At 60.1% G+C, this 57,671-nt stretch carries 44 protein-coding genes and 1 tRNA gene (2 of these 45 cut by a window edge); 28 read left to right on the top strand and 17 right to left on the bottom strand.

All coding sequences use genetic code 11. The features are described from left to right. A protein-coding gene (locus LGH70_RS11755) for a hypothetical protein (RefSeq protein WP_226185784.1) crosses the window boundary here: on the top strand, positions 1–408 show its 3' portion. The gene continues 540 nt to the left of window position 1, outside the view; only the last 408 of its 948 coding nucleotides appear in the window; its start codon lies beyond the left edge, outside the window; the stop codon is at positions 406–408. 84 nt (positions 409–492) lie between these two features. On the opposite strand, the gene cphA is transcribed toward LGH70_RS11755, so the two are convergent. The 5 genes from cphA to LGH70_RS11730 all read right to left on the bottom strand — a co-directional run bounded on the left by cphA (position 493) and on the right by LGH70_RS11730 (position 9,201). After that, complete coding sequence (gene cphA / locus LGH70_RS11750) at positions 493–3,132, bottom strand: cyanophycin synthetase (protein ID WP_226185782.1); 2,640 nt, start codon at positions 3,130–3,132, stop codon at positions 493–495. 273 nt (positions 3,133–3,405) lie between these two features. Beyond that, positions 3,406–3,476 (bottom strand) — tRNA-Cys (locus tag LGH70_RS11745). Between the two features lie 251 nt (positions 3,477–3,727). After that, positions 3,728–5,845 (bottom strand): 30S ribosomal protein S1, encoded by a 2,118-nt coding sequence (gene rpsA, locus LGH70_RS11740; protein ID WP_226185779.1) that lies wholly within the window; start codon positions 5,843–5,845, stop codon positions 3,728–3,730. Positions 5,846–6,093: 248 nt separating this feature from the next. Further along, positions 6,094–7,668, bottom strand: coding sequence for a DUF6770 family protein (locus tag LGH70_RS11735; RefSeq protein WP_226185777.1), 1,575 nt, complete (start codon positions 7,666–7,668; stop codon positions 6,094–6,096). Between the two features lie 51 nt (positions 7,669–7,719). Continuing rightward, positions 7,720–9,201 (bottom strand): M48 family metallopeptidase, encoded by a 1,482-nt coding sequence (locus tag LGH70_RS11730; protein ID WP_226185775.1) that lies wholly within the window; start codon positions 9,199–9,201, stop codon positions 7,720–7,722. Between the two features lie 476 nt (positions 9,202–9,677). Here LGH70_RS11730 and LGH70_RS11725 point away from each other — a divergent pair, with 476 nt between their 5' ends. Continuing rightward, positions 9,678–10,526, top strand: a complete 849-nt coding sequence (locus tag LGH70_RS11725) for an alpha/beta fold hydrolase (protein ID WP_226185773.1) — start codon at positions 9,678–9,680, stop codon at positions 10,524–10,526. 135 nt (positions 10,527–10,661) lie between these two features. Here LGH70_RS11725 and LGH70_RS11720 read toward each other — a convergent pair whose 3' ends face one another. The 6 genes from LGH70_RS11720 to tsaD form a co-directional block, all read right to left on the bottom strand. Continuing rightward, positions 10,662–11,729 (bottom strand): fatty acid desaturase family protein, encoded by a 1,068-nt coding sequence (locus LGH70_RS11720; protein WP_226185772.1) that lies wholly within the window; start codon positions 11,727–11,729, stop codon positions 10,662–10,664. 194 nt (positions 11,730–11,923) lie between these two features. Next, complete coding sequence (locus LGH70_RS11715; RefSeq protein WP_226185765.1) at positions 11,924–12,991, bottom strand: fatty acid desaturase family protein; 1,068 nt, start codon at positions 12,989–12,991, stop codon at positions 11,924–11,926. Between the two features lie 240 nt (positions 12,992–13,231). Further along, on the bottom strand, positions 13,232–13,729 hold the full coding sequence (locus LGH70_RS11710; RefSeq protein WP_226185763.1) for an HNH endonuclease: 498 nt from the start codon (positions 13,727–13,729) through the stop codon (positions 13,232–13,234). A gap of 352 nt (positions 13,730–14,081) precedes the next feature. After that, positions 14,082–14,882, bottom strand: coding sequence for a C40 family peptidase (locus LGH70_RS11705; RefSeq protein WP_226185761.1), 801 nt, complete (start codon positions 14,880–14,882; stop codon positions 14,082–14,084). A 171-nt stretch (positions 14,883–15,053) separates the two neighbouring features. Continuing rightward, the gene (gene smpB / locus LGH70_RS11700) at positions 15,054–15,527 is read right to left on the bottom strand and encodes an SsrA-binding protein SmpB (RefSeq protein WP_226185759.1); all 474 of its coding nucleotides are present in this window, start codon (positions 15,525–15,527) and stop codon (positions 15,054–15,056) included. A gap of 108 nt (positions 15,528–15,635) precedes the next feature. Further along, positions 15,636–16,646, bottom strand: coding sequence for a tRNA (adenosine(37)-N6)-threonylcarbamoyltransferase complex transferase subunit TsaD (gene tsaD, locus LGH70_RS11695; protein ID WP_226185757.1), 1,011 nt, complete (start codon positions 16,644–16,646; stop codon positions 15,636–15,638). Positions 16,647–16,885: 239 nt separating this feature from the next. Between tsaD and LGH70_RS23835 the strand changes: the two genes are divergently transcribed. From LGH70_RS23835 to LGH70_RS11625, 14 genes are all read left to right on the top strand, one after another. Then, a complete protein-coding gene (locus LGH70_RS23835) occupies positions 16,886–21,478 on the top strand; it encodes a translocation/assembly module TamB domain-containing protein (protein WP_226185755.1) in 4,593 nt (1,530 codons plus the stop codon). Between the two features lie 69 nt (positions 21,479–21,547). Then, the gene (locus LGH70_RS11685) at positions 21,548–22,441 is read left to right on the top strand and encodes a cell division protein FtsX (RefSeq protein WP_226185745.1); all 894 of its coding nucleotides are present in this window, start codon (positions 21,548–21,550) and stop codon (positions 22,439–22,441) included. A 105-nt stretch (positions 22,442–22,546) separates the two neighbouring features. Next, positions 22,547–22,864: a DUF3098 domain-containing protein gene (locus LGH70_RS11680; protein ID WP_226185743.1), complete on the top strand. Its 318-nt coding sequence runs from the start codon at positions 22,547–22,549 to the stop codon at positions 22,862–22,864. Beyond that, positions 22,865–23,653, top strand: coding sequence for an undecaprenyl-diphosphate phosphatase (locus LGH70_RS11675; protein ID WP_226185741.1), 789 nt, complete (start codon positions 22,865–22,867; stop codon positions 23,651–23,653). Next, entirely contained in the window at positions 23,650–24,471 is an 822-nt protein-coding gene (gene truB, locus LGH70_RS11670; protein ID WP_226185739.1) for a tRNA pseudouridine(55) synthase TruB, read from the top strand. Before LGH70_RS11675 ends, truB begins: the two co-directional genes overlap by 4 nt. A 54-nt stretch (positions 24,472–24,525) precedes the next feature. Further along, the gene (locus LGH70_RS11665; RefSeq protein WP_226185738.1) at positions 24,526–25,479 is read left to right on the top strand and encodes a bifunctional riboflavin kinase/FAD synthetase; all 954 of its coding nucleotides are present in this window, start codon (positions 24,526–24,528) and stop codon (positions 25,477–25,479) included. A 230-nt stretch (positions 25,480–25,709) separates the two neighbouring features. Continuing rightward, a complete protein-coding gene (locus LGH70_RS11660) occupies positions 25,710–26,414 on the top strand; it encodes a CoA transferase subunit A (RefSeq protein WP_226185737.1) in 705 nt (234 codons plus the stop codon). A 10-nt stretch (positions 26,415–26,424) separates the two neighbouring features. Further along, on the top strand, positions 26,425–26,754 hold the full coding sequence (locus LGH70_RS11655) for a cupin domain-containing protein (protein WP_226185736.1): 330 nt from the start codon (positions 26,425–26,427) through the stop codon (positions 26,752–26,754). A 44-nt stretch (positions 26,755–26,798) separates the two neighbouring features. Continuing rightward, a complete protein-coding gene (locus LGH70_RS11650; protein WP_226185734.1) occupies positions 26,799–27,458 on the top strand; it encodes a CoA transferase subunit B in 660 nt (219 codons plus the stop codon). Positions 27,459–27,594: 136 nt separating this feature from the next. Beyond that, positions 27,595–28,419 (top strand): hypothetical protein, encoded by an 825-nt coding sequence (locus LGH70_RS11645; protein ID WP_226185733.1) that lies wholly within the window; start codon positions 27,595–27,597, stop codon positions 28,417–28,419. A 189-nt stretch (positions 28,420–28,608) separates the two neighbouring features. Continuing rightward, positions 28,609–30,312: a bifunctional GNAT family N-acetyltransferase/carbon-nitrogen hydrolase family protein gene (locus LGH70_RS11640; protein ID WP_226185731.1), complete on the top strand. Its 1,704-nt coding sequence runs from the start codon at positions 28,609–28,611 to the stop codon at positions 30,310–30,312. A gap of 499 nt (positions 30,313–30,811) precedes the next feature. Next, positions 30,812–31,906 carry an HlyD family secretion protein gene (locus tag LGH70_RS11635; protein ID WP_226185729.1) on the top strand — a complete coding sequence of 365 codons (1,095 nt, stop codon included), beginning with the start codon at positions 30,812–30,814 and terminating at the stop codon, positions 31,904–31,906. Positions 31,907–31,962: 56 nt separating this feature from the next. Continuing rightward, positions 31,963–32,664, top strand: a complete 702-nt coding sequence (locus LGH70_RS11630) for a DUF4956 domain-containing protein (protein ID WP_226185728.1) — start codon at positions 31,963–31,965, stop codon at positions 32,662–32,664. Beyond that, positions 32,654–34,006, top strand: coding sequence for a TolC family protein (locus LGH70_RS11625; protein WP_226185727.1), 1,353 nt, complete (start codon positions 32,654–32,656; stop codon positions 34,004–34,006). Before LGH70_RS11630 ends, LGH70_RS11625 begins: the two co-directional genes overlap by 11 nt. Before the next feature lie 337 nt (positions 34,007–34,343). On the opposite strand, the gene LGH70_RS11620 is transcribed toward LGH70_RS11625, so the two are convergent. The 3 genes from LGH70_RS11620 to LGH70_RS11610 all read right to left on the bottom strand — a co-directional run bounded on the left by LGH70_RS11620 (position 34,344) and on the right by LGH70_RS11610 (position 36,085). After that, positions 34,344–34,859 (bottom strand): hypothetical protein, encoded by a 516-nt coding sequence (locus LGH70_RS11620; protein WP_226185726.1) that lies wholly within the window; start codon positions 34,857–34,859, stop codon positions 34,344–34,346. A gap of 64 nt (positions 34,860–34,923) precedes the next feature. After that, positions 34,924–35,403 carry a hypothetical protein gene (locus tag LGH70_RS11615; RefSeq protein ID WP_226185725.1) on the bottom strand — a complete coding sequence of 160 codons (480 nt, stop codon included), beginning with the start codon at positions 35,401–35,403 and terminating at the stop codon, positions 34,924–34,926. A 127-nt stretch (positions 35,404–35,530) separates the two neighbouring features. Beyond that, positions 35,531–36,085: a GNAT family N-acetyltransferase gene (locus LGH70_RS11610; RefSeq protein WP_226185724.1), complete on the bottom strand. Its 555-nt coding sequence runs from the start codon at positions 36,083–36,085 to the stop codon at positions 35,531–35,533. Positions 36,086–37,136: 1,051 nt separating this feature from the next. On the opposite strand from LGH70_RS11610, the gene LGH70_RS11605 reads away from it, so the two are divergent. From LGH70_RS11605 to LGH70_RS11595, 3 genes are all read left to right on the top strand, one after another. Beyond that, positions 37,137–37,457, top strand: coding sequence for a hypothetical protein (locus LGH70_RS11605; RefSeq protein ID WP_226185723.1), 321 nt, complete (start codon positions 37,137–37,139; stop codon positions 37,455–37,457). A gap of 68 nt (positions 37,458–37,525) precedes the next feature. Further along, a complete protein-coding gene (locus tag LGH70_RS11600) occupies positions 37,526–38,257 on the top strand; it encodes an SDR family oxidoreductase (RefSeq protein WP_226185721.1) in 732 nt (243 codons plus the stop codon). A gap of 242 nt (positions 38,258–38,499) precedes the next feature. Then, positions 38,500–40,527, top strand: coding sequence for a DUF4394 domain-containing protein (locus tag LGH70_RS11595; RefSeq protein ID WP_226185719.1), 2,028 nt, complete (start codon positions 38,500–38,502; stop codon positions 40,525–40,527). 117 nt (positions 40,528–40,644) lie between these two features. Here LGH70_RS11595 and LGH70_RS11590 read toward each other — a convergent pair whose 3' ends face one another. Further along, complete coding sequence (locus LGH70_RS11590) at positions 40,645–41,364, bottom strand: RDD family protein (RefSeq protein ID WP_226185717.1); 720 nt, start codon at positions 41,362–41,364, stop codon at positions 40,645–40,647. Between the two features lie 105 nt (positions 41,365–41,469). Here LGH70_RS11590 and LGH70_RS11585 point away from each other — a divergent pair, with 105 nt between their 5' ends. The 6 genes from LGH70_RS11585 (at position 41,470) to LGH70_RS11560 (ending at position 48,387) form a co-directional block, all read left to right on the top strand. Beyond that, on the top strand, positions 41,470–42,441 hold the full coding sequence (locus LGH70_RS11585; protein ID WP_226185707.1) for a stage II sporulation protein M: 972 nt from the start codon (positions 41,470–41,472) through the stop codon (positions 42,439–42,441). A gap of 7 nt (positions 42,442–42,448) precedes the next feature. Then, entirely contained in the window at positions 42,449–43,483 is a 1,035-nt protein-coding gene (locus LGH70_RS11580; protein WP_226185705.1) for a hypothetical protein, read from the top strand. A 167-nt stretch (positions 43,484–43,650) separates the two neighbouring features. After that, a complete protein-coding gene (locus tag LGH70_RS23830) occupies positions 43,651–44,325 on the top strand; it encodes a DUF4129 domain-containing protein (protein WP_226185704.1) in 675 nt (224 codons plus the stop codon). A 13-nt stretch (positions 44,326–44,338) separates the two neighbouring features. Then, positions 44,339–45,769, top strand: coding sequence for a DUF4350 domain-containing protein (locus tag LGH70_RS11570; protein WP_226185703.1), 1,431 nt, complete (start codon positions 44,339–44,341; stop codon positions 45,767–45,769). 165 nt (positions 45,770–45,934) lie between these two features. Then, on the top strand, positions 45,935–46,975 hold the full coding sequence (locus tag LGH70_RS11565; protein WP_226185702.1) for an AAA family ATPase: 1,041 nt from the start codon (positions 45,935–45,937) through the stop codon (positions 46,973–46,975). A 62-nt stretch (positions 46,976–47,037) separates the two neighbouring features. Continuing rightward, positions 47,038–48,387, top strand: coding sequence for a DUF58 domain-containing protein (locus LGH70_RS11560; RefSeq protein ID WP_226185700.1), 1,350 nt, complete (start codon positions 47,038–47,040; stop codon positions 48,385–48,387). 8 nt (positions 48,388–48,395) lie between these two features. Here the strand turns inward: LGH70_RS11560 and LGH70_RS11555 are convergent, their stop codons facing one another. Continuing rightward, positions 48,396–50,192, bottom strand: a complete 1,797-nt coding sequence (locus tag LGH70_RS11555; RefSeq protein ID WP_226185698.1) for a hypothetical protein — start codon at positions 50,190–50,192, stop codon at positions 48,396–48,398. 139 nt (positions 50,193–50,331) lie between these two features. Here LGH70_RS11555 and LGH70_RS11550 point away from each other — a divergent pair, with 139 nt between their 5' ends. The 3 genes from LGH70_RS11550 (at position 50,332) to LGH70_RS11540 (ending at position 54,890) form a co-directional block, all read left to right on the top strand. Next, complete coding sequence (locus LGH70_RS11550; protein ID WP_226185696.1) at positions 50,332–52,422, top strand: beta-N-acetylhexosaminidase; 2,091 nt, start codon at positions 50,332–50,334, stop codon at positions 52,420–52,422. 369 nt (positions 52,423–52,791) lie between these two features. Further along, positions 52,792–53,283, top strand: a complete 492-nt coding sequence (locus LGH70_RS11545) for a hypothetical protein (RefSeq protein WP_226185694.1) — start codon at positions 52,792–52,794, stop codon at positions 53,281–53,283. Continuing rightward, a complete protein-coding gene (locus LGH70_RS11540; protein ID WP_226185692.1) occupies positions 53,280–54,890 on the top strand; it encodes a tyrosinase family protein in 1,611 nt (536 codons plus the stop codon). Before LGH70_RS11545 ends, LGH70_RS11540 begins: the two co-directional genes overlap by 4 nt. A 126-nt stretch (positions 54,891–55,016) precedes the next feature. On the opposite strand, the gene LGH70_RS11535 is transcribed toward LGH70_RS11540, so the two are convergent. After that, positions 55,017–57,671, bottom strand: partial view of a DUF8818 domain-containing protein gene (locus tag LGH70_RS11535; protein WP_226185686.1) — the 3' portion only. Its footprint extends 810 nt past the window's final position; 2,655 of the gene's 3,465 nt are visible here — the last part of the coding sequence; the start codon falls outside the window, past its right edge; it ends in the stop codon at positions 55,017–55,019.

Genomic DNA, 57,671 nt, shown 5'->3' with positions numbered 1-57,671 from the left:
GCCTCGCGCCTGCAGGCGGAAAACATTCGGGTGGGCGTCATCAACTCTCGCAACAAGGAGAAGGACGACGACGACAACGAGTTCCGGGCCAAGCGGGTGGAGAAAGTGAAAGTGACCTTTAACCTGGCCCGCAACGACGTGTCGCCGAAGGAAACCAAGGAAATCATGATGCGCCTGATTGAGCCCGACGGCGCGGCGCTCTACAATCTGAGCACCGGCGGCGGCACGTTCATGATTGACGGCGCGGAGGCCTTCTACACGGCCAAGCAGGACATCGTGTTCGACAACACGCGCCAGCCCGTGCAGTTTGTGTACGCTAAAGGCGCCGGCTACAAAACCGGCCTGCACACCGTAGAGCTGTACTCCGGTGGCGTGATGATCGGCAAATCGACCTTCACGCTGAAATAAGCCCGGGTTGAATGTATTCATAGCAACAAAAAAAGCCCTGCTGACGCAGGGCTTTTTTTGTTGGCCGTATGCCAGGCATGGTAGCTACGAAGCAGCTACTGAGCTGCGGGCTTCAAACTCTTCCAGCTTTTTGGTCGTGGCACTGATGTTTTCCGTGAACAGTACCACCACTGAGCCGGGCTTAGCGGTTTCCAGCACGTGGTCGATGGCCTGCATTTCTTCCTCGATGTAAGTGATAGGCAAATCGGGTTTGTCCAGGCGCAGCCCACGGGTCATGATTTCCTTCAACTCTTCCTTCGTCTTGCCGCGCAGGTCACGGTCCTGGCGCAGCACTACTTCGTCGAAGATGCGGCCGGCCACGCGTGAGAAGCTCAGCGTGTCCTCGTCGCGCCGGTCGCCCAGACCCGATACCACCCCTACTTTGTGCGTGGCTTCGGTGGCATCAAGAAATTCGGCGAATTTCTCAATGCCGTGCGTGTTGTGGGCATAATCCACGATGACCTCGAAGTTGGGAAACTTGTAGTAGTTCATCCGGCCTGGCGTCTTGCTGGCCGAGGGCACGAACGTACGCAGGGCGAGCTTGATGTCGTCCTTGTCGAAGCCGTAGCAGTAGCAGGCCAAGGCCGCGGCCAGGGCATTTTCGATGTTAAAGGTAGCCCGGCCCCCAAACGTAATCGGGAACTCGGCGGCCCGGTCGATGCGCAGCTTGTAGCTGTTCTTATAGATGGTGATGTAGCCTTCCTCATACACGGCTGCCAGCCCGCCGTTTTCGACGTGCTCCCGAATCCGGGCGCAGTGCTCGTGCATGCTGAACAACGCTACCCGGCACTCCAGCTTCTCACGCATGGCATACACCAAGTCGTTGTCGGCATTGAGCACCGCCCAGCCATTCTTACGCACCGTGCGGGGCAACACGCCTTTCACCTGGGCCATTTCCTCCACCGTGTGAATGTCGCGCATACCCAGGTGGTCGGCGGCTACGTTGGTTACCACAGCCACGTCGCAGGTATGGAAGCCCAGACCGGAGCGCAGCATGCCGCCGCGGGCCGTTTCGAGCACGGCGAAGTTCACGGTTGGGTCCTTGAGCACAAACTCGGCGCTCTGCCCGCCGGTGCAGTCTCCGCTCTGTAGCTGCACTCCCTGAATGTAAATGCCACTGGTAGTGGTATGCCCTACCTTATAACCCTTGGAGGCCACGATGTGCGCCAGAAGCTGGGTGGTGGTGGTTTTGCCGTTGGTGCCCGTTACGGCGAAGATGGGAATCCGGGCGTTGCTGCCGGGCGGGAACAGCATGTCTACCACCGGCTCGGCTACGTTGCGTGGCAGGCCATCGGCGGGCGAAATGTGCATCCGGAAACCCGGCGCGGCATTTACCTCAATTACGGCTCCGCGCGTCTCATTCAGCGGAATAGCAATGTCAGAAGTCAGCACGTCGATGCCGCAGATATCGAGGCCGATGATGCCGGCCACGCGCTGGGCCAGCAATACGTTATACGGGTGCACCAGGTCGGTAACGTCGGTTGCGGTACCGCCGGTGCTGATGTTGGCCGTGCTTTTCAGGTAGAGCTGCTTGCCTTCCGGTAGCACCGATTCCAGGGTCAGGTCCTGGGCCCGGAGAATATCCAGCGTGTGCTGGTCGGCTTTGATGCTCGTCAGGACCTTCTCGTGGCCGATGCCGCGCCGCGGGTCCTTGTTCACTTCGTTGATCAACTCCTGAATCGTGTTGGTGCCGTTGCCCGTTACGGCGGCCGGCGTGCGGCGGGCGGCGGCAATGAGCTTGCCATCAACCACCAGCAAACGGTGGTCGTCGCCTTCAATGAACTGCTCGACAATAACGGCCCGTGAATACGCCTGGGCAGCTTTCAGGCCTTCTACCGCATCATCCCAGTTCATAATGCGAATGGTAGCGCCTTTGCCGTGGTTGCCATCCAGGGGCTTGGTCACGATGGGAAAGCCCAGCTCGTCGATGGCGTCGCGCAGGCCGTCTTCCGAGTACACGGTAGTGCCCTTAGGTACCGGCACGCCCGCATCCTTCAGCATGGCCTTGGTGCGGTTCTTATTGCCGGCCACTTCTACGCCCGCGTGCGAGGTATAGCTGGTGGTCGTGGCCCAGATGCGCTTCTGATTGACGCCATAGCCCAGCTGAATAATATTGCTATTCTTGAGCTGAATGTAGGGAATGTTGCGCGAGGCGGCCTCCGAGACGATGCTCCAGGTGCTGGGCCCCACGAACTCGTCTTCCCGGATTTCGTGCAGTTCATCCACAATGGCCTTCACGTTTACGGGCCGATTCTGGCACAAGTCCTCGACCAGCTGCACCGCCGATTCGGCCGCAACCCGACCGGCCCGCTCTTCCTGGTAGGCAAATACGACAAAGTCAACGCCGGGCTGGTGGGCCGGGTACGACTTGCCCCAGTACACGGGCATGCCCGCCATGCGCTGCAGGGCCAGGGCTACGTGCTGAATAACGTGGCCCAGCGGCTCCCCATCGAGCAGTTGGTCCGTAGTCAGGGGCGGGTGCTTGTACACCGACTTCTCCGTTTCCGTAGCGGGCGTCTGGCCCAGTTCGGGCAAAAGAGTGGGTAGTTGCTCGGCTAGCGCGGGAAAGTGGTTCGACCACAGATCAGCCTGGTCTTCCAGCTCTACCTTCATCACAATCAGCTTGTGATGTTTAACTGACCAGTAGCTGGGGCCGCGCATGGTGCGGAGATCAATAATTCTCATAGGGTGAAAGGCAGAAAGGGAATACTTGCGTGCGCGCTTTTACGCGGAAATGAAATGTAGGGATAATGATTCAGGAAACTCGCTGGGCAGGCGGTTTTACGCATTTATTCCAAACCCTTTCACCCTCAGGCAATCAACCGCACTGCCTGCGTATAAATACCAGTCAAAAAATATGGGTAATCCGCTATATCGACCGGGCTAAAAGCAAAAACCCCGGTCGGGGCTAATCGACCGGGGCACAGAGCTACTGAAAACAGGAACTAAAATAAAGAGAGGTGACGAGCGGATTCGAACCGCTGTAGGAGGTTTTGCAGACCTCTACCTAGCCACTCGGTCACGTCACCGTGCGTGGATTGGGATGCAAAGCTACGGCATATTCTTCCTTTTCCAAATCAAAAGCGCGTTTTTCCTGCTACTAGCGGGTAAGCAGTTGGGTATCTGCGAGAAGAAATCCGGCGGCCTCCCTCCCTCCCATCTGCTTGAGCTTGTCGTAGCGCCTGGCCTACACCTTTCTGTTCTGGTAAGGATTACGATAGGGCACAAAAAAAGGCCCCGGATTGCTCCGGGGCCTCTTCTACTCTTGACTTAGATAAGCTTAGGCTTTCTCCTCGTCTTTCTTGTCAGCAGCATCGTCGCCGGCAATTGCACCTTTCACTTTGTCGACTACGTCGCCAGCTACTTCTTTAGCTTTCTCGAAAGCAGCGGAGTGGGTAGCAGCGTCGAGGGCGTCGCCGGCTACTTCCGATACTTTGTCGAATGCGGCCGAAGCAGCACCGGTTACGGCAGCCAGGATACCACCTTCGGCCGGAGCCTCAGTAGCAGCCTCAGCGGCGGGAGCTTCAGCCTTGGCAGCTTTGGGCTCGGCCGTAGCCTGCAGCTTCTGCTCACCAGCCTGACGCTCGGTACCCATCATCTTGTCGCGCAGAGCGGACAGAGCATCCAGATCACCCAGGGTCGACTTCTCACCTACGGCGGGCTTCTTCAGGTCGCTCAGCTTGCCTTCACCTTGAGCACCAGCACCGGCACCGCCGGCGGGCTTCTTCTTGGTGAATTTCGAAGCGCGGCTATCCTCTTCAGCCTGCTGGTTGTAAGCAGCCGTGTGCGACAGTACGATACGACGGTCATCCTTCGAGAATTCCACTACGCGGAAGTCCAGCTGCTCGCCGTTCTCAGCCTGCGAGCCGTCTTCTTTCTGCAGCGACTTAGGATACGCGAAGCCTTCGATGCCGTAGGGCAGCTCGAGCACGGCACCACGGTCGTTTTTCTCGGTGATGGTAGCCTTGTGAACCGAGCCGGGGGTGAACACCGTCTGGAACGTATCCCAGGGGTTTTCTTCCAGCTGCTTGTGGCCCAGGGCCAGACGACGGTTGGCTACGTCGAGCTCCAGTACCTGCACGTCCAGACGGTCGCCCACCTTCACCATTTCGGAGGGGTGCTTGATCTTCTTGGTCCACGACAGGTCGGACACGTGCACCAGGCCGTCTACACCTTCTTCCAGTTCTACGAACAGGCCGAAGTTGGTCAGGTTGCGCACCAGACCGTTGTGCTTGGAACCTACGGCGTACTTCGTGCCGAAGTCAGCGCGGGTCCATGGGTCTTCGGTCAGTTGCTTGATGCCCAGGCTCATCTTGCGGTCTTCGCGGTCGAGGGTCAGGATCTGAGCCTCAACTACGTCGCCCTGCTTGATGAAGTCCTGCGGGTTGCGCAGGTGCTGGCTCCAGCTCATTTCCGACACGTGGATCAGACCTTCCACGCCGGGGATGATTTCCATGAACGCGCCATAGTCGGCTACGTTTACGATGCGGCCTTTCACCTTCGAGCCTACGCCCATTTCGGCGACGAGCGAATCCCATGGGTGGGGAGTCAGCTGCTTCAGGCCGAGCGAGATACGCTTCTTGGCTTCGTCGAAGTCCAGAACAACCACGTTCAGTTTCTGGTCGAGCTGCAGTACTTCGCTCGGATGAGCGATGCGGCCCCACGAGATGTCCGTGATGTGCAGCAGACCGTCGACACCACCAAGGTCGATGAACACACCGAAGTTGGTCATGTTCTTGATAACGCCTTCGAGGATCTGGCCTTTCTCCAGGTTGTTGAGGATAGCTTCGCGCTGCTTCTCGAGGTCTTTCTCGATCAGGACTTTGTGCGATACTACTACGTTGTCGAAAGCGGCGTTGATTTTCACAACCTTCACTTCCATACGACGGCCGACATAAATGTCGAAGTCACGGATAGGCTTCACATCAATCTGCGAGCCGGGCAGGAAGGCTTCTACGCCGTCCAGATCCATGATCAGACCACCTTTGGTCCGACGCTTTACCACGCCTTCGAGAATGGTGTCATTCTCCAGAGCATCGTAGATAGACTTCCAAGCCTGCTTGATCTTCGCCTTCTTGCGGCTCAGGATCAGCTGACCGTTGGAGTCTTCCTGGTCTTCGATGAACACCTCTACCTGGTCACCGATTTTGAGGTCGGTCAGGTCGCGGAATTCCGACAGGGGCACCAAGCCGTCCGACTTGAAGCCGATGTTCAGGATTACGTCGCGGTCGGTGATACCTACTACGGTACCTTTTACCACTTCTTCTTCCTGGACAGTCGTCAGCGTGTCGCCGTACATCTGCTCCATCTCGGCGCGCTGCTCTGCGGTATAGTTACCACCGAACTGCGAAGCGCCAATGTTGTCCCAATCGAAGTTGTCTACTACTTCTACTGCCATAATACTGGTTGATCCTACTATACACGGCCGGCTTAGGATCAAATCCGGGTCCGCGTTATGAGTAACTTCCTGAAGCACAGCCTCAGACCCCGCCACCCTGGCGGGGCGGCAAAGATACAGACTTTGCCGGAAGTTTCCCAGGGGCTGAAGCGTCTGAAAAGCACTACTTTGATGGCATGAAAATTTGACACCCCAACAAAAAAAGCCTGGCTATGCGCCGGGCCTTTTTTGTTGGGGGAGAGCGGCACTCAGATGTTGAGCTTCACCAGCTTCATGCCCAGCTGGCTTTTCTTCTTGTTGAAGCCCGCCAGCATGACGTAGCCGGGCTTGGCCGGGTACAGGTAAGAATAGTTGGCGCCGGTAGTCATATCGATTTTGTCGAAGGCGTACTTGCCGTTGTCGCCGAAGGCAATGTTGCCGATGTAGAGCTTGGCATCTTCGCCCTTCTCCTTGTCGAAGTTGATATACACCACGTTGAACTGGGTGTTGGCATCATCGCGCTGCATGAACTGGTAGTCGAAGTCGCCCTGGGATTTCATGATGCTGCCCAGCAGGCCGGCACTCATAAAGCCGGTACCGGCGGGCAACGTGGCGTTGGTGACATTCTTGGGATAGAACTTCACGCTGGAAAGCTTTGCCTCCGGGTCCAGCTCGAACACGAACATGTTGGCCACCTTGCCTTTCGATACGCTGGCGCCGCGGCCGCCCAGCACCGTGAGGGCAATACCCAGGCCGTCGCCGACAATTTTGAACTGCTCGGCCACGATGTAGAGCTTACCGTTGGAGCCTTTCACGATGGAGTGGGTGTAGTTCACGTAGTTGTCTTCCAGGCTGGGCCGGGCTTCGGCGGGCATCAGCGACATTACCTCTTTCTGCCAGCCGTAGTTTTTGGTGCCTACCAGCTTGCCAGCCTCATTGAAGCGCTTGATGTAGAAGCCCAGGCTTTTGTTGACAAAGGGCTTGTCATCGAGCCGGTAGTATTCGCCCACTGCCACAAACTCGCGCTTGGAGGCGTCGAAGGTGAAGGAGCTGAGCGACAGCTGCTCGGTTTTGCTGGTTTCCACGGGCATGTCCATGACTTTCTTGCCGGTGGTGGCGTCAATGGCGACCATAGAGGACGTCATCTGGCGCGACATGGCGCCGTCGCGCCGCATCTTCATGGCCAGGATGTACTTATCGGTAGCTTCGGTGAGGCCAATTGACTCGTAGAACTTCGATTTCTCGTCGGAGGCAAAGCGCCATTTGGGCTTCATGTTATCGTCGTACATCACCAGGGCAAAGCCTTTCATCATGCCGGTGTAGCTGTTGCGCACGAAGCCCTGGCCGGGCACCGGAAACAGGTGCATGGCCCCGCCCATCACGGCGGCGTCGCCGGTGTTGCCCTGCAGTTGGCCCTGCAGCACCATCTTGTCGGCTTTCGACAGGTCTTCGATAACCTTGGAGCCGAGCTTTTTCAGGCTGGTGTCGTAGGTTTCCATTTCCAGGGTTCCTTCCTTGGAATTGAGGAAGTAGAAAGCAAAAGCCGACCCGTTGAAGCTGTTGTTGAGCAGCGTGAAGCGGTTGGCGGGCTTCTGAATGGTGATGTTGGACACTTTGCCCAGGTCCTGGTCGTAGAAGTCGAGCAGGTAGTTGTCGTTTTTGCGGTCGGCTTTGTCGCCGTGAGCAAACATCAGGTAGCCTTTCACCTCGTTGCCGGCATAGATGGGCGACAAAGCGGAGCGGTGCATGTTCTGGATGCCGTCCAGGGTTTTGCTTTGGGCGAAGCCGGCCGCCGCCGACAACGTGAACAGGGCCGCCAGGGCCGCACGTTTGGTAAACAACATGAAGGGTTGGGTAAAAATTGGGGAATAGGTGAGGTATGTAAGAGGGAAGAATCAGTGGCGGGCAGCACCTGCTTTGGTAGGAGGCACTGGGAAAAGCAGCTTTTCAAACCGGCCCCCGGCGTACTGCTTCTGCAGCTGCGCCTTCAGCGAAGCGGCCGTAGCAGGTTCGGCCGCCAGCGCCATGGCGGCGTAGCGGGCGGCCAGGGCATATTCGTCGGCCTGGCCGGGCTCGTTGGCCTGTGCAAAGCAGGCGCTCAGCCCTTTGAACTCGTCGTGGCGCAGGTCGTAGAGTACGCGCAGCAGATCGTTGAACGGCGCAGAATTGCGCGGGGAAATGGTAGAAACGACTTCGTTGTAAGTATGCCCCTGCAGATGCTGCTGCAGCTCATACAAGCTCAGCAGCACGACCGAGCGCAGATAGCTATTCTGGGGCTGCTGGGGTAATAGCAGCAGCGCATCGAACAGGGCGTGGTCGTAGCAGTCGTAGTCGAACCAACTCTGGATTACCTCTAGGCGGCTAATGTGGCGGATGCGCGCAAACTCCGGCGTGCTGGCCGCCTGCGGGCCTGCCGCCACCTGGTCGCGGGCCAGGGTGCGCACGAAGCGCATCCGCTTGGCGCAGTCGGGGTGCGACTTGAGCGTATCGGTAGTTTCGAGCACCGTTTTTTCGGCTGCCTTCACCGTGAAAATGGATTTGGGCTTGTTCTCGGCCGCCGCGAAGGTTCGGGGAAACTCGGCGCAGTTGAAATAGGCCGATAACGGCAGTGGGCCGGCGGTTTCGGGCTGGTCAATGGTATCGAGCAGCTCCAAGGCCCGGTAGGCCTGGGAGGCATCGTAGCTGGTGCGCGACAACAGCACGTAGCCCAGGGAATCGGCCTGGCGCTCGTAGCGGCGGTGGTGGTAGTTGCTGTTGAGGGAAAAGCCCAGGGCCAGCGCCTTAATCTGGGAGCTGATGTTGTACTCCGAGTTAAGAATGCGCCGGTACTCGCGCTTCATTTCCTTGCTGTGCACTGCCAGCAGATGCTCCTGCATGCTGGTTTGCATGTGCCGGCAGGCCACGTGCGCCAGCTCATGGCACAGAATGAAGGCCAGCTGGCTTTCGTTTTCGAGCCGGGGCAGCAGGCCGATATTGAGCATCACGGTACTCGTGCCCACGGCGTGGGCATTGGGCTGCGGGTTGCGGCTGAGTACCAGCTTAGCCGTGGCCGGCAACTGCGGATTGGCTGCCAGAATACGACGAAACACCTGCTGCACGTAGGGCTCCACGGTGGGGTCGAGCAGGGCCGAGTAGCGAATGGAGTTGAACACCTCGTCGGACGTTTCCTTGACAATCTTCCGGTAATGGTCACGGTATTCGCTGCTGCCGGTTTTGGGCACTACCAGGTGGTCTTTTATGGCATTCCGGTGCGCTACGGCCAATTGATACACCTGCGCGGTATCCCGGGAGTAGTAAGGCAGGTAAGGCTGATCCTGGGCGGCGGCAGGCAGAAAATGCAGTGCGGCGAGACACACCAGAAGAACAAGTCGAAACATATAAGCACTGCCCCGACTGGCAGCAAGACACAGAATTGGTATATAAACTTCTCAAATCTAGTCCATAATCAAAGTATAATGCTACTAGCATACATATTTATTTGCTTCCGGCTATACTTCAGTTGCCGGCCCCGCGTATTGCTGGCCTGTGACGGGTAAACGCCTTGGCGGAAGAAGTCCCGACCAGCACTCATAGGGCACTAGGAAGGAAAGGCAGGGCTTGGCCTTTCGTAGCGGGCATATGGAGTTGGGCCCAGGCATGCTGACAGCACATGACCGGCCGCAACTCCACACTGACACTTTTTACGATAATATTTCATCGTGCTATAATCCAAGTTCAGCGCCTCTCCGCCCATATTTACAGTGTATTTCAGCTTTATGGCCGCTTTGGAGGCCAAAGCCCGGTACAACTCCTTCCTGAAGGCGACAGTAAACGCCTGGAAGCAATATTCAACAACCAACCACACCCTATTCCCATGAGCTACATTAAAGTCGGCCAGGACACCAATGGCCAGGACATCAGACTACACTACATCGACCAGGGCCAGGGCAAACCGGTAGTGCTGATTCACGGCTGGCCTGCCTCCTACGAGATGTGGGAGTACCAGTTGGCCGAGCTACCCAAGCACGGCAACCGCGTTATTGCCTACACCCGCCGCGGTTTCGGCAACTCCACCAAAACCTGGGACGGCCATGATTACGATACCCTGGCCGACGACCTGAAAGCGGTGCTCGACGAGCTAGATTTGCAGGACGTAACGCTGGTCGGCTTTTCGATGGGCGGCGGTGAGGTAGCACGCTACATGAGCCGCCACGGCGGGGCCCGGGTGGGCCGCGTGGCTTTCGTAGCGGCCGTGACGCCCTACTTGCTGCAAACCGACGACAACCCCGACGGCGCCCCTAAGGAGAACTTCGATAAAATGGTGGAAGGTATCCGCAAAGACCGGTTCGACTTCCTGAGCACCTTTGGCAAGCAGTTTTTCGGCGTGGGTACCCTTAGCCACCCAGTGAGCCAGGCTACGCTGGACTGGATGCAGTCGATGTGCCAATTGGCCTCGCCCCGCGCTACTGAACAGGACGTGTACGCCTTTGCCGCCACCGACTTCCGCCAGGACCTAAAGAGCGTGAAAGTGCCGACCCTGGTTATTCACGGCACCAGCGACGAAACCGTGCCGATCAAGGTGAGTGGGCAGCGCATGACACAATATGTGCCCCACGCCCAGTACATCGAGTACGATGGCGCGCCCCACGGCCTGTTCATAACGGAGAAAGACCGGCTGAACAAAGATCTACAGGCATTTATCGGTGTGCATTCGGCTGGCTAACGTGCCATACTTAGGCTTACCAAGCCTATGATTTGTAATCAGTAGCAATTGATTTGTAATCAGTAGCAATTAAAAAAGGCCCGCTCATGGAGCGGGCCTTTTTTAATTGCTACTGATTACGGAACGGCACCAGCCTTATGCGGCCCGGCCCATCTGGCGTAGAAACGATACGTGGGAAGCCACAGCGTAGCGCATTTTGGGGTACTCAATGTATTCAACGCCGTATTCACCGCACATCTGCTTGATAATCTTGCTAATGGCTGGGTAATGCACGTGCGAAATCTTCGGGAACAAATGATGCTCAACCTGAAAGTTTAGGCCGCCCACTAACCAGCTGATTACCCGGTTTTCGGTAGCGAAGTTGGCCGTAGTCTTGATCTGGTGAATCGCCCACTCGTCTTCCATCTTGCCAGTAGTTTCGTGAGGCACTGGGAAAGCCGTGTGCTCCACAGTGTGCGCCAGCTGGAACACCAGGCTCAGCACTAGGCCCGCGAAGCAGGTCGTCACGGCAAAGCCGGCCAGCCAGCCCAGAAAGCCGACCGTGTAAATCGGGAGGGCAATGTAGAGGAAGAGGTTGAGCACTTTAAAGCCCCAAAAAATGAGGTGGTCGGCCGTGTCCATCTTTTTGAGCGGCATATCCCCGATTTTCTTGGTGAAGTACTTCTGGTAGTCCATCACGAAAATCCAGGAGATGTAAAGCATGCAGTACAGAAACCAGAAGTACAGGTGCTGAAAGCGGTGCAGCTTGTGGCGGGGCTGCCCCTGGCTCATGCGCATCCAGGGCCGGATGTCGATGTCGTCGTCGGCGCCCTCAATGTTGGTGTACATGTGGTGAATCACGTTGTGCTTGGCGTTCCACATGTAGCTGCTGCCACCCAGAATGTTCAAGGTAAAGGCCGCGAAATGATTCAGCCATTTGTTGCTGCTGAACGAGCCGTGGGCGCCGTCGTGCATCACGTTGAAGCCGATGGCGGAAATAATGCCACCCAGCAGCACGCATTCCAGCAGGGCCAGCAGCGTGGCGGGCGTGAAAAACACGAGGTGCACGTACACCAGCACAAAAGCCGAGGTCAGCAGCAGGGCTTTGCTGAATATGCGGAAACCGCCCGTGCTAGACTTGCCGGCGTCTTCGAAATACTGATTGGTGCGGGCTCGTAACTCGGCGTAAAAGTTACGCGGAGGAGCAAACTTGGGAAGTGACATCAACAAGGGAATGGTTGGTGCAACCCGGCTGGTGGGCAACCTGGGTCAACGCGGAAGCCAAGGGCTTGCGGCGCTTATTCTGACGTCCACACCTTGCGGATATCTACTCTCTGGACTTTGGAAAGTCAACAGTATCAACGAAAAAGCCGGACAATTGGTTTGCTGTCCGGCTTTTGCACTTTGTTTCGTCGAGCTTAGGCCCGGCCCATCTGGCGCAGGAACGACACGTGAGACGCCACGGCGTAGCGCATCTTGGGGTACTCGTTATACGTCACGCCAAACTCCTGGCACATCTGCTTGATGATCTTGCTGATTTCGGGGTAGTGCACGTGCGAAATCTTGGGAAACAAGTGGTGCTCTACCTGGAAGTTGAGCCCGCCTACCAGCCAGCTAATCACCTTGTTATCGGTAGCAAAGTTGGCCGTCGTCTTGATCTGGTGAATCGCCCACTCGTCTTCGAGCTTGTTGGTCGTTTCGTGGGGCATGGGGAATGCTGCGTGCTCGACGGTGTGCGCCAGCTGAAACACGATGCTCATGGTAAAACCGACCACGGTGGCGAAAACCACGAAACCCACCAGCCAGGTCCAAAAACCGAGCAGGTAAATAGGCATACCCATAAACAGGAACAGGTGCAGCGCCTTGAAGCCCCAGAACACGCCCTGGTCGGTGGCCGTCATTTTCTTAATCGGCACCTCCCCTATCTTACCCTTGAAGTACTTCTGGTAGTCCATGAAGAAAATCCAGGCAATGAAGAGCAGGGCGTAGAAAAACCAGAAGTACAGGTGCTGAAACTTGTGGAAGCGGTGGCGCGGCTGGGTAGTGCTCAGGCGCAGCCAGGGCTGGGCATCAATATCGTCGTCGAAGCCATCCACGTTGGTGTACATGTGGTGAATCAGGTTGTGCTTCATGTTCCACATAAAGCTGCTGCCACCCAGCACGTTGAGGGTAAAGGCGGCAAACTGATTCACAAACTTCGACTTGCTGAACGAGCCGTGCGAGCCGTCGTGCATCACGTTGAAGCCCACGGCCGAGCCTACCGCTCCCATCAGGGCACACTCAATAAGGGCCAGCAGCGTGGAAGGAGTAAAAAACACCACGTGGACGTACAGCGCTACGAAGGCTACTGTCAGAACCATCGCCTTCACGAACAGGCTGGTGGTGCCGGTCTGCTCCTTCCCCGATTCCTCGAAGTAGGCGTTGATGCGGTTTTTTAACTCGGTGTGAAAAGAGCGGGAAGCCGCAAACTTGGGTACTGCTGACATGAAGCGTAAATGGGTGGACTGCTGCAAAGATATTGTACTAAACAGCAGCCGCCGCGAAATTGGTGCGCTACCCCCACATTTTGTACAATTCCGGTCAGCAGCTCGACACTCCAAACTCCGGGTTCGCCCTGCCAGTCTGTTACTTACCTCCTGCCGGCCTTTACCAAACAACCACCTCCGCCCCACACTGCACATACTGCGAGGCGGGCAAAAAAAAGCCGGAAGCAGCTGCTCCCGGCGTTAGTTGGTCAGATACGGATGCCAGTTCTGGTCGATGGTGCCAGCACTAAGCCTGAGAAAACCAGAGAGCGTTGGTTTCTTGGGTACCTGCCGGATGGTGAGGCCGGCTTCGGGGGGTGTGCGGTGGCCCTTGGCGTGGTTGCAGCGGGCACAGGCCGTCAGCAGGTTGGTCCACGACGACTCGCCGCCGCGCGAGCGGGGCAGCACGTGGTCCAGGGTCAGGTTTTTAGTGGAGCCGCAGTATTGGCACTCGAAATGGTCCCGCTTCATGATGTTGTGCCGGCTCAGGGCAATGCCCTTGTAGGGCACCCGCACGTAGCGCTGCAGGCGAATGATACTGGGTTTGGGATAGGCATGCGAAATCGTACGCAGCACCCCGTGGTCCGACTTGGCTATCATCTCGGCTTTGTCGAGAAAGAGCAGCACAAAAGCCTTCTGCACGCTGCACAGCGTAATGGCGGTGTAGTCGCCATTGAGAACTAGCACTTTTTGGTCCATACGCTCGAAGAAATGATCATCTGATACAGCGAAAGCTAGATGATTCTAAGCGTATTAACAATACCTGGAAGCTTAAGTTTCCTCGGATGAAAGTGGTTGCGAAGCGCTACTATATAGCCCGTTTGCAGTGGGTAATGTGCCGCGGATATGCGCATACCTAATGCGTCCTTGCGAGGGGCAGCCAAAGCAATCCGTTCTCTGAAATGTGCGGAGCTTTCTAAACTGAAAAGCCCTTTCCTGCTCGTGCGGGGAAGGGCTTTCTGGTAAAAAAGCGTGCTGTACTGCGCAGAGGAAGGATTGCTTCAGCTTACGCCTCGCAAGGATACGAGTTCTGCATTAGCACCTGAGCACATTAATCCAGGATGCGCTTGATGAGGCGGAGCTTGTGGGAGTATTTCTGGCGCTGGCGGTTGAAGATGCCGTTGTGGTCGAGCGGGTCGATGCGCACCTCGCCGCTGGCGTGCAGAATCTGCTGGTCGTCGAGCAGCAGCCCCACGTGCACGATATTGCCTTCGGCGTTGTCGAAGAAGGCCAGGTCGCCGGGCTGGGTCTGCGATACGAAGTGCACCGTGCGGCCGTGGTCAATCTGCTGGCGGGCGTCGCGGGGGAGCTGCACGCCGATCAGGCCATAGAGCTGCTGCACAAGGCCCGAGCAGTCGATACCAAAGAGGCTGCGGCCACCCCACAGGTAGGGCGCCTTCAGGAAGATGTTGCCGGCTTTGAGCAGTAGGGCCAGGCGCTTATCGGCGGGCCCCTGCAGACCGTGCCCGTTCTGGGGATTGGTAGCGGCGCCGTTGTAGAAGTAGGTTTCCTCGCCCAGGCGCAGGGTCATGCCGTCGAAAAAGGGCAGCCGGGCGCCGATGGTTACCGGAATGCGCACCTGAGCATTGCTCACGACCTGCACCACGTCGAGGCTGCGGGGATGGTCCTGGGCGCTCCAGGCCGCCAGATACTCTGCCGACACGGGCTGGTGCTGCTTGGGGTCCATCCAGCCCACATAGTTGTCGGCCACGGTTCGGATTTGCTGCCAGTTGCCCTGGGTAAGCAGCACGGTGTAACAGTCGCCGAAAATCAGCTGGGTGACGATTTCGGCTTTATCCGCAGGCTCGGCCCGCACCGGCACGACGCTCAGGGCGCAGATTCCGTGGTTCACAGATGGGGAGATGGTGAGATGGTGAAATGGTGAGTTGTCGTTCAGCGGGGCTGAAATGCACGAGCGGGCGTCACCGAATTATTGCAAATATCCACGAAACTCCCGCTTAAAAGCCAGTCGGCCAAATATCCTCCCTAAAACTCACCATTTCCCTACTTACTATTCCACCGCTTAGTATTCCCGGGCGCGGTCCATTTCGCGCTTCTGGTCTTTGGCTTTGATGTCGTCGCGCTTGTCGAAGAGCTTTTTGCCTTTGGCCAGCGCAATTTCGAGCTTGGCAAAGCCCCGGTCGTTGACGAAGAGGCGAATGGGCACGATGGTGACGCCCTGCTCCTGGGTTTTGTTGGCCAGCTGGCGCAGCTCCTTTTTATTGAGCAGCAGCTTCCGCTCCCGCTTCACCTCGTGGTTGTTGTAGGTACCCAGCGTGTACTGCGAGATGCTCAGGTTGTGCACCCACAAAGAGCCGTCGGGGTGGAAAGTGCAGAAGCCGTCCTGCATGTTCACGTTGCCGTCGCGGATGCTTTTTATTTCGGTGCCCTGCAGCATCATGCCCGCGTCGTATTTGGCCAGGAAGCTGTATTCGTAGCTGGCGCGGCGGTTCACAATGTTTACGCGCTTGGGAGTATCGTCTTTTTGTTTGGCCATGATGGGGTGCAAAAGCCGCCGCGGAGCCGGAGCTGCGCGGTGGGTACTGTTACTATAGAGTAGCGTAGGTACGGAAATTCGCCGGATGCGGCGAATTTCGCCCGGGTATTACGTCAGCTTCAGGCGCGGGTCGGGGCTGACGAGCGGGGCGGCAAAGTCGCCGGCCTCGTACTGAAAGTGGGCCGTCATAGCCACCATGCCGGCATTGTCGGTGCAGAATTCGAAGTCGGGAATGAACACCTCCCACCCTTTCTCGGCCGCCAGCTGCGTGAGAGCCTCGCGCAGGCCGGAGTTGGCGGCCACGCCGCCGGCCAGGGCAATCTGAGTCAGGCCATTGTCCTGCGCGGCCCGGATCAACTGGCGCAGCAGGGTCTGGATGATGGTATGCTGAATGCTGGCGCAGAGGTCGGGCAGGTTTTCCTGCACGAAGTCCGGATTCTGGGTTGTTTGCTGGCGCAGAAAGTAGAGCACCGAGGTTTTCAGGCCGCTGAAGGAAAAGTCGTAGCCGGGCATAGCGCCCACCGGAAACGGGAAGCGTGTGGGGTTGCCCAGCCGGGCCTGCTTATCCAAGTGGGGGCCGCCGGGATACGGCAGGCCCAGGAGCTTAGCGGTTTTGTCGAAGGCTTCCCCAGCCGCGTCGTCGATGGTTTGGCCGATAACCTGCATGTCCATCGGGCCGCGCACGATGACCAGCTGGGTGTGGCCGCCGCTGACGGTGAGGCACAAAAACGGAAACGCCGGCCGCGGCGCCCGGATAAAGTGGGCCAGGATGTGGGCCCGCATGTGGTTGACGGCAATCAGGGGCTTATCTAGGGCCTGGGCGAAGGTTTTGGCAAACATGCTGCCTACTAATAAGGAGCCCAGTAGGCCGGGCCCCTGGGTGAAGGCCACCGCGTCGAGGGCGGATTTATCTACCTTTGCCCGGCGCAGGGCCTCCTGCACCACCGGTATCAGGTGCTGCTGGTGGGCGCGCGAGGCCAACTCCGGCACCACGCCGCCGTATTGTTCGTGCACTTGCTGCGTGGCCACCACGTTGGCAAGGATTTCGCCACCGGCCATTACTGCGGCCGACGTATCATCACAGGAAGACTCGATGGCCAGAATGACTGGGAATTGCATGCGGTTAGGTTCAGAAGGTACAGGCGGCGCGCCGGGCGGTTTTCGCGGGGCAGGCTGCATAATTTTAGTGCAAAGGTCGTTTAAAACACTAAACCAACACGTCGGCAAAGTGTCCTTGAATTCGTAGTGCGCCGAAAGCGCGGCAGAACTGCTTTTGCAAACTCTGCTGCCCTTCAGGCAGCCATTAGCTGAAATCCCGCATCTTCGTCCGTACTAGCAACATTTCCCAGTTCCCGTCTGTGCCCCGCTTTCTATCCGTCACGCTGAAAATCCTGCTGAGCCTGCTCCTGCTACTGGGGCTGGTGGTGGGCGGCGCGCTGGTGGCTTTGCGCGTGCCGAGCGTGCAAACCAGCCTGGCCCAGAAGGCGGCGGCCATTCTGACGGAAAAGCTGGGCCAACGCGTACTCGTGGGCAGCGTGGACGTGCGGCCCTTTTCGCGGGTGGTGCTGCAGGGCGTGCAGGTGCTGGACCGCCAGGGCGGTGAGCTGTTCCACATTGGCAAGGCCGACGCCGACATCGAGCTGTTTTCCATCTTCGACCCCAGCCACCTGCACGTAGGCAAGCTGACGCTGGAAGAGCCACGGTTTTCGCAGATAACCTACGCCAACAGCCCGGACTCAACCAACCTGACTCAGTTTCTGGCCGCCGTCAAGCGCCTAGTAGGCCCCACCGATACCACCAAGGTTTCCAAGCCGTTCGACTTTCAGATCAAGGCCATCGGGCTGCGCAACGGCCGTTTTGTACTTGACCGGCGCAATGAGCCCCGGGCCGAAAGCTACGGGCGCACCATCGACTACGCCCACATGTACATCGACAGCATCTACGGCGACGTGAGTCAGCTGTGGCTGCGCGGCGACACGATTCACGCCCAGATTGACGGGCTGCGGGCCGTGGATACGCCGTCGAAAACCCGCCTCAAGGAGCTGACGGCTAACATGACCTATGCCGACAAGTTCTGGGAATTTGCCGCCCTGGATTTGCGTGTGGGCAACAGCCAGCTGCGGCCCTACATCAAGTTCAACTTTGAGCACTTCCTCAACTTCGTCGACTTCAACGACTCGGTAAAAGTTACGGCCAAGCTGGATTCGGCGCGGGTGTACTCCGACGATATTGCCCTGTTTGCGCCCCAGCCCTTTATCCGCGACCTGAAGGAAACGGTGCTGCTCTCGGGCGAGGCCAAGGGCTACGTGAAGAACTTCACGACCAAAAACCTGGACATCACATACGGCCGTAACACCCACGTGCGGGGCAACATCAACGTGCAGGGTCTGCCCAATCTGAAGGAAAGCTTCGTGGAGATGCGCCTGAAGCCATCCGTCATAGATGGGCGCGACATCCGGCGCTACATTCCGGCCTCGGGCTGGCCCTACGTGGCCCGGCTGGGCACCGTGCGTCTGAACGGGCAGTTTCTGGGCTTCTACAACGACTTTGTGGCCAACGGCGCCTTCCGCACCGCCCTGGGCGACGTGGTTTCGGACGTGAACATCAAGTTCAAGACCGACCCGGCTTACTCGACGTATGAAGGGCAGGTGAAAACCACGGCCTTTCAGCTGGGCAAGCTGCTCGGCGACGAAAGCATGGTGCGCGACATCACCATGAACGGGCGCGTGGAAGGTGTGGGCTTCACGCCCGAGCGGGCCCGCCTCAAGGCCAATGCCAGCGTGCAGAGCATCTGGCTGAACGGCTACCGCTTCCGCAACATTACCACCAACGGGCAGTTCAGCCGCCAGTCGTTCGACGGCCAGCTGGCTGTGAATGACCCTAACCTGCAGTTCGACGCCAACGGCACCATCGACCTGAACAAGGCCCGCCAGGCCTTCGACGTGGAAGCCCGGGTGCGGCGCGCCGACCTGCGCGCCCTGGGCCTGACCAAGCAAAGCGTGGTGGTAGCTACCACGGCCGATGTGCAGTTTCAGGGCCTGAAGCTGGATGAGCTGATTGGCCGCATCATTCTGCGCGACTCTCGCCTGAGCTTTGCCGGCCGCACCGTGCCGATTGACACGTTCGACGTGGTCAGTCAGCGCACCGGGGTGCAGCGCCGCCTCACGGTGCGCTCGGAAGTGCTGAATCTGACGGCCCTCGGCAACTTCAACTTCACGGCCGTAGCCCGCGACGTGCAGACCCTGCTGACCGAGTACCAGCTCAACTTCGAAAGCAACGACGCGGCCATTGCCAGCTACTACCGCCGCAAGCAGCAGCGCCCCATTCCGGACTACGCCATTGACCTGGACCTGTACCTGAAGCAGGCCAATCCGGTGCTGCAGCTGTTCCTGCCCAGCCTCACTGTGTCGGACTTCTCGCGCATTGAAGGCTCGTTCCGCAACGGCCCCACCTCGATTTTCTCCCTGGCCGGCCACTTCGACGGGGTGCAGTACGACAGCGTGCGGGTGTTCGATACGGACTTTGAATTCAACACGTCCAAGCTGCCTTACCAGCCCGAGGTGCTGGCCCAGGCCAACATTACCTCCGAGCGGCAGGTGCTGCCGGGGCTGGGCAACACCCAGAATTTCTACGTGGAAGGCGTCTGGGACCAGGAGCGCATCAACTTCTCCACCTCCCTGGCCCAGAGCAACTCCACCAACAAAGCGGCCATCAACGGCTCGTTGGCCTTTCTGCCCGAGGCCATCCAGATTGTATTCCGGCAGTCGGGCGTGAACCTGCTGGGCAAGGACTGGAATATTGCCGCCGACAACTCGGTTATCATCTCGGGCGGGGGCAAGGAATTCGACATTCAGAACCTCTCGCTCAGCAACGGAGCCCAGAGCATCAGCGCCCAGGGCTTTATTTCCAATGACCCTGCCAAGCAGTTGCAGCTGGCCGTGAAAGACCTGGACCTGACCACGCTCAATTCCCTGACCAAGCAGAACATTTCGGGCCGTGTGAATGCCGCCGGCACGATTAGCGGCGTGTATGGCCCCCTGAAAATTAACAGTACGCTCGGTGTCGACTCCCTGCAATTCGACAACGTGCTCATCGGCAACGTGCGCGGCAGCAGCGAGTGGAACAACCGCAACAGCCAGCTGCTGATTGATATGGACGTGCTGCGCGACCAGCTGCGGGTGGTGCGGGTGGCCGGCACCTACGCCCCCCAGGCCAAGGAGCAACAGCTAAACCTGACGGCCGTGCTCGACAATGCCCCCGTGAAGCTGGCCGAGCCCCTGCTCAATACCTTGTTCAAGGACATGGGCGGCACGGCTGCCGGCACCCTGCGCCTGACCGGCCGCCTGGCCGCCCCCAACCTGGTGGGCAACGTGGATGTGACGGATGGCAAGCTCACCTTCATCTATTTGGGCACCACCTACACCTTCGCCGACCGGATTCGCTTCACTGAGGACCGCATCAATTTCCGGGAAATCCGCCTGCGCGACCCGCTGGGCAACTCCGGCGTGCTCGACGGCAACATTTTCCACAAGGGCTTTGAGAATATGCGTCTCGGCCTGCGGGCCAACTTCAACAAGCTGCTCGTGCTCAACACCACGCGCAAAGACAACGACCTGTACTTCGGCACGGCCTACGCCACCGGCGACGCGGTAGTCTTCGGCCCCACCGACAACCTGGTGGTGAACGTGCGCGCCCGCAGCGACGCGGGCACCCGCCTTTCCCTGCCCCTCGACAACGCGGCCAAGGCACAGCAGGCCAGCTACATCAAGTTTGTGAACCGCAACCTGGCCGACACGCTCACGACGGTGAAGGTGCCCACGGCCGCCACGGGCCAGATTGACCTCTCGGGCCTGCGCCTGAACATGAACTTGGACGTGACGCCCGACGCCTACGTGGAAATTCTGCTGGACGAAAGCACCGGCGACGTTATCCGGGGCACGGCGGCCGGGCAGCTGCGCCTGAACATCGACACGCGCGGCGACTTCAACATGTTCGGGCAGATTGAAATAGTGCGCGGGGCTTACAACTTCACCCTGCAGGGTCTGATCAACAAGGAATTCGTAGTGCGCCCCGGCGGCACTATCTCCTGGAACGGCGACCCGCTGGCCGGGGAGATGAACGTGACGGCAGCCTACACCCAGCGCACCTCCCTGGCCCCGATTCTGGGGCAGGCGGCTTTGAACAGCCGGGCCGTGGTGCCGGTAACGGCCGTGATGAACCTGACCGGCCCGCTGCTGCTGCCCACCATTCGCCTGAATCTGGAATTCAACGATGCACCCTCGTCCCTGGAAGGCGACCTGACGGCCTTTACTTCCTCGCTGCGCAACGACGAGCAGGAGCTTAACCGTCAGGTGTTTAGCCTGCTGGTATTTAAGCAGCTTTCCCCGCCCGGCCAGTTCACCCAGATCAGCCTGCGGGGCAACGACAACACGGTGCAGAACAGCCTGGGCCAGATTCTGAGCACCCAGCTGGGCCTGCTCACCTCCCAGATTGACCAGAACCTGGAAATCGACTTCAACATCAACGGCTTGTCGGCTGAGCAGCTGCAGGCCCTGCAAGTGCGCCTGAGCTACAGCTTCCTGAACGGCCGCCTGCGCGTGACGCGGGAAGGCGGCTTCAGCAACGGGGCCACGCCGGCTAACACGCCCCCCGGCACCACGCCCAACGCCACCGGCCAGGCCTCCCTGCTCGGCGACCTGAGCCTGGAGTACTACCTGCGCCCCGACGGGAAGTTCCGGGCCAAACTGCGCTACGAAACCACCCCGCGCGACTTCAACGACCTGTCGACGCTGACCAACCAGGCCCGGGCTGGCGTCAGCTTGCTGCACACCGAGCAGTTCGACTCGTTCCGGGAGCTGTTTTCGCGCAAGCGCCTGCGTCGCCGCGAAGCCGCCGCCCGCAAAGCCCGCGAAGTACTGAACGTGGACGACGACCCGCGGACGGTTTTATAAGGGCAGCGGCCCGGCCCTGCTTTTCGTCCCGGCTTCTCATTCCTAATTGTTCCTTGTACTTTTGCCCGCATGGCCCAAAACCGCCCGACCCGCAAGAAAAAGCTTGGCAGCTACCCGCACCTGATGGTCGTGTTCAGCATTACGCTGTCCTTGCTGGTCATTGGCTTGTTTGGCCTGCTGCTGATTCACGCGCATAAGCTCTCCAACCTGGTGAAGGAGAACATCGAAATGCAGGTGTACCTGGACCGTGACCTGCCTGAGACGCAACTCCTTCGCTTGCAGCAGGATCTGAGCCGCAAGAAGTATGTAGCCTACAAGAACGACCAGCCCCAGGTGCGGTTTCTGTCCAAGGAAGAGGGCGCCAAGCAGTTTCTGGAGCAGACCGGGGAAGACGCCGAACAGTTTCTGGGCGACAATCCCCTGCGCGACGCCTACCTGCTGAAAATCAGCGCTGAGTTCACCGATTCGACCCAGATGCGGCGCATCGTGCAGGAGCTGCGGGCCGAGCCGGGCGTGTTTGAGGTGGAGTACGTGCAGAGCTTTATCGACTCGGTCAACAAGAACCTGCGTAAGATCAGCCTGGTGCTGCTGGGCTTTGCCCTGGTGCTCACCCTGGTCGTTACCGTCCTGATTAACAACACCATCAAGCTGGCCCTGTTCTCGCAGCGCTTCCTGATCCGGAGCATGCAGCTGGTGGGCGCCACGTCCTTTTTCATTCAGCGGCCGTTTCTGCGGCGGGCCACCTGGCAGGGCTTTGCCAGCGGCACTATTGCTGCCCTGTTGCTGCTGGCCCTGCTGCAATACGCCTATCTGCAGCTGGAGGAGCTGCGCCTGCTGCGCGATGAGCGCCTGATTGCGGCTCTGATGGTGGGCATGGTGCTGCTGGGCTGCGGTATCGGCTTTCTGAGCTCCTACCGCGCCGTGCGCAAGTACCTGGGCATGTCGCTCGACGATTTGTATTGATTGGCTTGTTGTACTTCGGTCTTGGTTGCTGCCCCTGTCTGCTCTGCAATCAAAACACGTGAGTAACCACCGCCACAACCCAAAACTGAATAAACAACAACGAATATGGAACCGAAACAAACACCCCGCTTTGCCTTCGGGCCGCGCAACTACCGCCTGATGTACCTCGGGCTGGCTATTCTGGCGGCTGGCTTTATTACCATGACGCTGGACTCGGCCGACTACGGCGAAGGGTTCCTGGGCATTACGCTGGGGCCGATTCTGCTGGCCGTGGGCTTTATCATCGAGTTCTGGGCCATCATGGCCAAGCCCGGCGGCCCCGCCCCGGTGGCTACCGACCCGGTGACCCGCGCCGAAACCGCGCCGCAGCCCGGCGCGCCCGTAGCCCCGGCTCCCACGGCTCCTACCTACAAGCGCCCCTAGATGAACTACTGGCACGCCCTGATTCTGGCTATTGTCGAAGGCTTAACCGAGTTTTTACCCGTTTCCAGCACCGGCCACATGATTATCGTGGCCAACCTGCTGGGCATCGGGCAGCTTCCCTTCACCGAAACCTACATTACCTCCATCCAGTTTGGCGCTATTCTGTCGGTGGTGGTGCTCTACTGGCGCCGCTTTCTGCAGAGCTTCGACTTCTACGTGAAGCTGGCCGTGGCCTTTCTGCCCTTCGGGTTGCTGGGCTTTCTGCTCAAGGACGTCATTACCGATCTGCTGAAGAACGTGACGGTGGTAGCTTCTTCCCTGGTCGTGGGCGGCATCGTGCTGCTGTTCGTGGACCGCTGGTTTAGCGAGTCGCGCAAGCAGGTGACGACGCCCAGCACGCTGCAGGCCCTCAAAATCGGCTTGTTTCAGTGCTTGGCCCTGGTGCCCGGCGTGTCGCGCTCGGCCGCAACCATCGTGGGTGGTTTGGCCCAGGGTTTCGACCGCCGCTCGGCCGCCGACTTCTCCTTCCTGCTGGCCGTGCCCACTATGTTCGTGATTACGGCCTACGAGATGTACAAAACCTACAAGGTGAATGCGCCCAAAGCCGAAGACCTCGAGTTGCTGGCCTTCGGCAACGTGGCCGCCTTTATCGTGGCCCTGCTGGCGGTGAAGTCGTTTGTGAACTTCGTCTCGAAATTCGGCTTCCGTGCCTTCGGCTTCTACCGCATCATCGTGGGCCTTACTATTCTGGTAATGATTGCCCTGGGCATCGACCTGCACCTGATATGAGCCAAGAAACTACTCCTGCGCGCACTTTCGACTTCGAAACCGGTGAGGTGTTGCTGCTTGATAAGCCCCTGACCTGGACCTCGTTCGACGTGGTGCGCAAAGTCAAGAACACGCTGCGCATCAAGAAAATCGGCCACGCCGGCACCCTCGACCCGCTGGCCACCGGGCTGCTGATCCTGTGCACCGGCAAGAAAACCAAGCAGATTGACCTGATTCAGGCCCAGGAAAAAGAGTATACCGGCACCTTCCGCCTGGGCCAGACGACGCCCTCCTTCGACCTGGAAACGCCCGTCGACGCCGAGTTGCCCTACGCGCACCTCACGCCCGAGCAGCTGCAGGCCGCCGCCTTGGCCTTCACCGGCCTGATTCAGCAGACGCCGCCGCTGTACTCGGCCGTGAAAATCAACGGGGAGCGCGCCTACGAAGTGGCCCGCCGCGGCGACACGGCCGAAATCAAGTCCAAGGAAGTTACCATCAAAGAGTTTGAGCTGACCGGCATTGCCCTGCCCGACGTGCACTTCCGGGTGGTATGCACCAAAGGCACCTACATCCGCAGCTTGGCCCGCGACTTTGGCCAGCACCTGGGCTGCGGGGCCCACCTCACCCGGCTGGTGCGCACCCGCATCGGTGAGTACCGCGTGGAAGACGCCCTGACCCTGGAAACGTTGGAAGCCCTGCGCCCCCCGCGGCCCGAGGGCGAAACGGGCCGCCCTGCCCGGCAGCCCAAGCCGCGTCGGCCCGAGCAGCGCGCCGGTCTGGAATACTTTCAGGCCAGCAGCGCCCCGACCGACTCAGACCCGGCGGACTCCGCTTCGTAAACAGCTATTCCCGGCGAGGATTCGCTCATTCACCGCTTCACTCATTTCCCTCCGATGGAAGTCTTTCACGACCCGGCGCAGTTTCCCCACCTTGGCAATGCCGCCGTCACAACCGGCACCTTCGACGGCGTGCACCTGGGGCACCAGAAGATTCTGCGACGGCTGTTGGAAGTAGCCCAGCACAGCGGCGGGCCCTCGGTGGTCATCACCTACTGGCCCCACCCGCGCCTGGTGCTGGCCCCGCCCCTGTCGCACCCCCAGCCGCTCAACATTCAGCTGCTGTCGTCCCTGGAAGAGCGCAGTCGGCAGCTGGCCGACTTTGGCGTAGACTACCTGCTGATTGTGCCTTTTACCAAGGAATTTTCGGAGCTGACCTCGGAGCAGTACATCCAGCACATTCTGCTCGACACGGTGGGCACCAAAAAGCTGGTGATTGGCTACGACCACCGGTTCGGTAAAAACCGGGAGGGCAGCTTCGAGTACCTGAGCCAGCATGCCGAGCGCTACGGCATGGAGGTCGAGGAAATTCCGCGCGAGGACGTGGACGCGGTGGCCGTGAGCAGCACCCGCATCCGGCGCGCCCTGGAGCAGGGCGACATTCTGACGGCCAACCGCTACCTGGGCTACAGCTACCCGCTGACCGGCACCGTCGTACGCGGCAAGCAACTGGGCCGCACCATCGGCTTCCCGACGGCCAACATGCGGGTGGAAGAGCCCCTGAAATTGGTACCGGCCCGCGGCGTGTACGCCGTAATGGCCACCACGGCCGCCGGGACCCACCACCAGGCCATGCTCAACATCGGGGTGCGCCCCACCGTATCGGGCGGCCTCGACCAGACCATCGAAACCCACCTGCTCGACTTCGACGGCGACCTGTACGACCAGTCCCTCACGGTGCAGCTGGTAGCCCGCCTGCGCGACGAGCAGAAGTTCAACGGCCTGGACGAGCTGAAAGCCCAGTTAGCCAAAGACGCCGACCTGGCCCGCCAGCATTTGGTAGGCGGCTGAGTTGTTTGCTACTCAAAACAGAACGTCATGTCTCCCGTTGGTCGACATGACGTTCAGAATTCTCTACCCCTGACTAAAGTCCGGTTGTCTGGAAAGGCGACCGGACTGCTTGTTTTCACCCCATGATGCCGGCCGAAACCATGGCCGCCACTGCACGTTTTTTGGCCCGCGCCGCGCCTACTCCCGGCCAACTTGCTATTTTCGACCCGCAAACCCTCCTTCCCCACCCTATGATTAATAAAGTAGTAGCCGATGCCCAGGCGGCCCTGCACGGCCTCACCGACGGCATGACGCTGATGCTCGGCGGCTTCGGCCTGTGCGGCATTCCCGAAAACTCCATCCAGGAAATTCTGCGCCTGGGCGTCAAGAACCTTACCTGTATCAGCAATAATGCCGGCGTTGATGATTTCGGCATTGGCCTGATGCTGCAAACCAAGCAGGTGCGCAAGATGATTTCGAGCTACGTGGGCGAGAATGCCGAGTTTGAGCGCCAGCTGCTGTCGGGCGAGCTGGAAGTAGAGCTGATTCCGCAGGGTACGCTGGCCGAGCGATGCCGGGCCGGCGGGGCGGGCATTCCGGCTTTCTACACTCCGGCCGGCTACGGCACCGAGGTGGGCGAAGGCAAGGAAAGCCGGGAGTTCAACGGCAAGATGTACCTGCTCGAAACCGCTCTGCACGCCGATTTCGCTTTTGTCAAAGCCTGGAAGGGCGACACGGCCGGCAACCTGATTTTCAAGGGCACGGCCCGCAACTTCAACCCAATGATGGCCACGGCCGGCAAAATTACCGTAGCTGAAGTGGAGGAGCTGGTGCCCGCCGGCGAGCTGGACCCCAACCAGATTCATACGCCCGGCATTTTCGTGCAGCGTATTTTCCAGGGCAAAGACTACGAGAAGCGCATTGAGCAGCGGACCGTGCGCGCCGCTACCACCTAACCCTATCGTAATGGACGCTCCTATTTCCCTCCAGCAGGCCCAGGCTAAGATTCGGAAGGAAGGCAACCCGCCTTTCACGGTACTGTTGCGCCACGGCAGCATGCGGACGGAATATTTCGCGCCCAGTGAGGTGGACACCCAGACGCCCCACCCGCAGGATGAGGTTTACGTCATCATCAGCGGCGAGGCGGTGCTCAACCGCGCCGGCGAAATGGTGCAGTGCCACCCCAACGACTTGATTTTTATTCCGGCCGGTATGCCCCATTTCTTTGAGGTGTTTTCGGCCGATTTTGCCACCTGGGCCATTCTCTATGGCCCCACCGGCGGGGAAAGTGCCTAACCCCGGCGCCTTTCTAGCCCTTCACTCTTTCCATTCCCACCCACATGCTTGATAAACACGGCATTGCCAAACGAATAGCCCAGGAAGTAAAAGACAACTCCTACGTCAACCTCGGCATCGGAATTCCCACGCTGGTGGCCAACTACATTCCAGCCGGCATCAACGTGGAACTGCAAAGCGAAAATGGCCTGCTCGGCATGGGCCCCTTCCCCACCGACGACCAGGTAGACCCCGACCTGATCAACGCCGGCAAGCAAACCGTAACCACGCTGCCCGGCTCCAGCCTGTTCAGCTCCGCCGACTCATTCGGCATGATCCGGGGCGAGCATGTGGACCTGACAATTCTGGGCGCCATGGAAGTTTCCGAAAACGGCGACATTGCCAACTGGAAGATTCCAGGCAAGATGGTGAAAGGCATGGGCGGCGCCATGGACCTGGTGGCTTCGGCCAAGAACATCATCGTGGCCATGCAGCATGTAGCCAAAGACGGCAGCAGCAAGCTGCTGCCCGCCTGCACCCTGCCCATCACGGGCCTGCGCTGCGTGAAAAAAATCGTGACCGAGCTGGCCGTGCTCGACGTGACGCCCGACGGCTTCGTGCTGCGTGAGCGGGCCCCCGGCGTAAGCGTCGAGCAGATTCAGGCCGCCACGGCTGGCAAGCTGGTGATTCCGGCCAGCGGCGTCCCCGAAATGCAGGGCGTGTAGCGTCAGCCGGGGCAAGCCTGACTTTTACGGCGTACTAAAGCGGGGGCTTCGGCTCCCGTTTTTATTTTCCCGCCTTCCGCGCTTTGCCCCTTTGCCCCGGTTTATTGCCGACCTGTTCCCGCTCTTTCCCCACTCTATGCGCACTGCCCTATTCCTGCTTTTTCTGTTCCTCCACCTGCCCGCCCGGGCCAGCCAGATTGTGGTGGGCATCCGGTCAAAGAACTTTCTGGCGTGGGACGTGTGGGAGCAGCAGACGCCCAGGCTCACCCACCGCCTGCTGCTCTACAACCAGTCGACCCAGGAGGTAGAGCTGGAAATCCGGCTGCTGCGCTTTCGGGCGGTAAACACGCAGTTCGAAACCGTTTCGACCGGTAAAGTTCTGCTCCGGGTGAAGCTGCGGCCCGGCCAGCTGCAGCAGCTCAAATACCCGAAACAAGGCAGCCCGCACGATTTTATGGAGTTCTTCGAAAACGGCCAGCCCGTGGGGCTGCAAGAGCTAAATAGCCGCCAGCCCGGCCCCGAAGTGCTGCACCCAGGCTTCCGCTTCTACACTGCTACCAGCGCCAACTCCGGCCAGCTGGGCTACTGGCTGGCCCTGGAGTCGCTCTACCAGCAGCCGGGGCCGGCCCGCCTGGCTCTGACCATTCCCAAGGGCTACGACGAGGAATATCAGCTGCTGAAAGTCACGGCGGGTATGGATACGCTCAGCCCCCGCTCAGCCAACCTGGATTCGCTGCGCGCCACCGACGCATCCATCGTCCGGCTCGACAATCAGAACCGGCGGGCTGTAGTGCCGCGTCCCGCCCTGCTGGCCGCTCCTTCGGCCCCGGCCCTGTTCACGCTGGAAATCCAGTACATGAGTAGCTCCTACTATTACGACGACCAGAAGATCAAGCACCCGCGCCTGGAAGCGGGGGGCGGGGCCCGGCATTTCATTCCGGTGTTTCCCCGGCCTCAATAGCCGGCACGTTTCCGGGGCGCCGCGTGTTGTCTTTCCCGCCCGCGGCGTTGCGCCACACCAGCTGTTTTTGACCTGGCGACGGCAGCACCGGCCGCCAAAACTCCTGCGAAGCCGTACAAGGGCCACCCGAGGCCGGATTTCCGTGGGCCTCTTTTCTTTACTTTTGCTTACACTCTTTCCTGATTTTATATGGCCACTTCTTCCACTGGCAAAACCGGCGGCAGCCACGCTAAGAAAGTCGCTGCCGATGCCGCCGCGGCCCTGGAGCGCCTGACGCCCACCGCCGTTCCGGCTCATAAACTAGTACTGCGCACCCTGCGCCGCTCCGACTTCAAGGCCGTGAAGGTTATCATGGACAAGGTATACTCCAACATGGAGGGTTCCTGGTCGGCGGAGGAATTCAGTGCCCTGCTGCGCAAGTTTCCCGAAGGCCAGATCTGCATCGAGGACAACGGCGTGATTGTGGCCGCCGCCCTGGCCATCATCGTGCAGTACTCCGACTTCGGCGACCGGCACACCTACGCCAAGATTACCGGCAACGGCAAGTTTGACACCCATAATGCCGACGGCGACACCCTCTACGGCGTGGACGTATTCGTGGACCCCGAGTACCGCAGCCTACGCCTGGGCCGCCGCCTCTACGACGCCCGCAAGGAGCTCTGCGAAAACCTGAACCTGCGCGCCATGGTGGCGGGCGGCCGAATTCCAGGCTACGCGGCCTATGCCAACGAGATGACGCCGGCCAAGTACGTGGAGATGGTGCGCAACAAGGAAATCACCGACCCCATCCTCACCTTCCAGCTTTCCAACGAGTTTCACGTCCGCAAAATCATCCGCGGCTACCTGCCCTACGACTCCGAAAGCAAGGCCTTCGCCACGCTGCTGGAGTGGCTGAACGTGTACTACGAGGAAGAGGAAAAGCTCATCGGCAACCAGAAAAGCAACGTCCGCATTGGCATTGTGCAGTGGCAGATGCGCGCCACCCGCTCCCTGGAAGACCTTCTGCAGCAGATTGAGTTCTTCGTCGATACCGTGTCGGGCTATAAGTCCGACTGCGTGATGTTCCCCGAGTTCTTCAACGCCCCGCTGATGGCCCTCACCAACGAGGACTCGCCCTCGGTGGCCATCCGGGCCATGGCGGCCTTCACCGAGCCCATCAAGGCCAAGATGATGGAACTGGCCGTGAGCTACAACATCAACATCATTGCCGGCTCGATGCCGCTCTACGAGGATGGCAAGCTGCACAACGTGGCCTACCTCTGCCGCCGCGACGGTACCGTGGACGAGCAGTACAAGCTGCACGTGACCCCCGATGAAGCCTCCTACTGGGGTATGCGCGGCGGCGACAAGCTGCGCTGCTTCGACACCGACTTCGGCAAAATCGGCATCCTGATCTGCTACGACGTGGAGTTCCCCGAGCTGGCCCGCATGCTCTCGGACGAGGGCGTGAAAATCCTGTTCGTGCCCTTCTGGACCGACACCAAGAACGCCTACCAGCGCGTGCGTATCTGCGCCCAGGCCCGCGCCATCGAAAACGAGTGCTACGTGGCCATTACCGGCTCGGTCGGCAACCTGCCCCGGGTCGAGAACATGGACATTCAGTACTCGCAGAGCGCCGTGTTCAGCCCCTCCGACTTTGCCTTCCCCCACGATGCCATCGTGGCCGAGGCCACGCCCAACACGGAGATGACCCTGATTGCCGACCTCGACCTGGACCTGCTCAAGGACCTGAACACTTCCGGGGCCGTGCGCAACCTACGCGACCGGCGCAAGGACCTGTACTCGCTGAGCTGGTCGATCAAGAAAACCGACCGCGACGACGAGTTGCTGGCCCAGGGTACCGACGAGCGCCACCCGCGCGTGAGCAAGCGCAAGGCCATTGCCGCCGGCTAAACACTGCTTTTTTGCTTAAGGCCGTATATCCTATACTGAGCAATACGGCTTGCCCCACGAAAATGCCCCGCACCGTGTGCGGGGTATTTTTATTTTATGTGGGTCGCAGCCGTCAAGTTATTTCTGGGAGGCACACAATCCGGCTTACCAGCTTAATGGATGCGGCTTCACCCTGGATTCATTCCCGCAACTGGCGCCGCCTTACCTTCGGCCCAGCATTATAGTGGCCGATAGTGTAACGACAAGCTCAATTGATTTATCATTATTGTGATAATTATTATTATAATAATCGTATATTATCCCACTATTAAGCGCGCCAGCAACTACCCCGGTCTCCTATCCCTCAGGCGGCGGTATAACCCTGGCGGTCAGTTCAGCACTCCCCACCAAGCCCACCAACGCTCTTTCCGCAAGGACTCATACTGCTGCATACTGCTTTCCCGGACCACACGGTCATGATAGTTCACCCCAGGCATTTCCCTCATTCACCGTGCGCCGTATGCTGACACCTTTACTAAGGCGAAATATTCTGTTTGCCGTCGGGCCGCTGGTGCTCGTCACCACCATCCTGCAGATTGACCGCCCGGCCATACCCTACACCGTGCCGACCAGCGGCCTGGTACTGCCCGTCAGTGAATGGACCCTGAGCCGGGCGGCCAACGGCAACCTGGTGTCGGCACTTAAAGACAATCGTACGGGCAAGCTGACGGCGTTTTCGGCCTCCGTTTTTCAGCGCGGGGCCCAGGCCAACTTCCACCTCCACCCCCGCCTCTACCGCCAGGCCACCCTGGCCAAGGGCGACACGGTAGCCACCCTGTTCTCCAACCAGGACCATGAGCAACTCTCGCAGCTGCAGGGGCAGCTGGCCGAGCAACAGGCCGAGCTGCGCCTGGTGGAGGCCGGCCAGAAGTCGGCCGACGTGGAGGGCATGACCAACCAGGTAGCCCTGGCCCGGCAGGAGCTGGCCACCCAGCGCCTGCTCACCCAGCGCACCCAGGCCCTGTACCAGGACTCCCTGACTTCGCGGCAGGAATACGAAGTAGCGCTCAACCAATTGCGGGTGCGGGAGCTGAACGTGCGCCTGATGGGGTCCAATCTGAAGTCGGCCAGCACCGGCGGGCGGCCCGAGCAGCTGCACGTTATCCGCACGCGCATCCGCGCCCTGCGCCAGCAGATGCAGCTCATCAACCAGGGCCTGCAGGACCGCACGCTCGTGGCGCCGGTGTCGGGCACACTGCTGCTGCAATCTGCCTCGGCCAACCCCACGGAGGAAGTGCTGGTGGCAGTGGCCGACAATTCGGCTTATGTGGCGCTGTTGCCCGTGGCCTACGTCGAGAAGGAGTACGTGCGCATGGGGCAGGCTATTGAAGTTGCCATTACGGGCACCACCCAAACCACGCAGGGCAGGATTATCGGCATCGACAACACGGTGCAGCTGGTGGACGGCCGCCAGGCTTTTTTTGTAACGGCCCTGCTGCCCGAGCAAAACCTGCCCCTGGTGCCGGGCATGGTGGTGCGCGCCGTCGTCTCGTGCCAGGCCCTGTCGGTGCAGGGCCACGTCGCGCGCTTTGCCCGCTCCTTGCTGCTCTACTAGGCCGGGGCCACCTGCCCCGCTGCCGCCTGCTTCTTCCACCCTTCCAGCCCCCGTGAATGCCCCCAGTTTTACCCGACGTTTTTAATTTTTCCATCACCCTGCGCGAAGTATTGGGCAACACGGTGTGGGCCACGCTGTGTGGGGGCATCATTGCGGGGTTTTACGTGCTGGCCTTTCGCCACGGGGGCTACTCGCTCAACCTGATTAAGTCCATCGTGATGCTGACCATTATTACGGCCTTCGTGATGATGGTGGTGGGCGACAACCTGGCTCAGGCGTTCAGCATCGTGGGTATTCTGTCAATTATCCGGTTCCGGACCTCGCCCAAGGATGCCCAGGGGTTCATGTACCTGTTTTTTGCCCTGGCTATCGGGCTGGCCTGCGGCAAAGGCCTGCACTTGGTGGCCGTGGTGGGGTGCCTGCTCATTGGCCTGGTAACCACCCTTATGGCCCGGGTGCTGACCAATGCCCAGTCCCGGGTATTTATCCTGACCCTGACATTGAGCGGCAGCACGGCCACGCACCCGGCCTACCAGCCGGTGCTGGATTCGTTTTGCAAGCGCTACCGGCTGCTGGGAACCAAGGCCTCGAAAAAAGGCGGCATCGGGGCCAAGACGCCGGTGCCGGAAAGCCCCGACCTGATGCAGCTGCGCTACCTGGTAGGGCTGAAGGAGGGCAAAGGCGACGACGTGTTTGTGGATGCCCTGCGCGAAATTGAGAGCATCCGGGAAGTAAACCTGCAAATCGATGAAGAGTAGCGGCTGCTTCCCGGGCCTGCCGGGCCACCCCTGGCTCAGCGGCACCCTGCTGGCACTTCTGCTGGCCCTGAGCAGCAGACCGGCTGGGGCGCAGAAGCGCTGGACGCTGGCCGACTGTCTGGCCCAGGCGCAGCAGCACAACGTGGCCATGCAGCTGGCCCGCGTAGCCCAGGACAAAAGCACGGCGCAGCTGGCCGGAGCCCACCACTTGTTTCTGCCCACCATCGACGCCCGGGTACGCTCGGCCAGCAACTGGGGCTTCCTCGTCGACCCGTCCACGAACGAGCTGTCCAACCGCTTCAACTTTGGCAACCAGGCGGCGCTGAACCTGAATCTGAACGTCTTCGACGGCTTTGCCACCGTCAACCTGCTTAAGCTGCGCCGCCAGCAGGCCGCCGAGGCCGACTACGGCTACCAGGCCAGTACCAACGACGTGCTGCTGGGCGTGACCTATGCGTTTTTGCAGGTGCTGCTGGCTCAGGAGCAGCTGCTGCACTCCCGGCAGCGGGCAGCCCTGCTGGTTCGGCAGGAGCAGAAAGTGAAGGCTCAGCTGGCGCGGGGCGCGCTCAGCAAGCGCGACCTGCTGGCCATCCAGTCGCAGGTGGCGGCCGAGGCCCTGCTCACGGTGGGGGCCGAAAACAGCGCCGAGCAGGCCCTGTTCGACCTGCGCCAGCTCCTGGGCCTGCCGGTGCAGGAAGAAATGGTGGTGCAGCAGTCGGCCCTGGCTGTGGTGCCCGCCGACCCCGAAGTTCCGCTGGCCGAGGTGCTGGCTGCCGCCGCGGCCCTGCCCGAGCTGCGCGCGGCCCAGGCCCGAATTGAAGCTGCCGGGTACGTCGGGCAGTTGAGCCGGGCCAGCTTCCGGCCTTCCCTCTCGCTGACGGGGCAGCTGGCCACGCGCACCTCCAACTACGAAGATCTGCGCTTCGGCACCCAACTGCGCGACAACCTGAACCGGCAGGTAGGCGTGTCCCTGTTCGTGCCCCTGTTCAACCGGCTCCAGCTCCGCACCGCCGACCACCTGGCCCGGCTCGAAGTGGTGGCCGCTCGCCTCAGCTACCAGCAGGTGGCCCGCGACGTGCAGGCCAAGGTGGCCGGCGCTTATCTGGCGTGCCGGGCCGCCGCCCGCAAATACGAGGCCCTGCAGCTGCAGGCCGCCACCGCCGAAGAAGAATACCGCTACGCCGAGCGCCTGCTGGAGCTGGGCAGCATCGACGCCGTGGCGTTCGGCGTGACGCGCGGCCGGCTCGTGGGGGCGCAGGCCGAGCTGGTGCAGGCCAAGTACGACTGGTGCTTCAAGCAGCAGATTCTGGCGTTTTACCAGGGTAAGCCGTTTACCCTGTAAGGGTGTTCCACTGTATCGAGTAAGCAAGCACACAGCCACCGGCTGTCGCTCGGTGGTGCCGAGTGACTACTACGCGTGAGCTGCTGTGCCGCGAATTAGGCCGCGCCAGCAGAACGACCGAACGGTGCGGGACGCAGCACCTCCGGCGTAGGCGTAACCCGGCATAGCCGAACGAGTGCACAGTGAGGCTGAGTAGCTACCGGGGCTCTTGCTTTGCAGTTGCAGCTGGGCTACTCAACGGGACTGGGGCATAAAAAAACGCCTACTAAAGCTGTTCACGAAACTCATCTCCATTTCAAGTTTCATGAACTTTGAAAGGTGAACCAGTTTCTCGAACTCAATCTGGGCCGTAGAACCACTTTGCCATACCAGTAGATGTGCATGGGCAGTGGTTTAGGAAAAGGAGGGGTTGATTGCAGAACCACTCTGCTTGAAAAAGTTCAGTCTGCTGCTCTAACGCACAGGCTCTGAATTTTGCGACAGCTCCTTTGACTACTCCCGCGTCCAAAAACTTTTCCAGCACAGTGGAAACGCCTGTGCAAACGAAGGAAACATACTTGCTGTAGAAGGTCTCTGCCTCTTCCGCAATGACAAATGGGATGTACAACGTGTCGTCTACGACCTTATACTTTTTGCTAAGCGATGGCCCCTTGATTTCTAACTGGGACGTGTTCGATTTCGCAGAGAGAATGATGCCCAACGTAAAGTCCAAGCCATACTTAGCCTGGTATACCGCATGGTGCTGCGGCTCTAGTTGTGCCAACTGCTCTCTAAGTAGCCGCATGAAAAGATAAGAGATGGGGAAGTTGACACCTGCTTCTGAGTAAATTGCCGAGACATTGATACTGGTCATCACTAAAACTACTCTAGTTCAGCGAAAGGGTCAGAATAGAAGATGGGCAATAGCTGGCTCGCCCTTATTCGGGTAACCAATCTTCCAAATGTCGATGCTTACCCAATCCCACTGCATCGAATGCATCGTGGTGAGCGGCAGCGGATACCCCTAATTGCCTGAGCATGATATTGATGGAGCCCGGACCTGGGCCCCACACGAGCCGTTGTCGGGCCTGCCACAACAGGGATGCTTGTTCTCCCAGACCGTTAAAGTAGTCGGCTTCCAGGTAGCCGAGGGCTCCGGCACCCACGCACCGCAATACCTGTTGTTCCAACTCGGTAGTTAAGTAGTAAAAAGGCGGGATGAGAACTGGGGAGGCGGATGAAACTATTGTGTCAAAGAGGTCATCCGTCAGCGGGATCAGCGACATTCCTTGCGCAAGTTCGACCAGCACCGCACACGGATAGGTAGCCGTCATCAGGCGTAAGATAGTACTGGAGCCAACGAAAGCGCGAAGGTGATAGCCCATGAGGATACGAAGTGGTAAGTAAAGTTCAGCCAAAGGGACCGAAGGTAAACGCGCTCCAGTCAGCGTAAGGGGGGCTGCACAGATATAGATCGTGTAAGGAAATTACAGTAGTCAGTTGAGACAGGAATGGGCGTTGACCTAAACCGGGCACACAAACACATTATTGGCGGTCAGTTGCTCTTTCGGCCATGAAGTCGTTATGTGTCAATTCGAACAGCGTGAGTGCTTCGTCCGTCTCACTGCCTCGCTTAAAATGTAGTTTCTCTAAAACGCTTACGGAACGTTGGTTTTCAAAGCGAGTATGCGCTTTTATTGCTTGTAGTCCGACCTGTTGAAAGCCAAAGTGAATCACTGTTGTGAGCGCTTCTTGCATAATCCCTTTGCCCTGAAAGTCTGGCAATAATTCATACCCGATTTCTGCCTTCGACGCGTTTTCCGAAAAGTTAAACAAGCAAACCGTCCCAATCACGCTGTCAGCCTCATTCACCGTAATGGCCCAGTAAATGCAATCGTCGCTTTGGACGTTTTCGTTAATGGTGTGGATGAAGGTCCTGGCGTCATCAATTGATTGGCTGGGCCGCCTATCTAAGTACTTGTTCACGTGCTCGTTCGACCGCAGCGCCCATATTTCCTGGTCATCGCTGCGTCTGAGCTGCCTCAAGGTCAGCCGTTGGGTTTGCAAAATCGGAAACGGTGTAAACTTTTTAGTTGTCATTTTTTTCCTACGAATTTGTTGGGGAGGCCGCTTTGCTGACACCCCGCGCCCACGAACGTCCCCACGCCCAAAAGCAACTAGCAGGCGAGTGGTCGGATCAGTAGCATGAGGCGGGGCTTGTGAACGGAAGGTACACCCGTTAACGCGCAATGAGGCCACAGTGACATGACTAGGAGTTCAGCAAAACGGTGGTTCTGGCAAAAAGAGGGTTTGCTGCCTAAGAAGTAGGAACTGCGCATAGGACAACTTAAGTCCTAACTGGGGGAAGTATAGGAGCTTATGAGAGCATGGGTAACATCTCATTGCTGGTATCTACATTACCGCCTATGAAGTTATTGATCTTGTTGATGCTGGTCTTGCTGTTAAGGAAACAGCCTGTCGAAACCTATGAGGGTGGAAGGCCCCGCTATTCCTCTGTATCCCTACATTTATACAAAGACTCGACTTTTACCAAGTTGAGCTGGTTTCACTTCTCGCGCAAAGCAACTAAACAAACAGGCACCTGGCGCAGGGCAGGTCATCTTTTGGTTTTACGTACCCATGCACGGTGGCGTAAGAAGGGTGTTCTAGTCACAATACTTGGCAATAAGTACGCGGCCAGAGTTCCAAGTAAGCAAGGCTCTCACCAAGACGCTTACCGCCTTAATGCCGACACCTTGTACTTCTACTCCAAAGAAGATTCTATTAAAAATTATGGCTTTTATAAGGAATATTATACCCTGATTCGAAAACGGTCAGACTAGCAGAAAAGGAGCCTAGTTCAGCCAAACGGTCGTTAAGATACAGTGCTCTGCTTACAGTGCCCTCCCCGTTTCCCATTCAACGACCAGTCGCAAGGGTGGGTCTCCACCCCTGCGTGGCCTTCCTGGGCAGGAGCCGCTGAGCAGGCCAATGGCTTGCCGGCTCTGTCTACTTTTCACAAACACGAATTATACAAGTAAACAGCCCTGAAGTCTCCGCCCCATTTAGCAGACTCCGTGGTAGCCGTGGTACGGGAGTTCTTTCAACTCACCCAAGCCGAACTAGCAGCCTAGCCTGCCCCAATCTGACCATGGCCGACCGCCGCCGCTACGACGACCAGCTACTGACAGCCACCTACCAGAAAGCTCGACTGCAAAATCGGAGTGCCGATAGCGCGGCCGCGGCCGCCTTCCTGGCCGCCGTCGACTCCGGCCAGGTCGATGCCCAGGTGGCCTGGCTCAGCGGGGCTATTGCCGCCGTGCAGTCGCGCCACGACGCGCTGCCGGCCAAGCCTGGCCCCTGGCATCCGGGGCTGTGTCGTTTACTTCACAAAAAAGCCGGTCGGGAACGTTCCCGACCGGCTTTTTTGCGCCGACGTGGTTCAACCGCTCAAAAACCGGCTTTTATTTGAGTAAACTTCCGGGGCAAACCGGCTTTTCTGGCCGGCTCTGCCTTTGTCTACACCTAAGCCAACCACCCATGAAATCTGTTCTTATTACCGGCGCTAACCGCGGCCTGGGCCTCGAACTTACCCGCCAGTACCTGGAGCGCGGCGACCATGTATTTGCGGCCACGCGCCAGCCCGAAGGCGCCACCGACCTGCAGATCCTGGCCCAGCAGCGCGGCGGCCAGCTCGTGGTGCTGCCCCTGGACGTAACCAGCGCCGCCTCCCTGGCCGCGGCTTACGAGCAGGTAGCCGCCGCCACCGACCACCTCGATATCCTGATTAACAACGCCGGTATCCTGCCCGGCCACCCCGGCTCGGGCATCGACGACAACCAGGAAAGCCAGAAGCTGGGCCAGCTGCGCTACGAGGATGCCATGCAGGTCATCGGCACTAATGCCGTGGGCCCACTGCTCGTGACCCAGCAGTTTCTGCCCCTGCTTAAGGCCGGCCACAAGAGCCGGGTGGTGAGTTTGTCGTCGGGCCTAGGCTCGCTGGAGCTCAAAGCCTCGGGCAGCCACTACCACTACAGCGCCAGCAAAGCGGCCATGAACATGTACATGCGCACCCTGGCCGCCGAGGCCGGCCACCACGGCATCATCTCCATTATGGTTGATCCGGGCTGGATCCGGACCGACATGGGCGGCACCGGTGCGGCCCTGCCCGCCGCCGACTCGGCCCGGGGCATCATCCGCCTCACCGACCAGCTCCACGCCGAGGAAAACGGCAGCTTCGTGACCTGGCAGGGCAAGCCCGTGGCCTGGTAGGCTACGCCGGACGCATCATTTCATCCCAAAAAGGCAGCCTATTGCAGGCTGCCTTTTTTGTTTGTAGGGCACTGAGTAGCATTCGTTTACTGGCCTCCCCGGGCTGTACCCGCCCTCAATTAACTAGGCTTCAGTTGATTAAAAGTCTATTAATATAAATCCATAGTTCCGTACAACCCCGTAAGGGAATTGCTGGTCACAGGTGTAACCAGCTCATTCACCCCCGTTATTTTTTCTCTATCATGACCTCAACCTCTACTTCCGGGCGTTCTTTCGTACGCAAAACCTTACTAGGACTGTCCGCGCTGGCCTTTTCCGCCACGGCTGCTCAGGCCCAAACCGTGTATGGTCTGGCCTCGGCTTATCCTCTGGGTGCCCAAAGCCCCAGCGCAAACGCCTCTTTGGTATCCTTTACTAGCACTAGCCTCAATACTGCTGCCTCGACTCCGGTCCTGACGCAAGTGGCTATAACGGGAGTAACCAGCGGCCAGGTTCTGGTGGGCCTGGACGTACGCCCCGCTACAGGCGAGTTGTTTGCTTTGGGCTATAACACTGTCAATCAGCAAACTCAACTCTATACGATTAACCGGCTAACAGCCGTAGCTACCGCCGTGGGCGCGGCCCAAACGCTGAATTTGGGTACCATCGGTTTCCGCATCGGCTTTGACTTCAACCCCACCGTAGACCGGATTCGGGTGACGGCCGGCAATGGCGCCAACCTGCGCCTGAACCCAAACAATGGCGCTTTGGCGGCTACCGATGGCCCCTTGGCTTATGCTACCACTGACCCTAACGCCAGCCAGACGCCCGTTGTCGGGACTTCGGCCTACACGAATAGCTATATAGGGGCCAGCGGCACCACGCTGTATAACATTGATGAGCAGAACAACCGTCTGGTTACCCAGTCTCCCCCCAACAACGGCACACTGAATACAGTGGCGCCGATAACGGGTATAAATGCCGGTACCTTGGCAAGCTTACCCAACGACGTTGATATCTATTTTAACCCTGCCACGGCAAGCAATACGACCTATCTCAGCGTCACGGACCCGGATGTTGCTAATTTTGAAACCCGGATGTTCACGCTGAATTTAGCCACCGGTGCCGCCACACGTATCGGCAGTATTAGAATCAACGCAACGACCAGCCTCACCGACTTCGCCTTTGCCATTGACCGGCCCACTACGCTGCCGGCCATTACGGGTCAACTGGCCTACGCTCTGGCGGGCACCAACCTGATTACCTTCGATACGGCTCAGCCCGGCCTGATTCGCACTGCCGTCGGCATCACCGGCTTCGACGCGGCCCAGACGCTGGTAGGCCTAGATGTGCGGCCCCTGAACAACGCGCTGTATGCTCTGGGTTACAACGCTACCACCCAAACCGCGCAGCTCTACACCCTGAATGCTACCACGGGTCTGGCCACCCAGACCAGCGCGCCCATCGCCCTGGCCCTGGGCTCCGGCAGCGTCAGCTTCGACTTTAATCCCACCGTGGACCGCATCCGGGTGGTGGGTGCCAACCGCACCAACTACCGCCTGAACCCCGTGACCGGCACGCTGGCCGCCACCGACGGCCAGCTGACCTACGCCACCGGTACCAACACGCCTTCCATCGGGGCCGTGGCCTACACCAACAGCTTCACGGGCGCCAGCTCCACCACCGGCACCACCTTGTTCAACTACGACGAAGTGCTGAACGTGCTCAACACCCAAAGCACGGCCAACCCGCCCGCCGACGGGCAGCTCACCACCATTGGCAGCTCGGGTATCACGGCCAACACGGCCCCGGCCAACGTGGACCTAGACATCTATAGCACCGGCGTGGGCGTCAACACGGCCTACCTGGTAGCCACTACCGGCACTTCGGCCAACAGCAGCCTCTACACTGTGAACCTGACCTCGGGCGCCGCTACGGCGGTGGGCGCCATCGGCAACGGCATCACCGTGCGCGACATTGCCGTGGCCGCTGCTACGGGCGTAGCCTTGCCGGTTCGGGGCCGCGAGGAGCTGGTAGCCGGCCTGAGCCTGTACCCCAACCCGGTCGTTGACCAGGCCCGTTTGGCCTTCACCATGCCCCGCGCGGCGCAGGTTACGCTGGTCGTAACCGACGCCCTGGGCCGTCAGGTAGAAACGATTAACGCCGGCACGCTGGCTTCGGGCCCGCAGACGCTGAGCTGGAATAGCAAAGCCGGCCAGGGCATGTATTTCTTCACCCTGCTGCTCGACGGTGAGTCGGCCGGCACCCTGCGGGGCGTACTGCTCAAGTAAGCTTGTACAGCGGTAGACGAATCTACTGCTTCGCTAAAAGGCCCCTAACCATCGGTTAGGGGCCTTTTTTGTGTTGTCTATGGTTGCCAATGCGTCGTGCCGCGGTGCTTGAGGTGCTTACCCGATGGCGCCGTTCAGGTGGGCATGGTCGCGCAGCACGGTGCGCAGGAAAGCCTCGTCGGGAAGGTCGGTGTCGATGCTGGCAAGGCGCTTCACCTTGTTGGCTACCTCGTTGAGCAGCAGATAGTCGCTGCGCTTCAGGCTTTGGTGCAGCAGCCGGCGGATCAGATCCACGTCCTGGTCAGTCAGGACGCTGATTTGCGGAAAAACCACCACGTAGCCATCCAGCAGCTGGGCTTCGGCGGGCAGGCCGTCTTCCGGAGGCCGCAGACTTACCACTACCGTGTTGGCGGCCATGTCGCCCAGGCGCTGGCCCTGCCCGTTGAGCAGCACCGCTACCGTGGCTACGCTGCCGAAGGTGAGCGAAATTTCGAGCAGCCCCAGCAGCCAGCGCAGCAGGTAGTCGCCGATCTGGGGCCGGGTACCGTCGCGGCGCGTCACTCTGATGCGGCGCGTGAGCTTGCCCAGGCTCTGCCCGTTAAAGAAGATTTCGCAGAGCGGGTGGTAGAGCAGGATGGGCAGCCCCACGAAGGTCAGCAGCACGATACGGCGGGCATCCGAGTCACTGGTCAGCTTCTCGACCAGGTACGTTACCACCGACGACAGCACCAGCAGCAGCAGCCAGTCGAGCAGCTGGGCCAGGATTCGGTCGCCGATGCTGGCTACCTCGTATTCCAGCGCCACGTTTTGCGCTGTTTGCACCCGAATCGTACTCATACTGCTCTTGCTTTTGAAACTTAAAAAACGCCCGGGCCGCGTGACCTATTTGCTTATATTTGGCAGCTGCCACTATTAGCAGTTGTTTTCTGAGGTTGGCGCCGCATGCGCGAAGTTGTTTTTCTGCGTCAGAATCAAGCCAAGTGGCAGCACTACGAGAGCGTGCCCGCCACTGGCCCCGATGAGCTGGCCGCCCGCTTTGTAGAGCTGACCGACGATTTGTCCTACGCCCGCACCTTCTATCCGGACTCGTCGACCACGGCCTACCTGAATGCCCTGACAGGCAAGCTACACCAGGCCCTGTACAAAAACAAAAGTATGGAGCCGGGCCGCTTCGCCAGCTTCTGGCGCCGCGAGCTGCCCCTGCTGGTGGCCCGACACCACCGGCCCCTGCTGCTGGCGCTGGTTTTTTTTCTGCTGAGCACGGCCATCGGCGTGTTGTCGGCGGCCTTCGATGAGTCCTTCGTGCGGGTGGTGCTCGGCGACGCCTACGTGAATCAGACCCTGGAAAATATTGAGCGCGGCGACCCTATGGCCGTGTATAAGGGGCAGGACGAGAGCGTGATGTTCCTCTACATCACGCTCAACAACATCAAAGTCTCCCTGCTGGCCTTCGCCAGCGGACTGCTGCCGGGCCTGGGCACGGGCACCATCCTATTTCGCAACGGACTGATGCTGGGTGCTTTTCAGACTTTCTTCTACCAGAAAGGCCTGCTGCTGCCCTCGGTACTCACCATCTGGATTCATGGCACCCTGGAAATTTCGGCCATTGTGCTGGCCGGGGGCGCGGGGCTGGTCATGAGCCGGGGCATTCTGTTTCCGGATACCTACTCGCGGCGCGAATCATTCCGGCGCGCCGCCCGCGACGGGATGCAGCTGGTGCTGGGCCTGGTCCCGATTTTTATCACGGCTGGCTTTCTGGAAGGCTTCGTGACGCGCCACACCGGCATGCCGCTGGCCCTGAGCCTGCTGATCATCGGCAGCTCGGCGGGTTTTATTCTCTGGTACTTTATCCTCTACCCTTTTCAGCTGCACCGCCGGCTGAGCACTGATTCAGTCGCTTCAGCCGCTTCCTAATTCTGCTATGAAACACCTATCCTTCACCCACGCCAGCGACTTTCTGCGCGAACGGGACTTTGGCCGCAAAATCGAGGCTTCGTTCGACTTCGTACGTGCCCACTTCCGGCCCCTGGGCCGCTGCCTGCTCTACATTGTGCTGCCCCTGATGCTCATCCGGGGCATTGCGGGCGGTCTGCTGCAGGCCCGTCTGGGGGGCATCTTTACTTCTTGGCGCAGGGTCATTTCTCCGGGCCAGGGCAACCAAGCGGAGGCCCTACGGGTGATGTCTGACTTGCTGAGTGGCCCCGAGTACTGGGTGACTATTGTGGCCGCGCTGTGCTCGTTCACACTCATGATTCTGACGGTGTATAGCTACGTGGTGCTGCGCCTGGAAAAAGAAGACCCCGCAGAGCCCGTGACTGTGGCTGAGGTGTGGGCCATAGTGCGGCAGCGCTTCCTGGGGGCACTACTTTCCTTCTTCGGCCTGGGCCTCCTGACGATGCTGGCGGTGCTGGTGATGGCCATAGTAGCGGCCTTACTAGGGGCCGTCTTGCTGAAAAGCCCGGTTATAATTGCCCTGCTGATTTTCGTCGTGTACGGGGCTATGGGCTACGCCATGGTAGTGCTGAGCTTGTTCTTCATAGTACAGATTCGGGAACGGACCGGCTTTTTTGCTACCATCAGCCGCTGCTTCTCGCTGGTATGGGGCAAGTGGTGGTCTACCTTCGGTTTAATTTTCGTCATGGCTCTGCTCATCATGATGCTGGGCTTGGTCGTCTTTGGCATTACCTCCTTAATTAGCAGCCCGATGCTGCTTACCAACCAGAGCAGCACCAGTGCGCTGAGCAACCTGCTGTCCATCGTGACTTCCTGCCTGAATTCGGTGGCCATGCTGGCGCTGTATCCATTCCTGTATCTGGCCCTGGCCTTCCAGTATTTCAACCTCGTGGAGCGCAAAGAGGGCCAGGGACTGTACTCACTGGTGGATTCCATCGGCACCCAGCCCGCAGCCGTGGCTGCCCCCCGCAGCTACCAGCCCGACGACGAAGGCGAGTACTAATCCCGCCGCCAGAGCCCGTTTTAGCCGGCGGTCGGCCTTCTTCCTGTTCCGTTTCACCTCCTGTTGCCTTCGTATCAGTGCTTTTGCGTTTCTGGTTGCGCCTGTGTTTTTGTGGTCTGCTCCTGCTGCCGACTGGGCCCGTGGCTGTGGGCCAGCCCGCACTCAGGGTGAGCAACCCGACTCCCACCCTGCCCACCGACCGCACGAGCCGGGTGCGGCTTCGGCAGCCGGCGGCCCGGCAGCTGCGCGAGTTTCGTAGTCAGCGCGAGTTTCAGTATGTGGAAGTAAAAAGTGAGCAAAGCGGGCCGTCCCGGTTCTGGGCCCGGCTCTGGAGCTGGCTCGACGATTTTCTGGCCACCAAAAGCGGCCAAGTAGTGTGGGAGTACGGCGTGTACTCTTTCCTGGTAGTAGCGCTGGTGTTTGTGGTGCTCAAGCTGCTGCAGGTCGACCTGACGCGCGCCTTCGGACGCGCCCCGCGCCGCAGCCCCTTGCTCTACGACACCGCCGCGGAGGATATTCACTCCCTGGATTTCAACACTCTGCTGGCGCAAGCCGAAGCCGCCGGCAACTACCGCCTGGCCGTGCGTCTGGGGTATCTGGCGGTGCTCAAGCAGCTCACCGACCACGGCCTGATTCGGTGGCAGCCCGAGAAAACCAACCACGACTACCTGCGTGAGCTGACGGCGGGCAGCCTGCGCCCGGCTTTTCAGGAAATTACCCGGCAGTTTGAATACGTGTGGTACGGCGAGCAAAACGACTTGTCGGCTGCCCATTACACCCTGGCCCGCGACGCCCGCCTGACCCTGCAACGGCAGATTGCCACTACTCGCCGCGCGGCTTAGCACTCCCTCCACGATGACGACGTTCCGCTGGTATTTGCTCGGCCTGCTGCTGCTCTTCGGCGGCTACGTGGCCGTGGAATATTACCGCCCCAAGCCCCTGGACTGGCGCCCCACCTTCGAAAGCAACGACAAGATTCCCTACGGCACCTACGTACTCTACCAGGTGCTGCCCGATGTGCTGGGCGTGCCCGCCCGCGACGTGCGCGCCATCCGGCTGCCCATCTATAGCCAACTGGAAGGCGAGGATGAAGCCGCACCGACCGAAGACGACCAGGTGTATCTGGAGCAGGAGCAAGACTCGGCGGCAGCCCTAGCTGATACGGCCTATGTAGCCGAAGCCGATTCATTGGCCCAAATGGAGGAATTGGCGGCCGAGCCTGCCGTTCCCGACGGCGCCGACTCCAGCCAGACGGTTGAAGGCGACTATGCGGAAGGACTGGCGGCCTCTGATTACGCCAAGGGCTCCTATCTGTTTGTCAACGACGATTTTTCGCTGAGCCAGGCGGATACCCGGGCCCTGCTGCGCCACGTAGCCCGCGGCAACGACGTGTTTATTGCCGCCGAACAGTTCGACGCCCGCTTTGCCGACACGCTCGGGTTTCGCGCCAAGCCGCTGCCAGTGCGGTTTCAGCGGCCCGGCAGTGTCACCGGCTCGTCCTCGCCCGACTCCGTTCGGCTGCTGCTCACCAATGCGGGACTGGCCCGGGCGGCGGGCCGGGCCTTCCGCCTCCCTGCCTCAGGCGCCGCCTACCGCCTGGTGCCCGACAGCAGCCTGCGGGCTACTACTCTGGCCACCGATGAGCAGGGCCGCGCCGTCCTGATCCGCATTCCGCACGGCCTGGGGCAGCTGTACCTGTGCTCGGTGCCGCTGGTTTTCACCAACTATTACGTGCTGCGACCCGCTACTAGTCCTTTTGCCTTTGCGGCGCTTTCCTACTTGCCCGTGGGCCGGCCCGTGTGGTGGGACGAATACCAGAAGCAGGGCCGCCAGGGCGAGCAGTCGTTGCTGCGGGTGCTGCTGGCCCACGATGCCCTGCGGCGGGCCCTCTACCTGGGCCTGGTGGGCATGGTGCTGTTTGGGCTATTTGAAGCCAAGCGCCGTCAGCGCATCATTCCGGTTCTGCCGCCTTTGCCTAATACAACGCTGCTTTTCACGCGCACGGTGGCTAGCCTCTACCGGCAGGATGGCAATCATGCCCTTATTGCGGAAAAGAAAATCGGGCTGTTTCTGGAGTTTCTGCGCACCCACCTGCACGAGCCCAGCCTGGATTTGAACGAGCTGGCAACCCGCGAGAGGCTGGCCAGCAAAGTAGGCCTGCCGGTTGCTGCCGTGGAGCAGATGGTGCGCCGCATCAATATGATTCGTACAGCAAATCAGGTTTCGGACGCTGACCTGCTGCTGCTGAATAAGACGCTAAACGACTTCCGTAACGCCGCTAAATAGACAATTGCACTATGCCTTAAATTTGCATTATACCTTTTTATAACTATTCCGATGCATATCCCATGCGTATTAAAACACTATAATTCACATCCATATAGAAAGACTAATTAAATAATTTCCTTGTCCTTCTCTATCATCCGCCGCAGCTTTCTTCTTTAATTCCTGATGGAAAATACTTCACCTCTTCCCGCGTCCTCCGGCAACGAGCCGTTTGCTCCTACTACCGTTTCCGAGGACACCGCCTTTGCGCCCCGCACTGATTTAAGCCACTTAAGCCAGCACGCGGAGGCCATTCGCCGGGAGCTAAGCAAGATTATCGTGGGCCAGCAGGCACTGGCCGAACTGCTGCTCACGGCCATTCTGGCCGATGGGCACGTGCTGCTGGAAGGCGTGCCGGGCGTTGCCAAAACGCTCACGGCCAAGCTGCTGGCCCGCACCTTGTCCGTGCCGTTCAGCCGCCTGCAGTTCACCCCCGACCTGATGCCCTCAGATGTGCTGGGCACGGCGGTATTTTTGCCCAACAAGTCGGAATTCGAGTTTCGGCCCGGCCCCATCTTCGCCAGCATCGTGCTGATTGACGAAATCAACCGGGCCCCGGCCAAAACGCAGTCGGCGCTGTTTGAGGTGATGGAGGAGCGACAGATAACCCAGAACGGCACGCGCTACGCCATGGCCGACCCGTTTGTGGTGCTGGCCACCCAGAACCCGATTGAGCAGGAAGGCACCTACCGCCTGCCCGAAGCCCAGCTCGACCGGTTCCTGTTCAAGCTGCACGTAGGCTACCCTACGCTGGAGGAAGAAGTGACCATTCTGCAGGGGCACCACGCCGGGCTGGGCAGCGCGGCGCTGGAAAGCGTGCAGGCGGTACTGTCGGCCGAAACGCTGCGGGAACTGCGCCAACAAGTGCGGCGGCAGCACGTCGAGCCTCACCTGCTCGACTACATTGCCCGCCTCGTGGGTCAGACCCGCGCCCACAAAGGCCTGTACCTGGGCGCTTCTCCCCGGGCGTCGCTGGCGCTGCTCAACGGTGCCAAAGCCCTGGCCGCCCTGCGGGGCCGCGACTTTGTGACGCCGGAGGATGTGCAGTATCTGGCCCCGCACGTGCTGCGCCACCGCATTCTGCTCACGCCGGAGCGGGAAATGGAAGGCCAGACGCCGGATGACATCGTGCAGCAGATTATGCAGCAGATAGAGGTGCCCCGCTAACGGCCGCCGGCCCCCACGTCCCCGACTTTTTGCTTGAACGGCCCGCCTCTATTTCTCCTGCTTTGAAGGCTTTATTTCTGACCCAGCGCTTCTTTCTTCTGCTCACGGCCGTGGTGGCGGGCCTGGTGGTGGCGTTTTTCCTACCCGGACTTTTGGTGCTGATGCAGCTGGCGGCCGGCCTGCTGCTGGCCCTTACCCTGGCCGACCTGGTGCTGCTGTACGCCCCTACCCGCGGGGGCAGCGGCGGCGTGTTTGCCCGCCGCGTGCTGGGCGATAAGCTGGCCAACGGCAGCGACAACGAGGTGGCCATCTACCTGGAAAACCATTACCGCTTTCCGGTCAGCACGGAAACCATTGACGAGATTCCGCCCCAGTTACAGCGGCGCGACCTGCTGTTTCGCGCCCATTTGCCCACTGGCCAAACCACTGTTATTCACTATCAGCTGCGGCCGGTGAAGCGGGGCGAGTACCAGTTTGGGGCCCTGAACGTGTTTGTCAGCTCGCAGCTGGGGCTGGTACAGCGGCGCTTCCGCTTCGGGCAGGAGCATACCGTACCGGTGTACCCCTCGTTTCTGCAGATGCGCCAGTACGAGCTGCTGGCCATCAGCAACCGGCTGACGGAAGTGGGCGTAAAGCGCATCCGCCGGGTGGGGCAAAGCCTGGAGTTCGAGCAAATCAGGCCCTACGTGGCCGGCGACGACCCGCGCAACATCAACTGGAAAGCCACCGCCCGCCGGGCCGGTACCGGCGCCGAGGCGCTGGTGGTAAACCACTACCAGGATGAGCGCGCCCAGCAAGTGTACTGCCTGATCGACAAGGGCCGGGTGATGCGCATGCCGTTTGAGGGGCTGAGTCTGCTGGATTATGCCATCAATGCCACGCTGGTCGTCAGCAATATTGCGTTGCTCAAGCACGACAAGGCCGGCCTCATCACCTTCGCCGACCGGCTGAGCGCCGTGGTACCGGCCGAGCGGCGCACGGGCCACATGCAGAAGATGCTGGAGGTGCTCTACAAGCAGCGCACAAAATATCTGGAAACCGATTTTGAGCTGCTCTACACCAACGTAAAAGCCAAGATCCGGCAGCGCAGCCTGCTGATCCTGTTCACCAACTTCGAAACCCTCAACGGTCTGCAACGTCAGCTGCCCTACCTGCGCCGCCTGGCCAAAGACCATTTGCTGCTGGTCGTGTTCTTCGAAAACACCGAGCTGCAGCACTACCTCGACCAGCCGGCCACCACTACCGACGAGGTATACAACCAGACCATTGCCGAGAAATTCATGCAGGAAAAGCGGCAGATTGTGCGCGAACTGCAGCGCTACGGTATTCACAGCCTCCTCACACCACCCCAGCAGCTGACGGTCAACACCATCAACCGTTACCTGGAATTCAAGTCGCGGGGCTTAATCTAGCTCCATGCTTACTGCTCGTCGAACACGGTGAGCTTGGCATTGTCGAGCAGCAGGCCGGCCTGGGTGCCATAGTAGAGAAACACGACGGAAACGTTGTCGAAGTCCTCACGGGGTGGGCGCATATCGAAGTGCAGCTCCCGGGGCCAGCCGCCTTCCAGGGCCCGCTGCAGCCGCACGGTGCGCGCCTTCACGACTTCGGTACCGCGCCGGAACCGCACCACGTACTGCGTCATGCGCGGCATGTCCCATTCCGTGCTGTTTGCCCGGGCCAGGGCCGAGGCCCGCACCCACTGGAAGTCGCCGGGGCGGGCGGGCAGTACGTACTCCGTGCTTTGCGGGTGCAGCGAGTCGAGGGCCAGCGAGCAGCGGCCCTGCAGGGCGGAAGTACCGCACAGGCCGGTTTTTTCCTGCTCAAAATCCTGCTGCCACAGCACGCGCTGCTTCACGGGCGTGCCGGTAAACTCCGAATTGCTGTCGAGCAGCAGGCGGGTTTCGGAGGGCACTTCGTAGCGGAACAGAATACGCCAGAGGTAGGTGCGGGTCATGTCGCCGGCCGCCAGCAGACCACCGCCTGCGGCCTGCACCGTGAGCCAGAGGCCGTAGTAGCAGCCCACTACCGCCAGCACACCGTAGGCTGCCGCCCAGCGCGGCCGGGCCAGCAGCCAGGCCAGGGCCGCCGCCATGGGCCAGGCCAGCACGGCATAGCTTTGCACCATGGCCCGCTGGCCCAGCGCCCCGCCGTAGGTCCACTGCTCCCAGGCGAAGGTGACGTAGAGAAACAGGAGGAGGTAGATCAGCATGGGCCAGAAAGCGGCCGGCTGCTGGCGCCGCAAGGGTCCGAAGCCCACCAGCGCCGTGAGCAGCAGCGGCGAATACAGCAGCCAGCCGCTCCGGAAGCTGAAGATACCCTCCCACAAATGGGGCCGCAGCCAGTTGAAGCCTTCGTTGCCGTAGCTGTAATACAGCCAGGAGCCGGTGGCGTAGTGCCAGTAAAACAGCTGAATGCTGACCAGCGCCGCGCCGGCCAGTGCGGCGGCCAGCAGCAGGCCCGCGTGCCGGCGCCAGAAGCTTAGCCGCTCCGCCAAGGCAGCCCGGCTGAAGCGCAGCCCCCACAGCAGCGGCAGTAGCACGGCCAGAATATCGGTGGGGCGCGTCAGGGTCATCAGGCCCACCGTAGCCCCGATTCCCAGGGCTTTGCCCAGCGTGGGCCGGGCGTAGAAGCTGGGCGTGAGCAGCAGCAGCACCGCGTACCAGCCAAACAACCAGTTGTGCGTCATAGCTCCCTGGCCGGCACTGTAGTTCAGATAGTTGGTGCCCAGCACCAGAATCAGCAGGGTGAGAGCAGTAGGCCACTCCCCAAACCGGGGCAGCAACGCCCGCCGCACCAGCCACAAGCTAAGTACTGCCACCAGTAAGCTGGCCAGCAGAATAGCCCACTGATACGGCTGCGAATATCCATCGGCGGGGTAACCCAGCGGCTCGGCCAGGGCGTGGGCCACCAGAAAGAACGGCAGCTCCTGCAAGGCCAGCCCGGAAGAATACTTCAGCACGAAGTTCTGGCTGACCGTATCCCGGGTGGCATGCTCGAAGCGCGGCGTGGGATGGTATTTGGCCACCATTTCGTCGCGGAAGCGCAACTGTAGCAGGTCGTGGTGCACGAGGGCGGCCGGCAGGTAGAGGTAGTAGCCGGCACTGTCGGAAACGATGATGCGGACGCCTTCCCGCCGCACCGGTGCCAGATAGAACGAAACCCACAGCATCAAACCAATGCTCAGCAGCCATGCTATTCGGGAAGGAGATTTCATAGAAGGAATAGAAGCGGCTACTCGTAAAAAGCCGGCCCAAACGGCCGTTAGAAGCTCCAAATTAAGGATACCCGGCGGTTTTCGGCTATTCGGGCCCGGTCGTTGCTTACCTTTAGCCTCCCTCCTAGTCTGATTCCCTATGTCGGTTCGTTCCAGCCTGTCCCGCTTTTTCCTGCTCTTGCTACTGCTTGGCTTCACTACTCAGCTTGGGGCGCAAAACCCGGTAACGGACACGCGGGCCCTCCTGCCGGTGCCCTCGATGGCGCAGTGGGGCAGCAGCCGCTTTGTGCTCAAAGGCCACTGGCGCGTGCAGCTGCAGGGCCCCAAAGCCGACTCGGCCCTGCGCCCCAGCCTCACCCAGTTTGGCACCTGGCTGGGTCAGCAAACCAACAATAAGCGCCTGAGCACCGAATTCGTCGGTTCCGGGGCCGCCGACCTGACGATTTACTACGGCCGCCTCGGCGACCTGGCCCTGCTCGATGAGGAAATGTACAGCCTGCGCGTGACGCCGATGGGCATTTCGCTGTCGGCCAATACGCACCTGGGCATCCTGCGGGGCCTGGCCACCCTGCGGCAGCTGTTGAGCACTGAGAAAAAGGAGTACAGCTTTGCCGAAGTGGATATTGCCGATTCGCCGCGCTTCAAGTGGCGCGGGCTGCTTATCGACGCGGCCCGCCACTTCATGCCCGTGGCCGTTATCAAGCGCAACCTCGATGCCATGGCCGCCGTGAAGCTCAACGTGCTGCACTGGCACCTGAGCGACGACCAGGCCTTCCGGGTGGAAAGCAAAGTGCTGCCCCGCCTGCACCAGGTGGGCGGCCAGTACTACACCCAGGCCCAGGTGCGCGAGGTGGTCCGGTACGCCGCCCAGCACGGGATTCGGGTGATTCCCGAGTTCGACATGCCCGGCCACACCACCAGCTGGATGGCGGCCTACCCCGAGCTGGCCTCCATCGACTCGACCTACGGCCCGGCCCAGACCTGGCGCACGCTCAACATTGCCCTGGACCCTACTAAGGAAACCACCTACCAGCTTATCGATAAGATGCTGGCCGAGATGACGCCCTTGTTTCCCGACCCTTATTTCCACATCGGGGGCGACGAAAACGACGGGCGCCAGTGGCGGCGCAGCCCGCGCATTATGGCCTGGTCGAAGGAAAACGGCTTTCTGAAAGCCAACGGCCAGCTCGACAAGCACGGGCTGCAAACCTACTTCAACCGGCGCATTCTCCAGTTCGTGACCAAGTACCACAAGAAGATGGTGGGCTGGGACGAAATTCTGGGCCCCGGCCTGCCCGAAGACGCCGTAATTCAGAGCTGGCGGGGCCGCAAGGGCCTGTATGATGCAGCCAAGCAGGGCCACGCCGCCCTGCTGTCCAATGGCTACTACCTCGATTTGAACTACTCGGCCGCCACCTACTACCTCAACGACCCGCTACCGGCCGACGCCCCCCTGACCGCCAGCCAAAAGGGCCTGATTCTGGGTGGGGAGGCTACCATGTGGGCCGAATTCGCGGACAGCGTTATTATTGAAAGCCGCATCTGGCCCCGGGCCGCCGCCGTGGCCGAGCGGCTGTGGTCGGCGCCCTACGTGCGCGACGTGCCGGATATGTACCGGCGGCTGGCGCTGGTTTCGAGTGAGCTGGAAACCCTGGGCCTGCAGCATCGCAAGGTGCCGGAAATGCTGCTCACCAACCTGGCCGGGGGCCGCGACGTAGCCGCGCTGCGTACTCTGGCCGGCGTGGTAGAGCCCGTGAAGGAGTATAAGCGTCACTTTCAGGGCTTCACCTACACGCCCAGCACGCCGCTTACCCGTTTGGTGGATGCGGCCCCGGCGGAGTCGGAAGCAGCCCGGCAGTTTGGGGTGGCCGTGGACGGGCTGGTGGAGTATCTGAAAATGGCGCCGGCCACCGAGCGGTTCAAGGGCGCCAGTTCGAAGGCCCTGCTGTCCTTCCTGAACGCTCAGCTGCGTACCTGGCAAGCCAACGACCAGCGCCTGCAGCCGCTCCTGCTCCAGGGCTCGAGCCTGTGGGAGTACGCGCCGCTATCCACCCAGCTGCGCCTGATTTCGGCTCTGGGCCTGGAACGCCTGCAGATGCTGGAGAAAGGCAAAGCTCCATCCGCCACCTGGCAGGCCACCGCCCTCAAGCAGCTCGACGCCGCCAAAGCCCCCGCCGGACAGGCCGAGCTGGCCGTGGTTACCCACATGCGCAAGCTGCTTACGCTGTAGCCGCCAGCCAGCAGCGCGGCCTAGCTGCACCACGGAATACGCATTTACAGCGGTGCTGCCAGCGCAAAAGCCGCGTATTGATAACCAGAATCATTGGTTATCGATGCGCGGCTTTTATGCTGAATACCTGTTACAGCAACCTTTCCGGCCCTTCAACAGCAACCGGGCCAGCGCTTCCTTCCGCTTGCGAATAAGCCTTTTTCACGGGAGACAGCACATTGGTGCGGGAGGGTGCCGAGCCAGTACGCGTGCCGGGCAAAGTGGAGCCAGGTAGAAATACGGGGGTGTAAAACCGGGTGTTTTTGCGCGCATGGGCGCCTGGCCGAAGCCCTACATTTGCCTGGCTTCTATCACTAAGTCAGGCACTTGATGCGCATACAATCTGTTGTTATTACCAATGACTGCGGCTGTGGCTGCGTGCAGCCCGCCGCCCCAACTGCCAACGCTATAGCGGGCACCAGGGTCCGTGCGCTGGCCAAGTCGGTGCCTGCGGCCCTGGTCAGCATCGGCATTGCCTTTTTCCCGAAGTGCCCGCTCTGCTGGGCGGCCTATATGAGCGTGCTCGGCAGCATTGGCATTGTCCGGCTGCCCGCTTACCAGCCCTGGATGCTGCCCGTGTTGGTCGTGCTGCTGCTGGTTCATCTCTACCTGCTTTGCCAGCAGCTGGCCGCCCGGCGCTACTGGCCCTTTACGTGTAGCCTGCTCGGAGCCTTCTGCCTGCTGCTGGCACGTAGCGTTTTTCCCCTGCAGCCGTGGCTTGCGCTGGTGGGCATCGGGGCGCTGGCGGCAGGCTCTCTCCTGAATAACTTCTCCTTTCCAGCAGTATCTGCGCCCAAATCTACATTCCAACCCCTCGTATGACCTCCTCCTCACCCATCCGCATTCGTCGCTCCATCGTGGAGCTGCAAACTGAGTATGACGCCGGCAACACCAAGCCCCTCGACGACCTGATGCGCGCCTGGAAAGGCATCAAGGAACTGGATTATACCAACCTTAAATCCTTTTTCAACCTGGCGGGCTATCATGGGGAGCCTTTCCGGGGTCCTGGTCAGACCAACGGCACTTTGTTCTGGGGTGGCTACTGCAACCACGGCAACGTTCTGTTTCCGACCTGGCACCGCGCGCATTGCCTGAAGATTGAGGAAGCGCTGCAAAGTATTCCCGGCTGCGCCGACGTCATGTTGCCGTACTGGGACGAAACGGCCGACGAAACGCTGGCCTACGGCATGCCAAAAGCGCTGACCGACGAGTTCTACACCCTGGATGGCGTGCAGATTCCTAATCCCCTGCGTTCGTTTACGTTTCCAATAGCCATCAGCGACCAAGTAGCCGGTGACAACGTGAATGACCCCAACAACCCCAGCTACTCCAAGCCGGCCGGCTACGAAACCGTGCGTTACCCGCTGGCAGGCCTAGTGGGCACTCCCACCGACCAAGCGGCAACGACGGCCCACAATGCTAAGTACCCTAACTACGACACCAACGTTAAGCTTCTGAACGCCAACCTGACTCAGTGGCTGGGCAAGGATACCGGCGATGGTATCTACCAGAAGTTTCACCAGTGCCTGCTGGCCCCGAACTACACGGTATTCTCCAATACCACTTCGGCCCAGGAGTGGAACCATGTGCCGGCGAATAAAACCCTGCAGGTAACGCCCCTGGAAGAGCCGCACAATGATATTCACCTGGCAATGGGAGGCTTTGAGGCGCCTTATACCCCCGATCCTAGCTTCGACGCTGAGGCAACTGGCGACATGGGGGAAAACGACACGGCTGGCCTCGACCCCATGTTCTACTTCCACCACTGCAACATCGACCGGGTATTCTGGCTGTGGCAGCAGGCGCACCAGGCTACCGAACAGCTCGAAATCATCGAATACTACCCCGGCACGAACTCCTCCGACAGCCAGGGAGCTACCCCAGGCATTGCCCCGAATACGTCCCTGACACTGGACACTCCCCTGAATCCGTTCAAGAAGGGCCTGAACAATGACGGCCCCACGTACATCTCGCGCGACTGTATCAACATCGAAACCCAGATGGGCTATACCTACAGCAAAGGCTCACTCGGCGTATTGGTAGACACATTGACGGCCGGCCAGGCAGCAGCAGCAACAGCAGTAGAAACGCCGGAAAGCCCCAAAACCCTGCACGTTTCCCGCATCAACAAGGCTCCCATCAAAGGCTCGTTCGTGGTGGTTGCGTATGCCCATCACGAAGGCAAAAAGGAAGTCGTCGGCTACAAATCGGTTCTGAACCGCTGGGATTCGGGTTCCTGCGCCAATTGCCAGACTCATCTGGAAGTGAAAGCCGCATTCCGGCTGCCAACGGCGGTCAGCGGCAAGCTGCTGGCCGGTGATTTGACGGCGGATGATTTCAGCGTGGAACTCATCACCCGCAAGCAGCCCCAGGCCACTCTGCTGGCCGCCCTGGCCCTCAAAAAGCCGCACCGCTTAGAGCTTCGGTAGGCGGGGCCCGCTACCTATTCGCGCCACCTGCCGCGCCCCCGAATCGGTACGCGTCCGGCTATTCGTAGCTTATAGAGCGCCGGTTCGGGGGCGTTTGCGTGCCGTCGGCACCAGGGCCGAAAAGCCCTAAAACAGCACCGATACCTGCATCCGGCCGGTATGAATCGGGGCCAGACCGTTGGGCTTGCGGCCGTCGTAGGCCACCGTCACGTTCAGGCCGTTGCTCAGGCGCTGCTCTACGTTCAGGTTCCAGGTAAAGTTGCTACCGGGGCGCAGGGCATTCAGAATTTCCAGCCCCACCAAGGAAGTCTGGTCGGCGTCAAAACCCACTTTCACGTAGCGGGCTGTGCCGCTCACGGTACGCTTACTCACCTGACTGATGCGCGTTTCCAGGCCTAGCTCGTCGAAGGTGCCGCGCACGTCCTGGTCGGGGCCGGCGGTATTCTGCTTGTTGATGCGCTGGTAAGTGCCCGTGAAGCGCAGCGTGGTATTGGGCTGGTAGCTGATTTCGGGCGTCACTTCGTACACTAAGAGCCGGAAATTACGGTCATCGGAATAGTCCGAAGCACTTTCCCGGATGCTGCGCGTGGTCGTGAGGCGGGCCGTGAACTGCTGGGCCAGGGTGCGGCGCACCAGCACCGACTGGCTGGCCAGGTTGCGTACGTCGAAGCCCTGGGTTAGCAGCACCTTCTGCTGGGTTTGCTGCACGGTGAACTCGGCGCCAAAAATCGGGTTGGAGCGGTTGAAGTATACCGTGTTGCGCAGCAGCTTGTTCAGGGAGAGCAGCAGCGTGTCTTCGGTCTGGAAGGCAAATGGATTGAGGCGCGAAATCAGGCTTTTGTCCACGGTGCGCCTGTCGAGCGTGACGCTGCTGACCGTGGAAAAGCGCGTCAGCAGGTTACGCACGCCCTTCTCGTCGCGCCACTGCCGGGGTGCATTCAGCGTCAGCCGGTAGCTGAAGCGGTTGGTGAAGGCAATGATGTAGTCGTCGGTAGGCAGAAACACCTTGATGTAGGTGCGATACTGCGCATCGGGGGTCTGGGCCTCAAAAAACTCATCCTTTTGCTGAATTCCGTCGCCGTTGGTGTCCTGGTAGTAGTGCGTGCCCTGCCCGGCCGGCACCGTCAGAAAGGAAAAGTCGCGGCGCAGCTCTCGCCCCGTTGCCACGCTGTAGCTCAGCTCCGAGCGCACCACGTTCTGCAGAAAGGAAGCATTCCAGTCGACTTTGCCCAGCACGGTGCTTTGGCGGGCACTGTCGCGGGCGGTCAGGTCGCGGTAGGTAGCCAGCAGGTTCAGGTCCTGGTTTTTGCCCAGGCGGCTGCTGAGCGTGCCCTGCCAGGTCTGGGCCTGGCCGCGGGTGCGCAGTTCGTTTTGCAGCGGCGTTTGGTCGCGGCGGTAGGTATAGTCGAGGCGGAAGCGGGTTTTGGCGCTGTCCTGGCTTTGCACAAACACGTTGTGCTCGTCGAAGTAGTTGGCCGAGCTCAGCGAGTCGCCGCTGGGCAGGGCCACGCGGTTCTTGTCGAAGCGGTAGGCATAGCCGGGCACCACGATGCCGCGGTTGTAGCGGGCCGTAGCCTCGCCCCGCGCCCACTGCGAGCGGAAGCGCCCGGCCTCCGAGTTGAGCAGAAACAGGCCCACCCGTGCTTCCACGTCGCCGAGCTTCTGGGCCACATCCAGCCAGTTCTGAATGCCATTGACTTCGCCGGCCCGGTAGCGCCGCGTCACGCGGTAGTTGATGGCGTTGTTGGCATCCTTCACGGCCCCCACCGAGAAGTTCAGCACGTTGTCTTCCCGGGCGGCGCGGCGCGTGGCGTTGCCCTGCACCGTACTGGTGGTACTCCAGTTGCGGTCAAACTCGATGTCGCGGTACCGGTCGATGGGCGCGAAGCGGTGGCTGGTATACTCGTAGTCGAGGGCGCTGCGAAACCGGTAGGCCTTCAGCACCGGCAGGGCCAGCTTCCGGTCGAGCACGGCGTAGCCTACGCGCATGGCCTGGCCCTGGTCGGTATCGGGCGAGAAGCGGTTCAGGTCGAGGTCGGTGGAGGCCACATCCACGAATACCGTGGTAGTCGAATCGACGCGGTAGCTGGCGCCCATCGAAATCATCTGCTTTTCCAGGGGCGTAGGCAGCAGCCGTTCGGGCAGGTAGCGGCCCCGCCCCTCACCCACGTACTCATACACGCGGCCGTTGGCGTTGGTAAAGCGCGAGCTGAGGTTGTAGTTGCCCCCGCCCGCGCCCTTGTCCGTAAACCGAACCGTGTACACACCCCGCGTCGAGTCGGGCGGATACGTAAACACGCCGGTGCGCTGCCCCGTGTTGGCGTCGATAATAACGGAGCGGTTGTACTGCACCTGCCGCCGGTCGTACTGCACCGAGTCGGCGCCGGGCGTGCTCACCTGACTCACGTTTTCGCTCACGCCCCGCAGAATGGCCCGGTCACTTTCCTTCAGCGTCAGGTTGGGCGAGTTGTCGGGATTGTCGGCCTCGCGGTAGTAATTGGCGTGCACGCTCAGCTTGCCCAACTCCTGGTAGTGGCTCAGGTGATAGAGCGAGCGGGCGTAGTTGAAATCGGAGTACTCGAAGTCGACTTTGATGCGCGAGTTGCGGGTAATCAGGTGCTGGGGCGAGAACGTAATTTCGGCCTGGTTGTAGTCGATGACGTAGTCGAAGTCGAAGCCGCGTGTCATCAGGCGGCCATCCAGGTATACCCGCTCGGAGTTGGCCAGCACGATGATAAACTGCTCCCCGTTGGGTCCGCGCAGGCGGTACGGGCCCTGCAC

Source organism: Hymenobacter nitidus, from assembly GCF_020447315.1.
Classification (GTDB): Bacteria; Bacteroidota; Bacteroidia; order Cytophagales; family Hymenobacteraceae; genus Hymenobacter; species Hymenobacter nitidus.
Note: the sequence above shows the minus strand (reverse complement) of the source record. Positions and strands in the feature narration are given on the sequence as shown.

Excerpts from the sequence above, each read along its gene's own strand:
- truB (WP_226185739.1), top strand. The coding sequence starts at position 23,650 with ATGAGCCAAGAAACTACTCCTGCGCGCACTTTCGACTTCGAAACCGGT.
- LGH70_RS11630 (WP_226185728.1), top strand. The coding sequence starts at position 31,963 with ATGCCCCCAGTTTTACCCGACGTTTTTAATTTTTCCATCACCCTGCGC.
- LGH70_RS11660 (WP_226185737.1), top strand. The coding sequence starts at position 25,710 with ATGATTAATAAAGTAGTAGCCGATGCCCAGGCGGCCCTGCACGGCCTC.
- tsaD (WP_226185757.1), bottom strand. The coding sequence starts at position 16,646 with ATGCAATTCCCAGTCATTCTGGCCATCGAGTCTTCCTGTGATGATACG.
- LGH70_RS11595 (WP_226185719.1), top strand. The coding sequence starts at position 38,500 with ATGACCTCAACCTCTACTTCCGGGCGTTCTTTCGTACGCAAAACCTTA.
- LGH70_RS11605 (WP_226185723.1), top strand. The coding sequence starts at position 37,137 with ATGGCCGACCGCCGCCGCTACGACGACCAGCTACTGACAGCCACCTAC.
- LGH70_RS11640 (WP_226185731.1), top strand. The coding sequence starts at position 28,609 with ATGGCCACTTCTTCCACTGGCAAAACCGGCGGCAGCCACGCTAAGAAA.
- LGH70_RS11710 (WP_226185763.1), bottom strand. The coding sequence starts at position 13,729 with ATGGACCAAAAAGTGCTAGTTCTCAATGGCGACTACACCGCCATTACG.
- LGH70_RS11540 (WP_226185692.1), top strand. The coding sequence starts at position 53,280 with ATGACCTCCTCCTCACCCATCCGCATTCGTCGCTCCATCGTGGAGCTG.
- LGH70_RS11600 (WP_226185721.1), top strand. The coding sequence starts at position 37,526 with ATGAAATCTGTTCTTATTACCGGCGCTAACCGCGGCCTGGGCCTCGAA.
- LGH70_RS11580 (WP_226185705.1), top strand. The coding sequence starts at position 42,449 with ATGAAACACCTATCCTTCACCCACGCCAGCGACTTTCTGCGCGAACGG.
- LGH70_RS11570 (WP_226185703.1), top strand. The coding sequence starts at position 44,339 with ATGACGACGTTCCGCTGGTATTTGCTCGGCCTGCTGCTGCTCTTCGGC.
- LGH70_RS11730 (WP_226185775.1), bottom strand. The coding sequence starts at position 9,201 with ATGTTTCGACTTGTTCTTCTGGTGTGTCTCGCCGCACTGCATTTTCTG.
- LGH70_RS11590 (WP_226185717.1), bottom strand. The coding sequence starts at position 41,364 with ATGAGTACGATTCGGGTGCAAACAGCGCAAAACGTGGCGCTGGAATAC.
- LGH70_RS11680 (WP_226185743.1), top strand. The coding sequence starts at position 22,547 with ATGGAACCGAAACAAACACCCCGCTTTGCCTTCGGGCCGCGCAACTAC.
- smpB (WP_226185759.1), bottom strand. The coding sequence starts at position 15,527 with ATGGCCAAACAAAAAGACGATACTCCCAAGCGCGTAAACATTGTGAAC.
- LGH70_RS11715 (WP_226185765.1), bottom strand. The coding sequence starts at position 12,991 with ATGTCAGCAGTACCCAAGTTTGCGGCTTCCCGCTCTTTTCACACCGAG.
- LGH70_RS11620 (WP_226185726.1), bottom strand. The coding sequence starts at position 34,859 with ATGACCAGTATCAATGTCTCGGCAATTTACTCAGAAGCAGGTGTCAAC.
- LGH70_RS11555 (WP_226185698.1), bottom strand. The coding sequence starts at position 50,192 with ATGAAATCTCCTTCCCGAATAGCATGGCTGCTGAGCATTGGTTTGATG.
- LGH70_RS11655 (WP_226185736.1), top strand. The coding sequence starts at position 26,425 with ATGGACGCTCCTATTTCCCTCCAGCAGGCCCAGGCTAAGATTCGGAAG.
- LGH70_RS11720 (WP_226185772.1), bottom strand. The coding sequence starts at position 11,729 with ATGTCACTTCCCAAGTTTGCTCCTCCGCGTAACTTTTACGCCGAGTTA.
- LGH70_RS11725 (WP_226185773.1), top strand. The coding sequence starts at position 9,678 with ATGAGCTACATTAAAGTCGGCCAGGACACCAATGGCCAGGACATCAGA.
- LGH70_RS11565 (WP_226185702.1), top strand. The coding sequence starts at position 45,935 with ATGGAAAATACTTCACCTCTTCCCGCGTCCTCCGGCAACGAGCCGTTT.
- LGH70_RS11635 (WP_226185729.1), top strand. The coding sequence starts at position 30,812 with ATGCTGACACCTTTACTAAGGCGAAATATTCTGTTTGCCGTCGGGCCG.
- LGH70_RS11625 (WP_226185727.1), top strand. The coding sequence starts at position 32,654 with ATGAAGAGTAGCGGCTGCTTCCCGGGCCTGCCGGGCCACCCCTGGCTC.
- LGH70_RS11665 (WP_226185738.1), top strand. The coding sequence starts at position 24,526 with ATGGAAGTCTTTCACGACCCGGCGCAGTTTCCCCACCTTGGCAATGCC.
- LGH70_RS11645 (WP_226185733.1), top strand. The coding sequence starts at position 27,595 with ATGCGCACTGCCCTATTCCTGCTTTTTCTGTTCCTCCACCTGCCCGCC.
- LGH70_RS11735 (WP_226185777.1), bottom strand. The coding sequence starts at position 7,668 with ATGTTGTTTACCAAACGTGCGGCCCTGGCGGCCCTGTTCACGTTGTCG.
- cphA (WP_226185782.1), bottom strand. The coding sequence starts at position 3,132 with ATGAGAATTATTGATCTCCGCACCATGCGCGGCCCCAGCTACTGGTCA.
- rpsA (WP_226185779.1), bottom strand. The coding sequence starts at position 5,845 with ATGGCAGTAGAAGTAGTAGACAACTTCGATTGGGACAACATTGGCGCT.
- LGH70_RS11545 (WP_226185694.1), top strand. The coding sequence starts at position 52,792 with ATGCGCATACAATCTGTTGTTATTACCAATGACTGCGGCTGTGGCTGC.
- LGH70_RS11550 (WP_226185696.1), top strand. The coding sequence starts at position 50,332 with ATGTCGGTTCGTTCCAGCCTGTCCCGCTTTTTCCTGCTCTTGCTACTG.
- LGH70_RS11650 (WP_226185734.1), top strand. The coding sequence starts at position 26,799 with ATGCTTGATAAACACGGCATTGCCAAACGAATAGCCCAGGAAGTAAAA.
- LGH70_RS11675 (WP_226185741.1), top strand. The coding sequence starts at position 22,865 with ATGAACTACTGGCACGCCCTGATTCTGGCTATTGTCGAAGGCTTAACC.
- LGH70_RS11610 (WP_226185724.1), bottom strand. The coding sequence starts at position 36,085 with ATGACAACTAAAAAGTTTACACCGTTTCCGATTTTGCAAACCCAACGG.
- LGH70_RS11585 (WP_226185707.1), top strand. The coding sequence starts at position 41,470 with ATGCGCGAAGTTGTTTTTCTGCGTCAGAATCAAGCCAAGTGGCAGCAC.
- LGH70_RS11685 (WP_226185745.1), top strand. The coding sequence starts at position 21,548 with ATGGCCCAAAACCGCCCGACCCGCAAGAAAAAGCTTGGCAGCTACCCG.